Origin of the sequence: Catellatospora methionotrophica, from assembly GCF_011297335.1 — a bacterium.
In the GTDB taxonomy this organism is placed as follows: Bacteria; Actinomycetota; Actinomycetes; order Mycobacteriales; family Micromonosporaceae; genus Catellatospora; species Catellatospora methionotrophica.
Map to the genome: position 1 here is coordinate 228,221 of NZ_JAAOTJ010000006.1, position 57,671 is coordinate 285,891.

A 57,671-nucleotide genomic window follows, 5' to 3' on the forward strand; every position below is an offset into this window, starting at 1 on the left:
CGGCACCGACCTCAACGGCCTGGCCGGGGTCGAGGCACGCTACGACCAGGTGCTGCGCGGCCGCAACGGGCAGCTGCGGTACGAGACCGGCAACGGCGACCTGAACAAGCCCATCCCCGGCGGGTTCCGCCAGGAGATCAAGGCGCAGCCGGGCAGCTCGCTGATGCTGACCATCGACCGCGACGTGCAGTTCCAGGCGCAGCACATCCTGTTCGAGGGGATGAAGAAGGTCAAGGCGGTCTGGGGCGCGGCGGTGGTGCTCGACACGAGCACCGGCGAGGTCGTCGCGCAGGCCAGCTACCCGACGTTCGACGCGGCCAACCACAGCGCCGCCAAACCCGAGGAGCTGGCCGACAACGCCACCTCGGTGGTGGTCGACCCGGGTTCGGTGCACAAGGCGATCGTGCTGTCGGCGGCGCTGCAGGAGGGTGTGATCGAGCCCGACTCGACGGTGAAGATCGGCCCGTCGATCAAGAAGGGCAACCAGGTCTACTGGGACACCCACCAGTTCGCCGAGGGCACCAAGATCACGCTGCCGGGCCTGATGGCGTTCTCGTCGAACGTGGCCACCATCAAGGTCGCCGAGAAACTGGGCGCGGAGAAGCTGTACGAGTACCAGAAGCTGTTCGGGCTCGGCCAGCCCACCGGTATCGGGGTGCCCGGCGAGTCGTCGGGCCAGTTGCAGCCCCCCGAGAACTGGAGCGGCACCTCGTACGGTTCGATCCCGATCGGCCACGAGATGGCGGTGACGCCGCTGCAGATGGCGGCGGCGTACGCGGCGATCGCCAACGACGGCGTCTGGGTGCAGCCGCACCTGATCAAGAAGACCATCGCGCCCGACGGCAAGGTGACGCTGCCCGCGCCGGTCAAGTCGCACCGGGTGATCAGCGCCGAGAACGCCGCCGCGCTGCGCGAGATCATGGAGGCGGTGACCACCGTCGACCAGGCCACCGGCCGCTCGGCGGCGCTGCCCGGCTACCGCATCTCCGGCAAGACCGGCACCGGTTCGCAGGTGCTCAACGGCAAGTACGTCAAGGGCGAGGTGGGCTCGTTCATCGGCATGGCCCCGGCGGAGAACCCGCGCTACGTGGTGGCCGTGTTCGTCAAGACGCCGGGCGTCGGGGCGGGCGGCAAGGTCGCCGGGCCGGCCTTCCGCGACATCATGGCGTTCACGCTGCGGCACTTCAAGGTGCTGCCGAGCACCATCGCCTCGCCCAAGTTCGTCACGACTTACTGATTCATGTCATTAGAAGTCAGACACAGCGGGCACAGGTGTGCGGTGGGTCATGAGCCAGCGGGTAAGGTCTGACGCCGTGCCCGGGAAACTCAGCTCCACCGCCGCCCCGCTGCGGCCCGCCCGCGTGGCGCCGGTCGGCCTCGCCACGCTCGCGAGCCTGTCCGAGGCCGTCTGCGCGGCCCCGCCCGAGGCGCTGGCGGCCGAGGTCACCGGCATCACCCACGCCGGTGACCAGGTGCGGCCCGGTGACCTGTACGCGGCGCTGCCCGGCTCGCGCCGCCACGGCGCGGAGTTCATCGGCCAGGCGCTGGCCGCCGGAGCGGTCGCCGTGCTGACCGACGCCGCCGGAGCCGCCCATCCGGGGGCCGCCCCCGCGCTCGCGGCCGGGGTGCCCGTGCTCGTCGTCGCGGACGCCCGGGAGGCGCTGGGACCGGTCGCCGACGCCGTCTACGGCTCGCCCACCGCCGCGCTGACCGTCATCGGCCTGACCGGCACCGCCGGCAAGACCTCCACCGCGTACCTCGTCGAGTCCGGGCTGCGCGCCGCCGGGCACGTCACCGGCCTGATCGGCACCGTGGAGACCCGGCTCGGCGAGCTGACCGTGACCAGCGTGCGCACCACCCCCGAGGCGACCGACCTGCACGCGCTGTTCGCGCTGGCGCGGGACAACGGCGTCACCGCCGTGGTGATGGAGGTGTCCAGCCACGCGCTGAAGCTGGGCCGGGTCGGCGGGGTGCGCTTCGCCGTCGGCGGATACACCAACTTCGGCTCCGACCACTTGGACTTCCACCCCGACAGCGAGGACTACTTCCGGGCCAAGGCGCGGCTGTTCGACGGCCGCTGCCGGGTCGAGGTGCTCAACTTCGACGACCCGGCCCTGCTGCCACTGCGCCGCCCCGCCACCGTCACCTACTCGGCGCTCGGCGACCCCGCTGCCACCTGGCGCGCCGCCGACGTCGCCGAGCAGGACTTCGGCCAGCGCTTCACCGCGCTCGGCCCGTCCGGCCCGGTGCCCGCCGGAGTACGCCTGCCCGGCCTGCACAACGTCGCCAACGCGCTGCTGGCGCTGGCCTGCCTCACCGCGGTCGGGGTCGACCCGCGCACCGCCGCCGACGGCATCGCCGCCTGTCCGGGGGTGCCCGGTCGGCTGGAGCAGGTCGACGCGCCCGGCCCGGTGGTCGGCGTCGTCGACTACGCGCACAAGGTCGGCGCGATCGAGGCCGCACTGCTGGCGCTGCGCTCGCTGGCCGACGCCCGCGGCGGCCGCCTGATCTGCGTGCTCGGCGCGGGCGGCGACCGCGACACCGGCAAGCGCCCGCTGATGGGGCAGGCCGGGGCACGCGGCTCCGACCTGCTCATCGTCACCGACGACAACCCGCGCACCGAGGACCCGGCGGTGGTCCGCCGGGGCGTCCTCGCGGGCACGGCGGGGTTCGCGGCCGAGGTCGTGGAGATCGCCGGTCGCCGGGCCGCCATCGCCGAGGCCGTGGAGCGGGCCAAGGACGGCGACGTCGTCGCGCTGCTCGGCAAGGGCCACGAGACCGGCCAGGAGGTCGGCGCCGAGGTGCTGCCCTTCGACGACCGGATCGAACTGGCCGCCGCGCTGACCGCCCGCTTCGGCGCGGGCACCGGGCCGCGGGGCGCGGCCGACCAACAGCACCCGGCCGACGCGGCCGCCGAGCAGGAGGAGGGCCGATGATCCCGCTGACCCTGGCCGAGATCGCCGCCGCCGTCGACGGCACGCTGCACGGCGGCGACCCGCAGGCGCGGGTGACCGGCACCGTGGAGTTCGACTCCCGCAAACTCGCGCCCGGCGGCCTGTTCGTCGCGTTCGCGGGAGAGAAGGCCGACGGGCACGACTTCGCCCCGGCCGCCGCCACCGCCGGTGCGGCCGCGCTGCTCGGCACGCGCCCGGTCGCGGAGCTGCCGTCGATCGTGGTCGCCGACCCGCTGGCCGCGATGGCCCGGCTGGCCCGCGCCGTGCTGGACCGCCTCGACACGACGGTCGTGGCGATCACCGGCTCGTCGGGCAAGACGACCACCAAGGACCTGATCGGCGGGCTGCTGAGCGGGCTCGGCCCGACCGTGGCCCCGCCGGGCACGTTCAACAACGAGCTGGGGCTGCCGTACACGGCGCTGAAAGCCGACACGGACACCAGGTTCCTGGTGCTGGAGATGGGCGCGCGCGGCATCGGGCACATCAAGGACCTCTGCGAGATCGCCCCGCCGCACATCGGCGTGGTGGTCAACGTCGGGGTGGCGCACATCGGCGAGTTCGGCTCGGTCGAGGGCATCGCCCTGGCCAAGTCCGAGATCGTGCAGGCCCTGCCCGCAGCCGGCCTGGCCGTGCTCAACGGCGACGACCCGCGGGTGGCGGCGATGGCGGGCGTCACCGCCGCGCCGTCGGTGCTGGTGGGTCAGGCTGACAACGCGGACCTGCGGGCCGTGGACGTGGAACTGGACGGGCGCGGGCGTCCCTCGTACACCGTGGTGCGAGGAAGCGAGTCCGCGCGCGTGGAGCTGGGTCTGACCGGCGCCCACCAGGTCGGCAACACGCTGCTGGCCGCGGCGGTCGCGCTGCGCTGTGGCATGCCGTGGGCCGAACTGCCCGCGGCGCTGGCCCGGTTGCGCGCCGTGTCGACCCGAAGGATGGATGTTTTCGACCGTGCCGACGGTGTCACGGTCATCGACGACTCGTACAACGCGAATCCGGCCTCGACCGCGGCGGCGCTGCGCGCGCTGCGCACCCTCGGCGGCGCAGGTCAGGACGAACGGCGCACCGTGGCGGTGCTCGGCTACCACGCCGAGCTCGGTCCCGCGGAGCGCGACGGCCACGCGGAGGTGGGAGCGCTGGCGGCTACGCTCGGCGTCGGCCTGCTCATCGTGGTGGGCGAGTCAGCCGCGCCGATCCTCGACGGCGCGGCCTCCGTGCGGCATTGGGAAGGTGAGTCGGTGCTGGTCAGCGATCAGGCCGCGGCGATCGGCGTGCTGCGGGAGCGGCTGCGGTCCGCAGACGTCGTGCTGGTGAAGGGTTCGCGATACCGAACCTGGGATGTGGTGGACGCACTGCGCGAGACGCGCGCCCTCGCGGGCGCGAGTGACGGAGACGGCCACCGATGAGATCGATCATCGTCGCGATCCTGGTGGCGTTCGCGGTATCCCTCTTCGGCACCCCCCTAGCCATCAAAGCGTTCACCCGGCTCAAGGCCGGGCAGCCCATCCGCACGGACGGGCCGCAGTCCCACCTGTCCAAGAAGGGCACGCCCACGATGGGCGGCGTGGTGTTCATCTTCGGCACGGTCATCGCGTACGTGGTGGCCCACCTGAGCCTGACCACCCTGCCCGAGAAGCAGATCGCCCAGATCACGCCGACCATCACCGCGCTGGTACTGCTGGGCCTGTTCGTGTTCTCCGGCGCGGTCGGCTTCATCGACGACTTCCTCAAGGTGCGCCGACGTAACAGCGGCGGCCTGAACAAGCGCGGCAAGCTGCTCGGTCAGCTGCTGGTCGGCGCGGTGTTCGGCGTCATCGCGCTGAGCGACCCCGGCTCGAACACCGAGACCGTCGGCTCGACCAAGCTCTCGTTCATTCGCGACATCGACTGGCTGGACATCGGCAAGGTCGGCGCGATCATCCTGTTCGTGGCGGTGGTGCTCGGCGCCACCAACGGCGTGAACCTGACCGACGGCCTGGACGGCCTGGCCACCGGCACCTCGGTGATGGTGCTGGGGGCGTACAGCTTCATCGCGGCCTGGCAGTACCAGCACTGGTGCGCCGACACGTCCGGCTACGCGTCCAACGCGAGCAACTACTGCTACGCGGTCCGCGACCCGCTGGAGGTGGCGATGATCGCCGCCGCGGCGGCCGGGGCGCTGGTCGGCTTCCTGTGGTGGAACACCTCGCCCGCCCGCATCTTCATGGGCGACACCGGCTCGATGGCGCTCGGCGGCCTCATCGCGGGCCTGGCCATGTCGACGCGCACGCTGCTGCTGCTGCTCATCATCGGCGGCCTGTTCGTCATCATCACGATGTCGGTGGTGATCCAGGTGATCTCGTTCCGGACGACCGGAAAACGTGTCTTCCGCATGTCGCCGCTGCAACACCACTTCGAGTTGGCAGGCTGGAGCGAGGTCAACATCGTCGTCCGGTTCTGGATCGTGGGCGGCATCGGCGTGGCGATCGGCCTGGGCATCTTCTACAGCGACTTCCTGCGTGTGATGGGGTGACATCGATGTACGAGGGCCGTTCGGTGCTGGTGGCCGGGGCGCGGGTGGCCGGAGCCGCCTGCGCCACCGCCCTGGCGGGCCTCGGCGCCAAGGTGACGCTGGTCGACCGGGCCGCCTCGGCGGAGACCGAGCGGCTCGCCGAGGCCGGCTTCACCGTGGTCATCGGCGAGCCCGACCCCGGGCAGCTGCTGTCCGGGATCGACGACCTCGTCGTGTCCCCGGGATTCCCGCCGCACCACCCGCTGGCGCGGGCGGCCGCGGCCGCCGGGATCGACGTGTACAGCGAGCCGGAGCTGGCCTGGCGGCTGCGCAAGCCGGACGGGCCGCGCTGGCTGGCGGTCACCGGCACCAACGGCAAGACCACCACGGTCACCATGCTGGCCTCGATCCTCGGCGCGGCCGGGCTGCGCACCGCGGCGCTGGGCAACATCGGCGTGCCGCTGGTCGACGCCCAGGCCGGCGGCCCCGGCGGCTACGAGGTGCTGGCCGTCGAACTGTCCAGCTTCCAGCTGCACTGGTCGTCGACGCTGGCCCCGCACGGCGGCGCGCTGCTCAACCTCGCCGACGACCACCTGGACTGGCACGGCGGCTTTGACCACTACGCGGCGGCCAAGACGACCGTATGGCGCTCGGCGGCCACCGGCGGCACCGCGGTCGGCAACCTCGACGACCCGCGCGTCAGGGCGCTGCTGGAGGGCCTGCACGCGACCGGCGTGCCCGGCCGCGTCATCGGGTTCACCCTCGACGTGCCGCCGCGCGGCTGCGTGGGCGTGGTCGAGGACGTGCTCGTGGACCGCACCGGCGACGGCGACGCCCACGAGCTGGCCACCCTGGCAGACATCCGCCCGGTCGGCGCGCACAACGTGGCCAACGCCCTGGCCGCCGCCGCGCTGGCGCTGTCGGTCGGCGTCCCGCACGAGGCGATCCAGCGCGGCCTGGCCGGGTACGTGCCCGAGCCGCACCGCAACGCGAAGGTCGCGACGGTCGGCGGCGTGACCTGGGTCGACGACAGCAAGGCGACCAACCCGCACGCCGCCCAGGCGTCGCTGACGTCGTACGAGCGGATCGTGTGGGTGGCCGGGGGACAGCTCAAGGGCGTCGACATCGACGAGCTCACGGCGCGGATCGCGCCCCGGCTGGCCGGTGCGGTGCTGCTGGGCGTGGACCGGGCCGAGATCGCCGCGGCACTCGCGCGACACGCGCCGCACCTGCCCGTGGTGGACGTCGCCCGCACGGATGATGGGGCGATGGCGGAGGTCGTGCACGCGGCCGCCCGGCTGGCGCAGCCGGGCGACACGGTCCTGCTCGCGCCCGCCGCCGCCTCCCTGGACATGTACCCGAGCTACGCCCGCCGCGGCGACGCGTTCGCCGAAGCGGTCCACGCCCTACCGACCCCAGCGAGCTGACCCGTTTTGTATCGACGCTGGCCTATCACATCGAAATAAACGAGATCAAACTCGATGTGATAGGCCAGCGTCGATCCCAAGCGGGGTCGGGCGCGCCAGCCGACTCGGCCGAAGCACCCCACCGCACAACAGAACAGCACCCCGTCCGCAGCGGCCGAGATCGGAGTCCTCTCGATGACCGGTGACGCCCGTACGGCCGCCCCGCCCGAATCGGCGGGCCCGCCGGCTGCCCGCGTGCTGCGGGTGGACCTGTTCACCTGGCTGGCCGCCCTGCGCGGGCTGCTGTCGCGGCCGCTGGCCTCGTACTACCTGCTGCTGGCCAGCGCGGGCCTGCTGCTGATGATCGGCCTGGCGATGGTCTACTCGGCCACCAGCGTCGCGGCGTACAGCGCCAGCGGCAACGCGTTCGCGGTCATCGCGCAGCAGGTCATCGCCGCCGTGGTGGGCCTGGCCGCGTTCTGGGTCTGCCAGCGGCTGCCGCGGCGCACCTTCCGGGCGATGGCGCCGGTGGCGCTGACCGTGTCGATCGTGCTGCTGGTGCTGATGGACGGCATCGCGCTGCTGCACGCGTCCAAGGCGCTGCCCGAGCCGCGCATCGGTTTCATCCACTCCGAGACGCTGTGGCTCTACATCGGCCCGATCCAGTTGCAACCCTCCGAACTGGCCAAGTTCGCGCTGGTGCTGTGGGGCGCGGACGTGCTGACCCGCAAGGGCAACTCGATCGTACGGCTGAAAGAGCTCTTCACCCCGCTGTTCCCGCTGGTGGGCCTGCTGTTCGTGCTCGTCGGCTACACCGACCTGGGCACCATGCTGTGCCTGCTGATCCTGTTCATCGGCCTGCTCTGGGCGGCGGGCACGCCGATGCGCTACTTCGGCATGCTGATCGGCACCGGCCTGGCCGGCATCGCGCTGCTCATCGTCGCGCCGGGCCTGGGCGGTTACCGCTCGGACCGGTTCGGCGCGTTCTTCCAGACCGACGCCGAGATCATCACCTGTACCGCCAACGACGACACGTGCTACCAGTCCAAGCAGGGTCTGCTGGCGATCTCCGACGGCGGCTGGTTCGGGGTCGGGCTGGGCAAGTCCAGCCTGAAGTGGAACTGGCTGCCCAGCGCGCACAACGACTTCATCTTCGCGGTCATCGCCGAGGAACTGGGCGTGGTGGGCTGCATGGTGGTGCTGTCGCTGTTCGCCGTGCTGACCTTCACCGGGCTGCGCATCGCCCGCCGGGTCAACGACCCGTTCCGGCGTATGGCGGCCTGCGCGGTCACGCTGTGGCTGGTCGCGCAGGCCGTCATCAACATCGGCGGCGTGGTCAAGCTGCTGCCGATCACCGGGCTGCCGCTGCCGTTCATCTCCGACGGCGGCACGGCCCTGGTGGTGACCCTGGCGGCGGTCGGCATGCTGGCGTCGTTCGCCCGCGCGGAGCCGGATGCGGCCCGAGCCCTGCATGCCCGTCCGGCCCCGAAGTGGGCCCAGCTAGTGTGGGCCCCGTTGCCACCCCTGCCGTCCCCGGCGCGACCCGCCGACGCGGCGGCGTCGCCGACCGCGGCGACGGGGGTGGCCAAGGCGCGCGAGCCGCAGGCGAAGGAGCCGGTCTCGCGCACCGCGGGACAGTCCCCGGGGGACCGCCGTTCGGGCGGTGCGCCGGGACGGTCCGGCAAGACGAGTGGCCCGGGTGAGAGGAGACGGTGATGGTGTCAGGTGACGGCCGGTTGCGGTCGGTGGTGCTGGCCGGTGGTGGCACCGGCGGGCACATCTACCCGCTGCTGGCGTTCGCGGACTGTCTGCGCCGCCACGACCCGGACGTGCGCATCACGTGCCTGGGCACGCCGCGCGGCATGGAGACGGAGCTGATCCCGGCGGCCGGCTACGACCTGCGGCACATTCCGGCGTACCAGCTGCCCCGCTCGGTGAACATGAACCTGCTGCGCACCCCGGACCGGATGTTCCGGTCCACCAAGGCGGCGCGCGCGGTCCTGGACGAGGTCGAGGCGGACGCGGTCGTGGGCTTCGGCGGCTACGTCTCCGTCCCGGCCTACCTGGCCGCCTGGCGGCGGCACACGCCGATCGTGATCCACGAGGTGAACGTGCCCGCCGGTGTCGCGAACAAGATGGGCATGCGCTTCACCGACCACCTGGCGGTCGGCTTCCCGCACCAGCCGCGCCAGGACGAGTCGCTGCGCGGCGCGACCGTGGTCGGTGTGCCGCTGCGGCAGTCCATCACCACGCTGGACCGGGTCGCGCTGCGCGAGCGGGCCCGTGCCCACTTCGGGCTGGACCCGCACCGCCCGACGCTGTTCGTGTTCGGCGCGTCGCAGGGCGCCCGCTCGATCAACCTGGCGGTGGCCGCCTCGGCGAAGGCGCTGACCTCGGCGGGCGTGCAGGTGCTGCACGTGATCGGCGCCCGCAACGAGGACTTCGACGTGCCGAGCGACCTGGCCGCGCCGTACGTGCGGGTCAAGTTCATCAACGAGATGGAACTGGGCTACGCCGCCGCCGACCTGGCGCTGTGCCGTGGTGGCGCGATGACCTGCGCGGAGACGGCCGCGCTGGGGGTGCCCGCGATCTACGTTCCGCTGCCGTACGGCAACGGCGAGCAGCGGCGCAACGCGCTCCCGGTCGTTGAGGCTGGTGGTGGACTTATCGTCGACGACGCCGAGCTGACCCCGCAGTGGATCGAGCAGAACGTGCTGCCGCTGGTGACGGACCAGGCCAGGCTGGCCACGATGGGCTACGCGGCGGCGGCGTACGGGCGGCGGGACGGCGACGAGCAGTTGCGCTCGTTCCTGCTGAACGCGCTGGCGACGGCGAAGCGAAACTAGGGAGGCGTGCAGTGGAGACGGCGGAGATGATCCCGGCGGGTGTGCTCACCGCGGAGGACCTGGGCCGGGTGCACATGATCGGCGTCGGTGGCGTCGGCATGAGCGGACTGGCCCGGCTGCTGCTGACCCGCGGCGTGCCGGTGTCCGGTTCGGAACTGCGCGAGTGGCCCGCGCTGGCGGCGCTGCGGGCGCTGGGCGGCACGATCTACATGAGCCACGACGTGTCGAACCTGGACGGCGTGGACACGGTCATCTACTCGACCGCGATCCCGGCCGACCACGTGGAGCTGGCCGAGGCGCGCAGGCGCGGGCTGCGCGTGCTGCACCGCTCCGAGGCGCTGGCCGCCTCGATGACCGGGCGGCGCACCATCGCGGTGGCGGGCACGCACGGCAAGACCACCACCACCTCCATGATCACCCTGATCATGCAGCAGGCGGGGCTCGCCCCGTCGTTCGTGATCGGCGGGGAGATCTCCGAGGTGGGCTCGAACGCCCACCACGGCACCGGGGAGTTCTTCGTCGCCGAGGCCGACGAGAGCGACCGGTCGTTCCTGCTGTACCGGCCGCACGTGTCGATCATCACGAACGTGGAGGAGGACCACCTCAACACGTACGGCACGCTGGCCAACCTGGAGGACGCGTTCGTCGAGTTCGGCACCCTGGTCGAGCCGGACGGCTTCGTGGTCACCTGTGCCGACGACCCGGGCGCGACGAGGGTCGCCGCGCGGCTGCGCGAGCTGGGGCGCACCGTGTTCACGTACGGCGAGTCGCCCGAGGCCGACCTGCGGCTGACCGACATCACCACGACCGCCGCGGGCGTGCGCTACCTGGCCTCGCTCAACGGGCAGGCGCTGGGCGAGTTCTCGATGCCGGTGCCCGGCCGCCACCTGGGCCTCAACAGCGCCTCGGCCGTGCTGACCGCGCTCAAGCTGGGCGTGGACCCCGAGGTGATCGCGGCGGGCCTGGCCGCGCACCCCGGCGTCCGCCGCCGCTTCGAGCTCAAGGGCATCGTCAACGGCGTACGCGTCTACGACGAGTACGCCTACCACCCGACCTCGATGACCGCCGCCCTGCACACGCTGCGCGAGGTGGCCGGGGACGGCCGCCTGGTGGTGGTCTTCCAGCCGTACCGGATGTACCGCACCCGGGACCTGCAGGAGGAGATGGCCACCGCGCTCGGGCTCGCCGACGAGGCCGTGATCATGGAGGTCTTCGGCCCCGGCGAGGTGCGCGAGCCGGGCGAGGGCGGGGTGGCGCTGACCGCGGCCGTCCCGCTGCCGCCCGAGCAGAAGATCTTCGTGCCGTCCTGGGAGGACGTGCCGGGCGAGGTGGTCCACCGGGTCCGCGAGGGCGACGTCGTGGTGACCATGGGCGCGCCGCCGATCTCGCTGATGGGCGACGAGCTGATGGCGGCCCTGGCCGAGCGCGGCGACCCCATCTCCCCGAACGGGTACGTCGCCCGCCACGCCTCACCGGACGCGCGAGAGCTGGGCTGATGCCGGAGGGGTCGGACGCGGGCGACGGATCGCGGCGGCGCTGGCGGCTCGTACGGGCCGGCACCGACGCCGTTCCGCCGTGGGTTCGGCAGTTCATGCGGCGTACCCGGATCCCGCTGTCGCGGGCCGGCCGGGTGCGCCGCAACCGGCAGATCGTGGCCCGGCTCGGCCTGGCCGCCGGCGCGCTCACCGTGGTCGGCCTGCTGGGCTGGCTCGTGTTCGCCTCCCCGGTGCTCGGGGTGCGCGAGGTCTGGGTGGAGGGCGTGCTGATCCTGGAGCCCGACCAGGTGCGCGCCGCCGCCGCGGTGCCCGGCGGCACGCCGCTGGCCCGCGTGGACACCGAGGCGGTGCGCGCCCGGGTGGCCGCGCTGGCCCCGGCCCGGGAGGTCACCGTGTCCCGCAGTTGGCCGTCCACTCTGGTCATCGAGGTGGTCGAGCGGACGCCGGTCGGCGCGGTGCCGCACGGAAACAAGTATGATCTATTCGATGATCATGGTGTGATCTACCGTACGGTCTCCAGCGTCCCGTCCGGAGTCGTGCGGGTGCAGTTGGCGACGCCGGGCCCGCAGGACGTCTCGACCCGGTCCGCGCTGGAGGTGCTGCGGTCGCTGACCAAGCGGCTGCGCTCCCAACTGGTCACCCTGGTCGTCGAGGGACCGGCCCGGATCCGGCTGGAACTGTCCGGGGACAAGGTCGTGACCTGGGGCGACGCGGAGAACAGCGACTGGAAGGCGAAGGCGGCGGACTCCCTGCTGGCCAAGCCGGACAAGCGCATCGACGTCAGCGGCGCACCGGAGGTCGTGACCCTCGGCTGACCGGTTCCGCGGCGCTCGGCCGCGGTGGCGTGCGCGAGGTCTCCATAGTGGAAGGCGAGACACGCCGCAGTGGTCCTTGGATCACAGCGTGCCGACGCTTACGTTTCCGTACAAGACAATGATTGACATAACCGTAAGGCTCTAGTAGAGGTTTAGGGTTCCCACCCCGCACCGCTGCCGGAGTGGCAATGACCGGAGTTCCGCCTCCGCCATTGCGGCAAGCAAGGCCGGGTGGGGGCGCAGCCCTCGCCCTTGTGGCACCAGAGCCTCGAAGGAAGGGTCCGATGACACCTCCGCACAATTACCTCGCGGTCATCAAGGTCGTCGGCATCGGCGGCGGTGGCGTCAATGCCGTCAACCGCATGATCGAGGTCGGCCTCAAGGGCGTGGAGTTCATCGCCATCAACACCGACGCGCAGGCGCTGCTGATGAGCGACGCCGACGTCAAGCTCGACGTGGGCCGGGAACTGACCCGCGGCCTGGGCGCCGGGGCCAATCCCGACGTGGGCAAGAACGCCGCCGAGGACCACCGCGACGAGATCGAGGAGGTGCTCAAGGGCGCCGACATGGTCTTCGTCACCTGTGGCGAGGGCGGCGGCACCGGCACCGGCGGCGCGCCCGTGGTGGCCAACATCGCCCGCAAGCTGGGCGCGCTGACCATCGGCGTGGTCACCCGGCCGTTCTCCTTCGAGGGCAAGCGCCGCCAGGTCCAGGCCGAGTCCGGGATCGAGGAGCTGCGCAACCAGTGCGACACGCTCATCGTGATCCCCAACGACCGGCTGCTGGCCCTCGGCGACCGCGGCATCACCATGATGGACGCGTTCCGCCAGGCCGACCAGGTGCTGCTGTCCGGTGTCCAGGGCATCACCGACCTGATCACCACGCCGGGTCTGATCAACCTCGACTTCGCCGACGTGAAGAGCGTCATGAGCGGCGCGGGCAGCGCCCTGATGGGCATCGGCAGCGCCCGCGGCGACAACCGCGCGGTGGAGGCGGCCGAGCGCGCCATCTCCAGCCCGCTGCTGGAGCAGAGCATGGACGGCGCGCGCGGCGTGCTGCTGTCCATCGCGGGCGGCTCCGACCTCGGCCTGTTCGAGATCAACGACGCGGCGCAGCTGGTCACCGACGCGGCCCACCCGGACGCGAACATCATCTTCGGTGCGGTCATCGACGACGCGCTGGGCGACGAGGTGCGGGTCACCGTGATCGCGGCCGGTTTCGACGGCGGCTCGCCGTCCTACAAGCCGGTCGAGATCCCGCGCAAGGTCACCCCGCCGGTCGAGGCGCCGACCCTGCGCCACCCGACCCCCACCAGCACGCCCCCTGCCCAGTCCCAGCGCAAGGTCCTCTTCGACGACGTAGACGTGCCGGACTTCCTGAAGAACGGTTCGTAGTTCTTCAGGAGCAGTCGGCTCGGCCTGAAGAACGGTTCGTAGGCAGCCGGTTTCGGCCGAAGATCGCTGTTTCGGGTCAGAAGGTGCGGTCAGGCCGCAGATTTTGCCACGAAATGGCGATCTTGACGGTCGAGGGGCGGTCGTGAGCGAGGCTCCGGTCATGCGGTAAGAACAGCATGGCCGGAGCTTTCTTCGTACCTGGAGTGGATCTTGATGGACGAGCAGCGGCGCGGGCAGATCGCGGCGAACCTGGCGGCGGTACGCGAGCGCATCGCCGCCGCGGCCGCGAAGGCCGGGCGCGATCCGGCCGAGATCACTCTGGTCGCGGTCACCAAGACCTACCCCGCCGCCGACGTGCTGCACCTGGCCGCGCTCGGGGTGGCCGACGTGGGGGAGAACCGCGACCAGGAGGCCGCCCCCAAGGCAGCCGAGACGGCCGCCGCAGGGGTGGACCTGCGCTGGCACTTCATCGGGCAGCTACAGCGCAACAAGGCCCGCTCCGTGGCCTCGTACGCCGCGATGGTGCACTCGGTCGACTCGGTGCGGCTGGCGGACGCCCTGGGGGCCGCGGCGGCGCGGGCGGCGCAGGAGGGCCGGCCGGGACCGCTCGACGCGCTGGTCCAGCTCAGTGTGGACGGTGATCCGGACCGGGGCGGCGCGCTGCCCGCCGGTGACGATCCGGATCGGGCGATGCTGCGGGTGGCGCGGGCGATCGCCGGCTCGCCCGCGTTGCGGCTGCGCGGCGTGATGGCGGTGGCCCCGCTGGACTGGGCGCCCGATCGGGCCTTCGCCGAGGTGGCCCGGTGCGCCGCGCTGGTGCGGGCGGAGTTTCCTGATGCGACGGTCGTATCCGCGGGTATGAGCGACGATCTCGACGAGGCCGTGGCGTGCGGCGCGACACATGTGCGCATCGGCAGCGCATTGCTCGGAATGCGACCACCCCTGCGGTAGCCTGGCGGCTGGCACCGAAATTACACGAGTGTGGTTAACCCACGTGACTGATGATGACGTGCAGCAGGCACTGGCTTGGTGGCGGGCTTTGATAGAGAGCTGGTGTCTGCGCGAGAGCGGCACAGGCACGGGGGTTTGTGCCGCACGGCGGACGGAGGGGCGCGGCAATGGGCGCACTGCGTAAGGCGGGTGTGTGGCTCGGGCTGGTCGAGGACGATGACGAGCACGAGTACGACGAGCCTGCCTACGACAAGGGGTATTCCTCCGGTTACCGCGACCGCGGAGGTCGCCGCGGCGACCGGGCGGAGGATCGGTACTCGCGTGACGGGGGCCGGTACAACGACGACTTCGAGGACGATGACGACCTCGACGAGGCGCCGTCGGTCCCGCGTACCCGGATGGCGGCGGACCGCAGCGGTTCGGCACGCCTGGAGGCGGCGCGCGAGTCGGCGCGGGCGGAGGCCACCCGGCTGAACGTGGAGGCACGCCTGGAGGCGGCGCGGGCCGAGCGGGCCACGGTCCGCCCGATCACCCGTCCGCTGACCGCGGCGCCGTCCACGGGGTCGGCGATGAGCGGGGGCACGACGGCGACCCGGGACAACCTGGCGCTCGCGCCGCAGGCACAGCCGCAGCAGCGGGTGGCGGCCACGGCGGACGACGACCGGCGGCCGCAGATCACCACGCTGCACCCCACCACGTACAACGAGGCGCGGCAGATCGGGGAGCGGTTCCGGGACGGCACACCGGTGATCATGAACCTGACGGAGATGGACGAGGCGGACGCCAAGCGTCTGGTTGACTTCGCGGCGGGACTCGCATTCGGGTTGCGGGGTACGATCGAGCGCGTCACCAACCGGGTGTTTCTGCTCTCACCGGCCAACGTCCAGGTAACCGCCGAGGACAAGGCCAAGATCGCCGAGGGCGGGTACCTCAACCAGAGTTAGTCCTAGCGAGGGACTCCGACTGTCGTGTTTTCGCCTGTGCTGCAGGTCGCGTACCTCGCGATCTACATCTTCTACCTGGTGCTCCTGGCCAGGTTCGTGCTGGGTTACGTGCTCTCGTTCAGCCGGCGCTGGCAGCCTGTGCGGGGGTCCGCTGCCGCGCTCGAGGTCGTGTGGAGCGTCACTGATCCGCCTCTCAAAGCGTTGAGGCGTGTGATCCCACCGTTGCGCATTGGTACCGTGAGCATCGACCTGAGTTCCATCGTCCTGTTGATTATCCTTTTAGTGCTGATGAACATCGTCGAGAAACTGATCTAGGGTGACCCCCACCCGAGGATCGGGTTCTCAACGCGGCCGCGACTGACCCGAGGAGTTTCGATGCCGCTCACCCCGGCCGACGTGCACAACGTCGCCTTTAAAAAGCCTCCGATCGGCAAGCGGGGGTACGACGAGGAGGAGGTCGACGCCTTCCTCGATGAGGTCGAGCGCGAACTCGCCCGTTTGATCGAAGAGAACAGCGAACTGCGCATGCAGGTCGAGCGCGGCGGCGGTGGCCGCCAGCCGGTCGGCCCCGGCGGCCCCGACCCGCGTCTGGCGGCGGAGCTGAACGAGATGAAGGCTCAGCTCGACCGCATGCAGCGCGACAAGTCCGCGGCCGAGCAGGCTGCCCGCGCCATGCAGAACGAGCTGGAGCAGCTGCGCGGCGGCGGCATGGCGGCCGCGGCGGCGATGTCCGGCCCCGAGGGCGAGCAGCAGGCGCTGCGCGTGCTCATGATGGCCCAGCGCACCGCCGACGACCACGTGTCCGACGCGCGCCGCGAGGCCGACAAGGTGCTGTCCGAGGCCCGTTCCAAGGCCGAGGAGGTCACCCGGGACGCCCGGGCGAAGGCCGACGCGCTGGAGCGCGACGCCCGCCAGCGCCACCAGGAGGCGATCAGTGGCCTGGACGCCAAGCGCACCGCGCTGCAGCAGCACATCGACACGCTCAAGCAGTTCGAGCGGGAGTACCGTACGCGCCTGAAGGCGTACCTGGAGAGCCAGCTGCGCGACCTCGAAGGCCGCGGTCAGAGCCTGGAGGCCGAGATCGGCCGCGGCGAGGACCGGCCGGCCGGCGGTGGCCTGGCCGCCGCGGGCTCGGGTTCCGGATCCTTCAACGGTCGCTGACCGACCCCGGCCACGTCCCATGGCGGTCCGCGTCGGCGGGCCGCCGGGGACGCGCCGAGTGACGGCGGTCCGACCGCCGGAGTTTCACCCCTCACGCACAGCCAGAGTCACCGCGGCAGCCTCACCCCTCGAACGCTGCCGTTCGCACGGAGATAGAAAACGAGCCTGGGTGCCTCCGAGCCGTGAAACGGCGCGGCGCCCCGGGTTCGCCGGTGCGGGACCCTCCCGCCCCGGTAGCGATACGGCCGGTTCGTGAGCGCTTCCCCCCGGGTGTTGCCCAGGAGCGTGTCCCGGACCGGACCGAACCTGGATCTAGCCGACGCGGCGGGGGTGAGCTGTGATAGTCGCAAGTCTGCTGCTCATCCTCGTTGCCGTTGTGCTGCTCGTGCTGGGCCTCACGGACGGATCGAGCGGTCTGCTCGTCGGTTCGATCGGCACCAGCCTGCTGGCCGCGGTCGCCCTCGTGGTGGGCGCGCGCCAGGCTGCTGCCGCGCGAGCCGCGGCCGGTCTCCTCGACGAAGACGAGGACGAGCAGTTCGACGGTGACGAGGATGACGAACCGGCCGGCCGGCGTGCCGGCGGCCGGGCTGTGGTGCCGCCCCGCGTTCCCGAGCGGGACGACTGGGACGACGAGCCGGTGCGCCAGCCGGTGCTCGGCCGCACCGACACCGAACCCGTGTCCGGATACCAGCAGACCGAGGTCGTGCTGCCGGCGCAGGGTGCGGGCGGGCGGGCCGACGATTTCGACGACGAGGATCCGCCGGACGAGCCGGTGGCGCAGCGGATCTCCCCGGCGGACGCGGCGCGGATCGCGCGGATGTCGGCGGACGTGCTGGTGATCGACGGGCGGCCGCGCTACCACGTGGCCGGGTGCGTGCACCTGCTGGGACGGCCGTGCGAGCCGCTTCCGGTGTCCGAGGCCGTGGACCTCGGGTTCAGCCCCTGCGGCCTCTGCGAGCCGGACAGCGCCCTGCTGGCCGACGCCCGCCGGGTCTGACCGTCACGAAAGCCCGGCGCGCCGTCCTCACGGGTGGCGCGCCGGGGCCGTACAGCGAGGTCCGCCACGATGCCGGAAGGGGCTTCCGGCACAATGGGTCATGGCACGTGATCGGTCCCCGGCGGTGACGGAACCCGCGGTCGTCGCGGTCCGGGTCAAACCGGGCGCCGGCCGGACCCGGGTCGGCGGGGCGTATCCCGGCCCGCACGGCACCGCCCTGATCGTCGCGGTGCAGGCTCCCGCGGTCGACGGCCGGGCCACCGAAGCCGCCCGGCGCGCGCTGGCCGAGGCGCTCGCACTGCCCACCGCCACCGTGTCGCTGCGTACGGGCCTGGCCAGCCGGGACAAGCTCTTCCTGATCGAGACCCCGCCCGCCGATCTGGCGGCGCGGCTGAGCGCGCTGCACGAGGCGGGCCGGTGATCGCGCACCTCGACATGGCCCTGCTCATCGGGGCCGCTGTGCTGCTCGTCGCGGTGGCCGCCGTGCGCTGGTCGACCCGCCTGGGCGTGCCTAGTCTGCTGGTCTACCTCGCCCTGGGCGTGCTGCTGGGGTCCGTGTTCGGCCTGCGGTTCGACGACGCGGAGCTGGTCCGCCTGCTGGGCACCTGCGCCCTGGTGCTGATCATCGCCGAGGGCGGCCTCACCGCCCGCTGGACCACGCTGCGCCCGGTGCTGGCGCTGGCGTCCACCCTGGCCACGCTGGGCGTCGTGGTGAGCGTGGTGGTGGTCACCGTGGTCTGCCACTTCCTGCTGGGCTGGGACTGGCGCACCGCGGCACTGATCGGCGCGGTGCTGTCGTCGACCGACGCGGCCGCGGTCTTCTCGACCCTGCGGCGGCTGCGGCTGCGCCCCCGGCTGGTCGCCACGCTGGAGGCGGAGTCGGGCATCAACGACGCCCCGGTGGTGCTGCTGGTGATCCTGCTGTCGAGCCCGGAGGGCATCGGGCCGTGGTGGCAGGAGACCCTGCTCATCGCGTACGAGCTGGCGGCTGGTGCGGTGATCGGACTGCTGGTCGGGCTGGTGGGCCGTGAGCTGCTGCGCCGGGCCGCCCTGCCCGCCGCGGGCCTCTACCCGCTGGCCGCGGTCGGCCTGACCGTGCTGGCGTACGCGGGCGGCGCGGTGGTGCACGCCTCGGGCTTCCTGGCCGTGTACGCCGCGGGCGTGGTGCTGGGCAATTCACGCCTGCCGCACCGGCAGGCGATCCTGGGGTTCGCCGACGGCCTGGCCTGGCTGTCCCAGATCGGCCTGTTCGTCCTGCTCGGCCTGCTGGTCTCGCCGCCCGGCCTGGTGGAGATGCTGGTGCCCGCGGTGCTGGTGGGAGTGGTGCTGACCTTCCTGGCCCGGCCGATGTCGGTGCTGGTCAGCGCCACCGGGTTCGGGGTGGGGTGGCGGGAGCAGGTGTTCCTGTCCTGGGCGGGGCTGCGGGGCGCAGTGCCCATCGTGCTGGCGACGATCCCGCTCGCGCAGGGCGTGCCGGGGGCGGAGGCGCTGTTCAACATCGTGTTCGTGCTGGTGGTGGTGTTCACCATGGTGCAGGCGGGCACGCTGCCCGCGCTGGCGGTCCGGCTCGGGGTGACCGCGCCGGGGGAGGCCACCGAGCTGCGGGTGGAGACCGCCCCGCTGGACCGGATGCACGCCGAACTGCTGCAGATCGAGGTGCCGCCGTCGTCCGGCCTGGCCGGGGTGCACCTCGACGAGCTGCGGCTGCCGGTGGGGGCGTCGGTCACGCTGGTGCTGCGAGACGGTGCCGGATTCGTGCCCGATCGCGACACACGGTTGCGAACGGGTGACAGTCTGCTTATTGTCGCCACCGAGGCGGTACGCGACGACGCCGAGCGGCGGCTGCGTGCCGTGAGTCGGCGTGGCCGGTTGGCCCACTGGTTCGGAGAGGACGGCCGAGAACGCGGAGACTAGGTGATATCGTCCCTTTTGCCAAATTCATCAGAAAGGGACGGTCGGCGCGGCAATGCCCGCCACGGCCGCGATGAACCGCGCCTTTTCTGTGGATACTCCGGGTCGCTCCGGGGTACTTCCAGGAATTCGGCAGGCAGTGCGTGGCATGTTTGTGGACCGTCGATACGTTCCGTATTCTTGCCAGCCTATTGGAGTGCGCGCCGTGAGCCGCGCGCCCGTTTTGCATCTGGGGGACGCCATGGCCGAGAGGGCAGGCGGGAGTAAGACCGGAGCGGCGGCGAAGAAGGCCGTCGCGAAGACCACCGCGGCGCCCAAGCGCTCCGTGAAGACAGTGGCCGCGGGGGCGGCCACGGCTAAGGGGGAGACGGTGACGGCTACCTCAGACAGCACCACCGCCAAGCGCGCCGCCAAGACGGCCGCGCCCGTGCGGAAGGCGGCGGCCAAGCCCGCCGCGGCGGCCGCTGACGCCAAGAAGTCGGCGCGCGCCACCACCACGGCCACCCGGCGGCCCGCCGCCGGGACGGAAGAGAATCCCCCCGCCCAGGCAACGCCGAGCGCCGCCACGACCGCGGCCGAGGGAGCGACCATGGTCAAACCTGCCGAGTCCAAGACCGCCAGCCGTACGGGCGCCAAGGCGACCGCGGCGAAGAAGGGTGATCGCAGCGCCGCGGAGACCGAGAAGATCCGGGTAGCACTCACCGCGCGCCGTGACGAGCTGCAGGAGGAGTACGACCACACGCTCGTGGAGATCGCCGAACTGCAGCGCGACCGGCTCACCGACTCGGCCGGCGACGACCAGGCCGACACCGGCACCAAGACGTTCGAGCGCGAGCAGGAGATCACCCTCGCGAACAACATCCTCGAGCGGATCACCCAGGTCGAGCGCGCCCTGGAGCGCCTCGACGAGGGCAGCTACGGGTGGTGCGAGAAGTGCGGCAACCCGATCCCGGTGGAGCGGCTGGCCGCGTTCCCGTCGGCCACCCTGTGCGTGACGTGCAAGCAGCTGGAAGAGCGCCGCTGAGGGCCGGTTCCCGGCCGGGACAGCCGACCCGGCATGATCGTACGAAGGGGCGCGTCCGCGCCCGGTGACTTGGGGAGTGTGTCGGTGCAGCAGGACAACCAGCGGGAACCGGAGCACTCCCCACCTCGGATCGGGCGTGGCAAGGCCCTGACGGTCTTCGCGGGGATGGCCGTGTTCGCGCTGGCGCTGGACATCGCCACCAAGGAGTGGGCGACCAAGCTCGACCCGCAGGAGCCGATCAAGGTGCTCGGCGGGGCGGTCTACATGTCGCTGACCCGTAACAGCGGGGCGGCGTTCAGCCTGTTCGCCGACCACACCTACATCTTCCCGATCATCGCCCTGGGCGTGCTCACCTGGATCGGCTTCATGGCCCGCCACCTGCGCTCGCTGCCGTGGGCGCTCGCGCTGGGCATGGTGCTCGGCGGCGTGGTGGGCAACCTGGCCGACCGCATCTTCCGGGCCCCGGCCCCGTTCCACGGGCACGTGGTCGACTTCATCAGCGTGCTCCACCCGCACGGCCAGGCCTTCCCGATCTTCAACGTCGCGGACATGGCGCTGGTCGGCGGCGTGAGCCTGGCCATCCTGCTGGAGCTGCTGGGCCGCCAGCGCGACGGCACCCGCATCACCTCGGACAAGAAGACCGGCGACGAGCCCGCCCAGGCCGTCCCCGCCGACCGTGGCGCCCCGACGTGGTGACCGGCGAGACCCGGTCCCTGCCGGTGCCCGACGGGCTGGACGGGATGCGGCTGGACCAGGCGGTGTCCCGGCTGTTCGGGCTGTCGCGCACCGCGGCGGCCACCCTCGTCGAGGCCGGTGACGCCACCGTCGACGGCGTCGCCCGCGGCAAGTCCGACAAGGTCACCGGCGGCAGCTGGCTGGAGGTGACCCTGCCCGCCCCGCCCACGGCCCCCGTCGTGGTCGCCCAGCGGGTGGACGGCCTGCGGATCGTGCACAGCGACGACGACATCGTCGTGGTGGACAAGCCCGTCGGCGTGGCCGCCCACCCCAGCCCCGGCTGGACCGGCCCGACCGTGATCGGCGGCCTGGCCGCGATGGGACAGACCGTCGCCACCAGCGGCGCGGCCGAGCGGCAGGGTGTCGTGCACCGCCTCGACGTCGGCACCACCGGGCTCATGGTCGTCGCCAAGAGCGAGACCGCGTACAGCGCGCTCAAGTGGGCCTTCAAGCACCGGGAGGTGGAGAAGCGCTACCACGCGGTGGTGCAGGGCCACCTCGACCCGCTGCGGGGCACGGTCGACGCCCCCATCGACCGGCACCCCACGCACGACTGGAAGTTCGCGGTGATGTCCGGCGGCAAGCCCAGCATCACTCATTACGACACGCTGGAGGCCTTCCCCTCCGCCAGCCTCGTCGACGTCAGACTGGAGACCGGGCGCACCCACCAGATCCGGGTGCACTTCTCGGCTCTGCGGCACCCCTGCGTAGGCGACACCACCTACGGCGCCGACCCGACGCTCTCCGCCCGCCTCGGCCTGCACCGGCAGTGGCTGCACGCGCGGGAGCTCAGCTTCACCCACCCCGGCACCGGACTGGAGGTCCGGTTCGTCAGCGAGTACCCACCGGATCTCGCGCAGGCGCTCGCGCTGCTGCGCGAAGCCGGCTGACACGCGCTCGCGCCCCGGCGCGCGAGGCCGGATGAGAGGAACGCGGGATGCGCCCGCAAAGGTTCTTGCGCCATCTGGACCAGGTGATAGTGCCGCGGCTCGCGGGCGGCTTCGTCCGCGTCGCCCGTGGGCGACTGCGGATGCGGCTGCTGACCGCGGCCGCCCTGCTCGGGGTCACCGGAGTGCTGCTGGCGGTCGTGTGGACCGCGCACCGCGGCACCACCACCGTCCCGGAGGCCACGCTCGGCGAGACAGTACAGGTGGGCGTCGTGCAGGGGCAGTCGGTGCCGCTGTACGCCAAGCAGGCCCGCTCGGAGCTGGCTGGGCTGCTCAAGCGCCCGGCGGCCACCCCGGTGGAGACCTACGCCCTGGTCAGCCTCAAGGCGTACCTGGCGCCGGAGCGGCTCACGCCGGTGCTCGGCGGCGTCTCGGTGGTCGAGGTCTACGCCCGCGTGCCGCTGGGCAGGACGTCGACCGCCTCGGTACGCATCCCGGCGTTCAAGATCCCGGAGGACGTGGTGGCCGGTATGCGGCAGGTCGCCGCGCGCCGGGACACCGACGCGGCCGACTTCCAGGGGCTGGCCGGCAAGCTGACCACCGCCGACGCCGAGGAGCAGCGCCTGCGCGACACCTACCTGGGCGGTTCCGAGGTCGCGCGGGCCGAGGCCGAGGCCTACCGCAAGGGCTGCACCTGCGTGTACGCCGCGGTGGTGCGGGCGACCCCGGTGGCGCTGGACCAGATCGCGTCCCGCCCCGAGGTGCGCGCGGTCGACCCCGCGCCCGAGGTGCGCCGGCTGGACCGGGCGGTCTTCCTGCCCCCGCTGCCGGAGCAGGTGGGCCAGCTCGACCCGTCGGCCTCGCCCAGCGCCAGCGCCGCGGCCTCGCCGAGCGCGTCGCCCAGCGCGCAGCCGAGCCGCACGCCCAGCGCCGAGCCGAGCGATCCGGGCGGCGGGCCGAGCGATCCGGGCCCGGCGTCGCCGCCCGCGTCCCCGGTCGCCGAGACGAGCCCGTCGGACGACGGCCCGGCGTCGCCGCCCGCGTCCCCGGCACACGCGCCCTCGGCGGCGGCGTCCGAGGCGGGCGAGGCGGGCTGAGCGCGCGGGGGCGTCCCTCGCGGGTGTCCGCACCCTGCATCGAGTGGCGTCGTTGAGCAGGGGGAGACCCGGATCGCAAGACCTGTTCACCTCTTCTTCGCGGCAATCGGCCGCCAGGGTCTGGAGGTGTGGGTGCCAGAACACATAGGGTGGTCAAGCTGGTGTCGAGGTGCGTAGCCTGGCACACAATTGATCATCGATCACTCTGGCAGGGCGGGGAGGGCGCACACCGTGGAGCGCAACGGGCAGCGGGGCGACGGTCCCACGGCTTGGGGCCGACCCGGCGAGCTGACGCCCGCCGAGGCGACCTCACGCTGGCGGGTGCTGCTCGACCGAGCCCGCGCCGCGCCGCCCCGCGACCCGGCTGAGCCGCCGGCGGGACCGGCCACTGCCAGCCCGGCCGGTCCCGCGTACGGCGCGCCCGCCGGGCGGCTCGAGTGGCGTCCCGCGGCCCGCGCCGACGACGTCGACCACGCCGTGTCGTTGCTGCGCCGGGAGCTGGGCGGCCCCAAGGTGCTGGCGTTCGCCAATCCCAAGGGCGGCGTGCACAAGACCACCGCCACCGTGCTGGCCGCGGCGACCATCGGCAGCGTGCGCGGGCGCGGCGTGCTGGCCTGGGACGACAACGAGCTGCGCGGCACGCTCGGCCTGCGGGCGGGCAGCGCTCGGCACGCGCGCACCATCCGCCACCTGCTCAGCGACCTGCTGGAGATCGAGAACGCGCCGCTGCCCGAGCTGAAGGACCGGCTCGACGACTACCTGCGGCACGCCTCCGACGGGTCCTACGACGTGCTGGCCGGCGAGGAGAACCCGCGCTTCGCCCAGCGCCTGGATCAGCACACCGTGCGCCGGGTGCTGGACCTGCTGTGCCGCACCCACGACATCGTCTGCGTGGACACCGGCAACAATGTGGAGAGCGCCAACTGGCAGACGGTGATCCGCGCCGCCGACCAGCTCGTGATCACCACGGTGCCGCGCGAGGACGCCGCGTTCACCGCCGACTGGATGATCGACCTGCTGCACGAGGTCGGTCTCGGCAAGCTGGCCGAGAACGCGGTGACGCTGCTGTCGTGCGCCACCCCGGGCACCTCGCCGCTGCTGGAGGACCTGCGCAAGCACTTCGCCACGCGTACCCGCGCGGTGGTCGTGGTGCCCTTCGACCCGGCCCTGGAGACCGGCTCGTCGATCGAGTACGGCGCACTCCAGCAGACCACGAAGCGGGCCTGGTTGAACGCGGCCTCGGTGATGGTGGAGCCGTTCGCCCGGTGACCCCGGCCCGCTGCAGCGACCAAGTAGTCAAAGAATTGACCGGTCAACTCTTTGACTGTAGGGTCGGCTGGGTGGACAGGCATTCCTCCGCTGAGAGCGGCACCGCAGCTGACGTCCATGATCCCGCCGAGACCCCTCCGGCGGAGCAGATCAGGGCGGCTGTCGACCGCTGCCTCGACGCCGAGCGCGCGTTGAAAGAACTGCTGGTGTCCATCGATGGCAGCAAGGCGCTGACGCGTAACGAAGTCGCTCGGCTGTGTGAGCGGTGGCGGTCTCGTCCCACCGTGTTGAAGCTTCTTGCCGGCGGCAGCTCCTGGGAGGATGAGCAGAGTGAGTAGCAGTAGCCATGGGCAGTTCGTCCACCTGCACGTTCACACGGAGTACTCGATCCTCGACGGTGCCGCCCGCATCAAGAAGATGATGAAGACGGCCCGTGAGCTGGGTATGCCCGCGGTGGCGATCACCGACCACGGCAACCTGCACGGGCTGTACGAGTTCTTCAAAGAGGCGAAAGCCGCCGAGCTGACCCCGGTGCTGGGCATCGAGGCGTATCTCGCGCCCGGCGATCGCGGTGTCCGCAAGCCGGTGCGGTGGGGCACAGCCGCGCAGAAGGACGACGACGTCTCGGGTTCGGGTCGTTACACGCACGCCACGTTGTGGGCGTCGAACGCCGTGGGTCTGCGCAACCTGATCCGCCTGTCGTCCCGGGCGGCGCAGGAGGGCATGTACGGCAAGCCGCGGATGGACGCCGAGCTGCTCTCCGAGTACGCGACCGGCATCATGGCCACCACCGGATGCCCGTCGGGTGAGGTGCAGACGCGGCTGCGGCTCGGCCAGGTCGACGAGGCGATGGCGGCAGCCGGCCGCTACCGGGAGATCTTCGGCGCGGAGAACTACTTCCTCGAGCTGATGGACCACGGCCTCAGCATCGAGAAGCGGGTTCGGGACGGGCTGGTCGACATCGGCCGGAAGCTCGGCATCCGCCCGGTCGTGACCAACGACTCGCACTACGTCGTGGCCAGCGAGGCGACCTCGCACGACGCGCTGCTGTGCGTGCAGACCAACGCGCAGATCACCGACCAGAAGAGGTTCCGTTTCGACGGCACCGGCTACTACCTGAAGTCGGCGCAGGAGATGTACGCGATCGACTCCTCCGACGTCTGGCAGGAGGGCTGCGCCAACACGCTGCTCATCGCCGAGCGGGTCGACACCACCGACATGTTCAAGTACCACAACCTGATGCCGCGGTTCACCGTCCCGGACGGGCACACCGAGGCGAGCTACTTCGCCGAGCAGGTGTGGGAGGGCATGGCCCGCCGGTTCCCGGACGGGATCCCGCAGGCGCAGCGCGAGCAGGCCGAGTATGAGATCGGTGTCATCAACGACATGGGTTTCCCGGCGTACTTCCTGGTCGTGTCGGACATGATTCGGTGGGCCAAGAGCAACGGGTATCCGGTCGGTCCCGGTCGCGGCTCCGCGGCGGGCGCGATCGTCGCTTACGCCCTGGACATCACCGACCTCGATCCGCTGCCGCACGGTCTGATCTTCGAGCGGTTCCTCAATCCCGAGCGCGTCTCGATGCCCGATATCGACACCGACTTCGACGAAGCCGGCCGGGTCGCGGTGCTGGGATACCTGACCGAGAAGTACGGCGCGGACAAGGTCGCGCAGATCGCGACGTACGGCACGATCAAGGCCAAGGCCGCGCTCAAGGATGCGGCGCGAGTCCTCGGTCACCCGTTCAGCGTCGGTGACCGCATCACCAAGGCGATGCCGCCGGCCGTCATGGGCAAGGACATTCCGCTCTCGGGGATCTTCGACGAGAGCCACCCGCGCTACGTCGAGGCGGCCGAATTCCGGGCGCTGCACGACAGCGACCCGATCGTCCAGGAGGTCGTCGGGGTCGCGAAGGGCCTGGAAGGACTGGTCCGCAGCACCGGCGTGCACGCTGCCGGTGTGCTGCTGTCGTCCGAGCCGCTCATGGACCACATCCCCCTGATGGTCCGCGACGCCGACGGTGCGGTGATCACCCAGTGGGAGTATCCGGTCTGCGAGGCCGTCGGCGCTCTCAAGATGGACCTTCTCGGCCTGCGCAACCTGACGATCATCGACAACGCCGTCCGGCACATCGAAGCCACCACCGGCCAGCGCATCGACCTGCTGTCGCTGACGCTGGACGACCCGAAGGCCTACCAGCTGCTGGCCGCCGGTGACACCCTGGGCGTGTTCCAGCTCGACGGCGGGCCGATGCGGGCCCTGCTGCGGCTGATGCAGCCCGACAACTTCGAGGACATCTCCGCCGCGCTGGCGCTGTACCGGCCAGGGCCGATGGGTGCCAACTCGCACACGAACTACGCGCTGCGCAAGACCGGCCAGCAGGAAGTCGTGGCGATCCACCCCGAGCTCGCCGAACCCCTGAACGAGATCCTCGGGCCGACGCACGGCCTGATCGTGTACCAGGAGCAGGTGCAGCAGGCCGCGGTGAAGCTGGCCGGCTACAGCCTCGGCAAGGCCGACAACCTGCGTAAGGCCATGGGTAAGAAGGTCAAGGCCGTCCTTGACAAGGAGTTCGTGCCGTTCCGTGACGGCATGCGCGTCAACGGGTACAGCGACGAGGCGATCCAGACGCTGTGGGACATCCTCGTGCCGTTCGCGGACTACGCCTTCAACAAGGCGCACACCGCGTCGTACGGACTGGTGTCGTACTGGACCGCTTATCTCAAAGCCAACTACCCGGCCGAATACATGGCCGCGCTGCTGACCTCGGTCGGCGACGACAAAGACAAGATGGCGTCCTATCTCGGTGAATGTCGCCGGATGGCGTTGAAGGTGCTCCAGCCCGATGTCAACGAGTCGCTGCTGGAGTTCGCGCCCGTATCGGGCGACATCCGGTTCGGCCTCGGCGCCATCCAGAACATCGGCGCGAACGTCGTCAACGCGATCGTGCAGTCCCGCCGGGAGAAGGGCGCCTTCGTCTCCTTCGAGGACTTCCTGGCCAAGGTGCCACTGGCCGTCTGCAACAAGCGGGTGGTGGAATCGCTGATCAAGGCGGGGGCCTTCGACTCGCTCGGCCACACCCGCCGCGGGCTGCTGGGCGTGCACGAACAGGCCGTGGACGGCGTCACCGGCGTCAAGAAGCAGGAAGCCAACGGCCAGGACGACCTGTTCGGGCAGATGTTCGGCGCGTCCGACAGCGACCAGCCTGCCGCGATCAAAGTCGTCGGCCTCGACCTGGACAACATCGACTCCGTGGAGTGGGACCGCAAGACCCTGCTCGGCTTCGAGAGGGAGATGCTGGGGCTCTACGTCTCCAGCCATCCGCTCGCCGGCGCCGAGCGGGTCCTGCGTGCCAACAGCGAGATCAGCATCGCCGCCATCGAAGCCGACGAACTGCCCGACCGCCACCAGGTCGTCATCGCCGGCATCCTGACCTCGGTCCAGCACCGGGTCACCAAGCAGGGCAAGCCGTGGGCTTCCATGACACTGGAGGATCTCGACGGCAACGTCGAGGTGCTGTGCTTCCCCAAGGCGTACGAGGTGTTCCGCAGCCACCTGGCCACCGACGCGATCATCGCGGTCAAGGGCAACATCAACCGGCGCGACAGCGGCGCGGCCGTCTCGATGTCCGACATGAGCCTGATCTCCATCGGCGAAGACGACCTGGCCGAGAACCCGCCCGTGGTGCTGCACCTGTCCGCCGACCGGATCCTGAACGACGACGGGTTCCACGACCAGTTGTGCCAGATCACCCGCTCCTACCCGGGTAAGAGCCCGCTCTACGTGAACCTCAAGCATGAGCGCGGCGTCTCACGCTGGGATCTGTGCGTCCAGGTGGCGCCGTCGGTGCCCTTCATGAGCGACATCAAAGCCCTGGCCGGGCCGGGAGTCATCCGCTGACGGCGCTCGCGCCCGGGCCGTCCCGGCACCTGGCCGTCGCCTCGCGATGATCGCTGTTTCGGGTCAGAAGGTCAGGTCTGACCTCACCTTTTGACCCGAAACAGCGATCATGAAAGCGGGGAGTGCGGGGCCGGAAGTGGTTAGACCGGGATGTCGGGTTTGTGGTTGGCGGCCTGGGTGGTGCGTTTGGCGGCGGCGATGTCGGTGTCGGTGGTGACGGTGGCGGCCTGGGAGATGTTGCCGCCCATGGATTCCAGGGCGGTGCCCACCTGGCGCCAGAGGGCCAGAATGTTGGGCGCGATCTCGGCGTAGCCCTTGTCGAGGGCCTTGCCAACGTCGTCCATGCCCCAGGGTTTGGCCTGGCCGGCGGACTCGATGCTCGCGCCGGTGCCGTTGCGCAGGGCGGTCACGTCCTTGCCCGCCGCGGTCATCCGGCTGCCGGCGTCGCGGGCCAGGTCGAGGTCGAGGTGGGTGCCGTCGCCCGGAGGCCAGCTCATCGGGCGGATCGGGATGCCCTCGCTCATCGCGCGGCCCCCGGCTCGTCGCGCGGCTCCGGCCGGTAGTCCATGATGTCGTCGTGCCGCTTGAGCAGGTCGTTCATGTCATTGGTACGCAGGAACGTCACCGCCCCCGAGTCCTGCGGCATGACCTCGGCCATCAGCTGGGACACGCCCGCGCCCGCCGCGTCGGCCGCCCGCGCGACGGTCTTCGTGATCTCCTCGGCCAGCCCCGAGGCGCTGTACGAGCGCAGCGCGGCAGGCTCCAGTTCCAGCTTGACCAGCCGCCCCCGGGCATCGACGGCGACCTTGATCAGGCCGTCGCGCGACTTCTCGGTCGCCCGGTATGCCGCCAGCTTGGTCTGCAGGTCGCCCATCCCGTTGCGCAGCCGCGTGTACTGGTCGTGCACCTGCGCGAAACGTTCCCGCAGGGCCCAGTTGGCGTCGCGATCGGAGCGTTGTGCCACGGCGGCTCCTCCCCTGGTACAGCCGATGCCTGCCGACTGTAGCCGGGATCGGCACGGCGCGCCGCAACCGGGTTGGCGCGCTCTTGTCCGGATCGAGTAACTTACCCAGAGCGCCTGCGCGCCACCGGAAGTACCGTGCCCGGCACGGACCGGACCGCGCGGGAGAGCCGAACTCTGGGGAGGGTGCGGATGTCGTGGTTGCCGTCGCCGATACCGCATCCGCTGTCCTACTTCGACGCACCGGGGTGGATGAAGGAATGCCTCGACTGGGTCATCGGCATGGACTGGCCCGAAGGCGACGAGCAGGCCACCTGGGACCTTGCCGACGACTGGTACGCGGTCGCCGGTGACCTCGGCGACCCGCTGACCGAGTCCGAGCGGGCCGCCCTGGACGCCGTCGCCGCGTTCGGCGGGGCCGAGGGCAAGGTCGCCGCCGCGATCAAGGACGCCTGGGGGCAGATCGGCAGCGGCGACGAGAAATCCGCCCTGCAGGCCGCCGCGTACGTCGCGGGCGCGCTCGGCGAGATGCTCGAAGGCGGCGGCTGCGACATCCAGGGCGCGAAGCTCGAGTACTACATCGAGCTCGGCCTGCTGCTGATCGAGCTGATCGCGCTGGCCGTCGCCGCGTTCTTCACCTTCGGCGCGTCCACCGCCGCGGCCGGACCGGCCTGCATGGCGACCCGGTTCGCGATCAAGGAGATCCTCAAGCGGCTGCTCAGGTCCCTGATCGAGCGCGGCATCAAGCGCGCTCTCAAGGACAAGCTCAAGGACCTCGGCAAGGACTTCGGCAAGAAGCTCGGCAAGTGGGCGATCAAGGCCGGCAAAGAGGGCCTGGACGAGATGAAGGAGGAGCTGCTCACCCAGGGCGCCATCCAGACGTACCAGACCGCCACCGGCCGCCGCGACGGCCTCGACCTCGGCGACCTCGCCATGGCCGGCTGGGCGGGCTTCGCCGGTGGCGCGGCCAGCACCCTGGCCGGCGGCCACAACGGCGGCTTCGTCAGCAAGGTCTCCCACGGCGTACGCGGGGAGGTGCTCGGCGACGTCGGCGGCTCACTGGCCACGGGGCAGATGCCCGACGCCGGCAACCTGGGCATGGCGGCCACCTCGGGCGCCCGCTCCAGCGTCACCAGTCACCTGACCGGCGAGCTCAACAACATGACGAACAACATCGTCAGCAACCTCGCCGGGACAGGGTTCGACGGAGACCCCAGCACGAACATCACCACCGCCGCGGCGGCCACGGCGGCCGGAGCGGGCGGCGGCTCGGACGGCCCGCACGGCGGGAACACGGGTTCCGGCGGCGGTGGCAACGGCGGCTCGGGCGGTGGCAACGGCGGCGCCGGTGGCGGTTCGGGCAGTGGCAACGGCGGTTCCGGTGGGTCCACGGGAGGCAACGGCGGGCTCGCCGGTATCACGCCTCCCGAAACGGGACCGGCTCCGGCAGCTTCCGCCCCGGCTCCCTTCGCGAACATCCCCGCGCAGGCCAACAACACCGTGATCGCACCGGCCGTGGCCGCAGCGCCGCAGAGCATGGCCGCTCCCGCCGCCGCTCCCGCCGCGACGGCCCCCGCATCCGGCCTGGCCGGGACGTCGGCCGCCCCGTCGGCTCCGTCCGTCGCCACCTCGGCCTCGGCTTCGGTGTCGTCCGGCTCCGGCGGCCTGTCCGGCACGGCCTCCGGTAGCGCCACCACGACGGCAGGCGGCGGCTCGACCAGCACGGCCTCCGGCGGTACCGGCTCCAGCGGTCCGTCCACGTCCACCTCCGCGTCGAGTAGCACCACGGGTTCTGGCAGCACCTCCGCGTCGAGCAGCACCACCGGTTCGAGTACGACCACCGGTGCGAACTCGACCAGCGGCAATCCGGCCACCGGCGCGCGGCCGACCGGCGGCATCGCGACCGGCCCGTCGACGCAGGCGAGCCTGGCCGCGCAGACCGGCACACCCGCCCAGGCCGGGCCCTCTGCCCAGAGCAGTACCTTGACGACAACGCCGTCCGTGCAGACCAATGCCTCCGCGACCACCCCGTCGGCCCAGACGAACGCCTCCGTGACGGCACCGTCCACACAGACGAATCCCGCCACGACGGCACCGTCCGCGCAGGCGAACACCAACGCGCAGACGCCGTCCCCGCAGACCGGGCCCACGGTCCAGGCGAGCACCAGCGCGCAGACCGGCTCGACGAACCAGGCGAACACCTCTACCACCGCCACCGGCCCGCAGGGCACGACGTCTACCGGCACGCAGAGCCCCACGACGCAGAGCCCCACGACGGCCCAGAGCCCGACGACCAATCAAAACCCGGCCGCCACCTCGCAGAACCCGGCCGCGCAGCAGGTCCAGGCCACCTCGCCGCAGGGTCCGTCGACCCATCAGCAGGCCAATCCGGCCCAGCAGACGCCGGGCGAGCAGGCCCGCCCGCAGCCGGCCCCGGCCCAGCAGACCGACGCGGTGACGCCCGCGGTCGCCGTCGTGCCCGGCGCGGACCCGCGTGGCCCCGGCCCGGGTGCCGACAGCAGGCCACCGGCCGCCGACGGGCGGCGGGACGGCGAGCGCAGCCGGGCCGAGGCGCGTCGCTGGAGCGACGCGTACCACGGCGGGCTGCGCGCGCAGCGGCGCGAGATCCTGGCCTCGATGGGCCGCCCCGGCGCGCTGGCCGCGGCCGCCTGGGACGCGCTGAACCGCCACGACGGCGCGGACTTCACCCGAGGCGGCGTCACCACCGACGACACGTCGGCGCTGACCGGCACCGACTCCCCGCCGTCGGTCGACGCGACGCGCCGCTACGACCAGCGCGGCGGCTACCGGCCGGTGCTCACCCAGCACCAGCTCGACCTGGAGAACGCCGTCCCGCGCGACGAGAACGGCCGACCGGTGCAGTTCCCGCCGCTGCGCTCGGGCTGGCTGCGCTTCGCCAACGACGGCGGGCCGCAGGCCGACCCGACCCGTGCGGTGAACTGCGTCGACGTGCTGCTCTCGGTAGCCGACACGTGGCTGCACGGGCGTCCGCGCTGCGCCGCCGCGCGTACCCTCGACGGGTTTGCCAGCGGAAACCCGGACCAACCGGCCGGGCCGGAACCGCGCGGGCCGCACCGTATCGAGGACTTCTTCGGCGGGCGGCTGCAGCAGCTGTGCCCGGACACCCGTGGCCTGGACTCCCAGGCGGCCCGCCAGACCGTGGACGCGTCCTACGCCCGCCTGGCCGACCAGCTGCGCCAGGCCGGTCCGGGTGCGATGGCGGTGGTCATCCACCACTCGACCGACGGCACCGCGCACACCTGGCCGGTCTTCAACGACGGCGGCGTCATCATGTACGCCGACCCGCAGCAGCCGCCCGGCACACCGACCACCAACCCGCCCTACACCAGCGGCATCATCCAGATGGACGCCATGGTCATCGGACCGGACGGCGAGCAGTCCGTGATGGACGGCGCACCCACCGGAGCCTGGTCGCAGTACCAGGGCCAGCCCGATCCGGCGGCCGCACCGGCCGGGGTCCACGCGACACAGCTCGACGCGGACATGCAGCGCCCACTCACCGACCAGGAGCTCGAAGACCTCGGTGTCGGCGAGGCCACGATGGCCGACCTGGGCTACCCGGACCCGTCGGTGCTCAGCGACGCCGAGCGGGCACGGCTGGTGGCCCTACTGCCGCAGACAGCGGTGGTGCCAACGCAGGATGTCCGATTCACGCAACGCTCGGTCAGCCCGACCAGCGGCGACCTGACCATGGACCAGTTCGCCGCGCTGATGGCGGAGACCGGGTGGCAGGGTGGCCCGGCGCACGTCATCGCCTGGGGCGACGGATCACTGGACAGCATGGACAACCGCCGGATGCGGGCAGCGCGACTGGCCGGGCTCGACACCGTCCCGGTGTGCGTGCACCGCCCAGACGAGCCGCTGAGCAGCCTGCCCGAGAGCGAGGATCCAGAGCGGGTCAAGTACCGCCGTGCGCTCACGGTCGAGATCCGCATGGTGGATGGCCGACTGGTGGTCGGCGGTGACCGGGGAGAAGTGGTTCATCCGAGGGGCACGGTGCCGACGACCTTCGGCGAGGCCGCTCTATTCCGCGCCGCTGAGCAACGCAGTCTGCTGCCTGGACGTCTGTACGGCGCTGACACAGTCCCCGTGACCATCGGCAAGCCGCCGGGGCCCGATGAGGTGGTCGACGATCTCAATCCGGCGGAGCGCAAGGTTCTCACCGACCTTCACGCCGCTGCGGAGGCGACTGCTGACGGCATTCTCGCGGACATCGAGGGCATCGTCGATGGGTTCAACGCGGACGCCGACCTCTCCCGTGACGGGACGCTGCAGATCGAAGGGGCCGACGCACGGGTCAAGAAGCTAGAGTCACTGATCCGCAAGTATCTCGTCGAAGGTGACGAGATCGGTGCCGTGAGATTCGCTGAAGACGTCAACGACGTTGTGCGCTTCATGGTGCGGCTGCCGGACGGCGCGGGTTACCGCGCAGGGTTCGACGCGATCAGGGAAGGCCTGGAGCAGCGTGGTTACCAGCTGACCGACATCAAGAACTTCTTCCGCCCGGGTAACCGCTTCCTCGGGCTGAACGTGACCTTCCGCAGTGCGGACGGGCAACTGTTCGAGGTGCAGTTCCCCACCGAGGCGTCCCAGCGTGCGTGGGGACTGACCCACGATGCGTATGAGGTGCTGAGACGCGCCGGTCACGTGGACGAGAACGGCGAACTCCAGGACGCCGAACTACCCGCGCGACGAGTGCATGCCCTGCTGTCGATGCTGGGTGTGAACGAGGAACTAGGCCTCGGCGAGGTGCCGCCGGGCATCGACGAGATCGCCGCGCCCCCACGCGGGGAGCCTGTCGGCTCCAAAGACACCGGCCTCGCCGCCTGGATCACCAAGAACGCCGACATATGGGCGCAGTACCGCGAGTGGTTGGATGATCAGCAGACGTCCTTCGGCGGATTCGGCGACATTCTCGCGGAGTTCGGCATTGACCCTGCCGACGTGCCCATCACGCCGGAAATCGCGGAGAAACTGGAGCAGATCGATGGTGAGGTACTACGCCTTCTACTCGGCGAACACGTCGAAACCTCCGCCGGGGATCTTCGTGACCCACGGGGGAGTGGACGCGATGCTGTGGAGCCACCGGCAGCAGGCCTGGGTGTACGACCCGGGGAAGGTGGCCTACCTGATGGATCACCACGAGTACGTGGACCGGTCGGTGGAGATCACGAGGGAGCAGGCCGAGGAGCTGACCCTGCGGATAACGGAGGGGAAAGAGGCGCTTCCCGACGAGGAGACGATTCTCTGGATCTTCCAGTGGAAGGGCGCTCCGCCGCAGGACGAGGACTGACGGACTCAGCATCGTCCGAGGCTCCGTCGAATCTTGCTGGTCCGAGCGATGCGTCTGGAACTTCTGAAGGCGCGGAGAGGTCGGAACGGGCGGATGGTGAAGTACTACGCGTTCTACGCGGTGGACAAGTCGAGACCTCCGGCGAGGGGGATCATCGTGACTCACGGCGGGGTGGACGCGATGCTGTGGGACCACCGGCAGAAGGCGTGGGTGTACGACCCGACGACGGTGGCATACGTGATGGATCACCACGAGTACGTGGACCGCACGGAGGAAATCCCGAGGGAGCAGGCCGAGGAGCTGACCCTGCGGATCACGAAGGGGATGGAGGCGCTTCCCGACGAGGAGACGATTCTCTGGATCTTCCAGTGGAAGGGCGCCCCGCCCCAGGACGAGGACTGACGGATCCGGCCGATCCCGACTCCCCGGCCGATCCCGATTCCCCGGCCGGACCGGGGCAGCCGCCGTCGCCGCCGGAGCCCGGTGGGCGATTCTTCGAGCCCCGCCCCGACGCCGAGCTGTCGGCGTACGAGACCGCGATGCTCGACGACGTCCACGAGCGGGCGCTCGCCGCCTCCGAGACCGCGCTGACCGACCTGCGCCGGGTGACCGCGTCGGTCGAGCGGGCGCTCGGGCTGCCCGAGGGCTCCCTGCCGCTGCGCGACCCCGAGCACCGCGCCAAGAGCCGCGCGTCGCTGGAGCGCAAGTATCTGGCCGAGGGCCGGATCGGTGGACCGGAGCAGTTCGCTGCGACGGTGAACGACTCGGTGCGCTTCTCGGTGCAGCTGCCCGACGGTGCGGCGTACCGGCCCGCGCTGGACGCGGTGATCGCGCAGCTGGAGGCGGCGGGTTACGAGCTGGAGGGCACGCCGAAGAACTTCTGGCGGGCGGGCAACCGGTTCTACGGCACCAACACGACGTTCCGCGCGCCCGACGGCACCCTGGTCGAGGTGCAGTTCCCGACGCAGCTGTCGTACGAGCTGTGGCACGCGACGCACGTCGAGTACGAGGTGATGCGTGACGTCGACGCGGAGCCCGAGCAGCGTATCCGGGCCCTGCTGCGCATGCTGGAGGTCAATCGCGCGGCCGGGATGCTGGATGCGATCCCGCCGGGCATGGTCGGCGACGACGCCAAGGACGCGAGCCTCGCGAAATGGATCAGCGACAACCCGGAGGTCTGGGCCGCATTCACTCAACAGCTGGAGGCGCAGGGCCTGACGCCCGGCGACGTGATCGCCGAATACGATCTGACGCCTGACGACTTCCCGGTCACCCCGAAGGTCGCCGCCCGCCTGGAGGAGCTCGATGTTGTACTACAAGGCCATCTACCGCAAGGACATCGAGGACTTCCCGGACCAGGAGCCGACGGGCCTGATCATCTCCGGGCCGGGTCACCGGGAGCACATGATCTGGGACCATCGGGCCCAGAGCTGGCGGTACGACCCGCAGACGGCGGGGTACATCCTGAGCCGGGAGGACTACGACTTCCGACGCAGGCCGGTGACCCGAGCGGAAGCCGAGCGGATCGCGACGCAGATCACGAAGGGGATCGACCCGCTCCCGAGCGAGGAGGAGATCCTCGAGGCGTTCCGGGAGTCGCACCGTCGCCGCGCAGCGGGGACGCTGGACTAGACACCACGGGTCCGGCCGAGCCGGCCTCCGGGGTGGACCCTGACCTGGAAGCCGAGGATGCTGCGCTACTTCGCCCTCTATCTGAGGGATCTCGAGTTCCACCCGCAGCAGGAACCGACGGGTCTGATCGTCAAGGGCCCGGGGACCCGGGAGGCGCTGATGTACGACCACCGAGCGGGGGGCTGGCGGTATCGCCCGGACGCGGTCTCGGAGATCATGAACAGTCTGAGCTGGGACGACCGGCGTCGACCGGTGGACCGGAGCTCGGCGGAGCGGATCGCGCTGGCGATCTCGCGGGGGACCGGCCCGCTGCCGAGCGAGCCGCAGATCGAGGAGATCTTCGCGGAGTCGCACCGTCGCCGCGCCCAGGAGACGCAGCCCTAACCGGGGACGCGGCCCTGGCCGCCGACCCGGCGACCGCTGCGGACCCGCAGTCCCCGCCGGTGCCGGGCAGCACGCCGCCAGGCCCGGTCGGCATGGACCCGTCGGACCCGAACCACCCGCAGTGGCCCTACCGGGCGGGCCTGCAGACCCGGCGCATGTCGCTGGAGCTGCAGCGGCGTCAGCGGGAGGCGGACGCGCTGGCGGCCGAGGCGGCCAAGCACCTCGCCGAGATGCACAAGTACCGGTCGTGGGCGCAGTTCTACGCCGAGCAGCAGCCCGACGCCGAGCAGGCGAAGCTGTGCCAGGAGTGGGCGGACAAGCACCAGCAGTGGGCCGGTGAGTGGGGTGCGCTGTCCAAGGCCGCGTACAACGGGACGTACACGGCTAACCCGGCGACGACGGTGGACGACGACACGGCGTGGGTCGCGGTCAACACCGACGACGGCGCGCTCCAGGTCGACGTGCCCGCTGCCGACGGGCGGCCCTACCTGTACCGGGGCGGTCTGCGCCCGCCGTTGCAGCAGCACCAGGACGACCTGGCGGCGGCGATGCCGCGTACGCCCGACGGTCAGTTGCAGATGAACCCGGACCCGCGGGTCGGCACCTGGTTCGGGCTGGCCAACGACGGCGGGCCGGAGCTGGACCCGAGCCGCGGCGTCAACTGCGTCGACTGCATGATCTCCGCGTGGCGCACCTGGCGGGGCCGCCCGCAGGTGTCCGCGCCGAGAACCTTCGACGAGTATGCGGGAACCGACGTCAACGCGGTCACCGGCGGTGAGGCCGGCGGCATGGGCCGGGTCGCCGCAGCGGTCGGCGGGACCTGGCAGACGGTGTTCCCGAACATGTCGCAGAGTCCGGCCACGCAGGCCCAGCAGTGGTCCGACTGGGGTTTCGCGTCGATCACGCACGAGCTGACCGAGGCCGGTCACGGCGCGGCGATGTTCATCGTGACCGAGTGGCAGGCGGGCACGTCGCACGCCTGGCTGGCGGTCAACCAGAACGGCACCATCCTGTTCCTGGACCCGCAGACGCGCCAGGTCGCCGAGAACGTGTCGATGTACGGCCACACCGGCGACCCGTCGAACAACGGCAACGTCGTCGGCATGTACGCGATGATGCTCGACCCGGACGGCGATCCGCAGCCGATGAGCTCCCTCGCGCAGACCACCTGGGGCGCGGCGGAACTGGCCCAGCAGCAGCAACAGCAGCAGCCGTCCCCGGCTCCCGACCCGGAGCCGGAGCCTGCGCCGCAACCGGCCCCCGAGCCCGGCCCGGTGGCCGACAGCGGGCCTTCGGCGCTGCCCGACCCCGGCGGGCGGCCGACCCTGCCGAACCCGCCGCCGGGTGCCGAGGGCCACCACATCGGCGGCGAGCAGAACGAGGGCGAAGCGGTCGCGCTGTACGCCGACATCCGGGCCATGACCGACGACGTGCAGCGCATCGCGGCCAACCAGGGCATCCCGGAGGACGTCGTCGCCCGTGCCCGGCGCAACCTGTTCCTGCAGGTGCACGCGGACGTGGCGACCGGCACCGACCAGCTGGAGACGGGCCTGTTCACGGCGATCCTGAACATCGGGATGGACTGGCAGGCCGCGTACGACGGCCCGCTGGAGGGCGCCGACCTGGAGCGTTTCCGGCGCACGCTGGCGCACGAGTACGTCGAGTCGGTGCTGATGGAGCGGCATGGCATGGCCTACCGGCCGTCGGACTTCGACTACTGGGAGAACAACGAGTGGGAGTACCCGACCGCGACGCCGGAGCACTTCGCGGCGCATGACGTGGCTCCCTCGCAGGGGCGGCGCTGGCCGTTCGGTCACTACCATGACATGGGGCTGGAGGAGCCGGACGTCGAGATCGCGCCGGATCTGAGCAACCTGGAACACGTCGTCGACGAGATCATGCGGAGGTTGAGGCACGAATGAGTGCGGACGAACGGACACGCGCGCTCGCGGACCGCCTCGCCCGGGTCGAGTGGCTCGACGACGACGAGCGCGCGCCCTCGCGGGCGAGGCTGATGTCGGAGTACCTGCGCCGGGCGGCGCTGTGGGCGCAGCGGCTGGACGCCGCGAGGTCCTGGCCGTTCTTCGACGTCGCGCAGCTGGCCGCACCGGGCACGCGGGCCGATCCCGAGCTGGTGCGGGAGGTGTACGCGCAGGTCGCCGCGCGGGGCGCGAACCACCTGGACCGGCGGCTGTGCGAGTACGCGCTGCACTTCGCGGCGGCGCAGCCGGGGTCCGAGCTGCCGGACCCGTTCGCGCCGCTGGTCGAGCTGTTCGAGCGCGGCGGGCAGTTCCAGCAGGAGGCGGGGCTGATCTATTTCGGCCCGATGGGCGTGAAGCTCGGCTCGTTCGCCGACCACCTGAACGCGGAGCCGTTCGACACCGCACCGGCGGCGCTCGATGCCCTGGACGCGGCGTGGCAGGCCCGGCGCGAGGAGATGCGGCGGCGGGTGCGCGCGGGCCGTCCGCAGCAGGGCGGCTGACGGGCCGGACCGGGCGAAGTCATAGGATCATCGGTCTACATTGGACACGTTTTCCGGGACCGCCCCTGGCCGTGGCAGGGTGATACCCGGTCCGCGCCCAGCGCGGGCCGGATCATGCAGGGAGGGACTCCGATGACCGTCACCGTTCAGGACGCGCAGCGGGTAGCCGAGCAGCTGGCCCGGGGGGCGGGCGGCTCGCACCGGCCGTACGTGGCCGAGTTCCCTGAGTGCTTCATCGTGTGGACGCTGCCCGAGGGTGACGGGCCGCCGGAGCCGGGCGCGGGCGCGCGGCTGGTCATCGACCGGCAGGACGCGCGGGTGAGCACGTACCCGTCGGTGCCGCTGGAGCAGGTGCGGCGGCTGCACCTGCAGCACCGGGCGGAGCGGGCGCCCGCGGCCCCGGTCACCGCGGATCCGGCGGCGGCGCTGCGGCGGCTCGGCGGCGGCTTCGCGCCCGGCGTGACGGTGCGCATGGTGCCCGGCGACGGGCTGCCGCGCGAGGCCACCGGGGCCAAGGGCGACCAGGAACTCAACCACCACCCGCTGGTGGTCAAGTGGCTGGCGGTGCAGTCCCCGGGGTCGCTGGTGCGCGGCACCCGGCGGCACGCGGAGCTGGTCGTGCTGTCGGACTGGCTGCACGAGCTGGAGCACGCGGCCGCCTCGCGCGGCGAGCCGGGCCTGACCATCGGGCAGGTGCGCAGCGCCGCCCAGCAGGTGCAGGAGCTGCGGCTCACCCTGATCCGCGACCCGGGCGACCCGCTGGCGGGCACCCCGGCCGGGCCGTGTGACACCTGCCTGGCCGCGTGGATCCACTTCGGGCTCGCGCCCGCCTCCGCCGCGGTCGGGCCGGTCGAGCCGGTCGCGCCGCCGACGGGCATCCCGGGCCCGCTGGCCGGGCTGGCCCCGGACGTCGCGGCGACGCTGGCCGCGGGCGGCTGGGACGTGCCGCTGAAACTCGACGGGCGCATCGTGTCGGCGACCGAGTGGGCCGAGCTGTCCGTACGGGCGCTGGGGGAGTACGGCCACCCGCCGCTGGAGCCGCTGCGGGCCGCGATCGAGAAGTTCCCGTACCTGGTGTCGGTGCGCCGCGGGCCGGGCGTGGCGCACTGGGTGCGGCCGTTCGAGCTGGGCGGCGACCTGGTCGGCGCGACGGCGGCCTCGCTGGCCGACTTCGGCGCGGTGATCGGCACCGAGCTGGCCCCGATCGGGGCGGAGCAGGCCGGTGACGCGATCATCGCGGTGGACGCGAACGGCCAGGTGTGGGTCCTCGACCAGGCCGGGGAGTGGTACGCCGGGCCGGATCTGGACACCGCCTTCGTCGTCCTGCTCCAGGGCCACCCGATGCCGCGTGTGCGCGACGACGGCACCCTGGAGCCCCCTGCCTGATCACCAGGTGCCGGTGGCCCGCACCCGTGGTGTGGAACGGCCGATGAGCAGGGTCTGCACGGCGTCGTCGAGGGTGGGGCCGAGATACCAGGCTCCGGCGTGGTCGACGGCGAACACGCGGTGGCGCTCGTCGACGGCGATGATCGAGTGCAGGCCGCCGGCCTCGCCGCCGATCGGGAACAGCGGTGCGCCGAGGCGTTCGGCGAGATCGCCGAGGGTGTCGGCGGTCTGCTCGCGGGTCCACTCGTCGAGGGTGAACGACTCCACCCGCTGCGCCGCGCCGGGCTGGCTCTGCAGCACCGGGTGGAACGGCGCGTACGGCTCCAGCAGGTCGATCAGGAACGGCAGCGCGGGCAGGCGGTGGCGTACGCCGGGCACGGCGATCGTGGCGGCCACCGCCTCGGCGGTGATCGAGCGCAGCGCCGCCCGGCCGACCGCGTTCCGCTGCGGCGGCTCCGGGCGGACCAGGTCCCGGGGCAGCTCACCGGGCAGGCCCAGGGACACCAGCACGGTGCCGCAGGTGTGGCAGGCGGCGGCGGGCGCGGGGTTGTCCGAGGCGGTGCCCTCGCGCAGCAGGTGCAGCCGCAGGGTGGCCCCGGCGAGCTGGCGCGCGGCCCAGGCGGTGTCGGTGTGCTCCGCGCCGCCGAGCTCGAACAGGGCCTTGGACACGACGATCAGGTCGGGGTGGCGGTGCGCGCCGCGGGTGCGCCCGGCGGGCGGGATCGCGGCCAGCGCCCGCATGACGGCCGGGTGGTGCACCGGCTCGGTGTCGGCGGTGTGCCCGAGCGCCTGGAACGTCCGCCCGACCACCTCCAGGGTGGCCACCACCTGCGGGAGCGCGGGCGTGGCGGGGCCGCCGAGGCGGGCGAGCTGCGCCGCGAGGGCGTTCGCGCGCCGGGCCTGCTCGTCGGCGGGCAGCCGGGGCGGCCCGAACGGCGACGACGTCACCACGGCGTTCGGCGGGGGCGGGCCGGGGGTCAGCGAGAGCGGGTCGGCCACCGACGTCGTGGGCGGCAGCGGGGGCATCGGCGGGGGCATCGTGCCGACCGCGCCGGGCGGCGGGGTGGGCAGGGGCATCGCCGGGTACGCGGCCTGGGCGGCCGGCCCGGGGCCGGTGTACCGGCTCATGGCGACCTGGGGCGGCAGGCCGGGCACGACGGTGAGCGCGCCGGTGTCGCGGTCGATGATCACGGTCTCGCCGCTGCCGGGCTCGGGGACCGGGCCGCCCGCCTGGCGCGGGGACCAGACGACCCAGCCGCCGGGGAACGCGGTGAGCCGCGGCTCGCACGCGTAGCCGCGGCGCAGGGTCTCGGTGACGGCCCAGTGCCGCGCGATCTCCTTCAGCCGTTCCTGTGAAATCATTGCGGCTCCCGCGTTCGGCGATCGGTCTGGACAACTTATCGCAGCAGGGCACGAAGGGATGTATCCCGCCCATCGGTGCCCGGGGCGCGGACCCGGCCACGCTGAGGGGACTACGGTTCGAACATGCTTTCCGACGACACACACCCGTACCAGGGACCCATCGAGCCGGTGCGGCCCGCGACGGGCGGCCGCGGTGCGGACGTGCTCTGGGCGCTGGTCCTGGCGGCCGTGATCGGGGTGCTCGGGCTCGGGCTGGGGCTGCTGTGGCACGCGGTCGCGCCGACGCTGCCGCTGCGCATCGTCGAGGGTGGCGCGGCCTACACCTCGCCCGAGCCGGAGCAGCTGGCCGCCGCCGAGGGCTGGTTCGTGCTGCTCGGCCTGGGGTTCGGGCTGCTGTGCGCGATCGGCGCCTGGGTGCTGCTGCCCGCCCGCCGGGGGCCGATCCAGCTCGCCGGGCTGCTGGTGGGCACCCTGATCGCGGGCTGGGCGGCGTGGTGGCTGGGCCACGACATCGGGCTGGCCGCCTACCAGGACAAGCTGGCCAACGCGCCGGTGGACACGCTGATCCAGAAGCCGGTGGACCTGCGCGCGGTGAAGAAGCTGACCTTCTTCCCGTACGCGATAGGGGGTGTCCTGCTCATCCCTGCCCTCGGCGCGGTGGTCACCTACGCGCTGGCCGCGGCCTGGTCGCGGTGGCCCTCGCTGCGCCGTCACGAGGACGAGCAGGAGTGGGCCCGCTACGACGACGATCAGTTCATCGCGGGCGCGGGTCCGAGCTGAGACAGCTGCGCCGGCACGGCCCGGACCTCGCGCAGCAGCGCGGTCTCGCGGGCCAGCATGGTCAGCTCGTGGCGCAGGCGGGTCGCCGGGTCAGGCGCGGACAGCAGCTGCTGGCGGTCGCCGACGGTCAGTGACGCGCTGGCCGCGACCAGGTTCGACAGCACCGTCGGGTCGTCGGGCAGCTGGTCGTCCGGCCCGCCGCGCAGCACCCCCAGGTATTCGCGGAACGCAGCCAGCACCCGGGGCGCGAGCTGGTCGGCCAGCGCGTCCGGGGCCGGATCGGGCAGCCACTCCACCCCGACCACCGGGTACGGGTGCGGGCTGGGCACGAACCCGGTGATCCGGAACCGGCGCGCGCCGACGGTGACGATGTCGAACTTGCCGTCGGGCAGTTCGGTGATCTGCCGCAGCTGCGCCACGCAGCCGACCTCGTGCACCACCACCTCGGACGTGGCGACGCCGTCGTTGGGCGGGGGCATCACCTCCAGGCCGCGTTCGATGGCGACCACGCCGAACTCGCGCGGCGTGCCGTCGGGCAGCTCCATCAGATTGCGCATCAGCGTGCGCCAGCGCTCCTCGAAGATGTGCAGCGGCAGCACCAGGCCGGGGAACAGCACCGTGCCCAGCGGGAACAGCGGCAGCGTCCCGGTCATGGGCAGAGCCTAGCGCCGCAGGGCGTCAACGGGGGTAGCCCGGCCCCCGCGACGTAGTGGGCGGGGTCACTTTCCCAGTGCCTGGGCGCGCGCGCCGGCGCGCGCGGGTGCGCCAGTAGACTTTGGGAGGTGTTGACCCGTATCGACCTGCGTGGACGTGACATCGATCCGCGTAACCTGCTGCCCCGTGCCCAGATCGACGTCAGCCAGGCGGTGGAGCAGATCCGCCCGCTGGTCGACGGGGTGCGCGAGCATGGCGTCGAGGCGGTCAAGGAAGCGACGCATCGGCTCGACGGGGTGGACCTGGCCGCGTTGCGGGTGCCCGCGGAAGCGATCAAGGAAGCCGAGCAGGCCCTCGAACCGGAGGTGCGCGCCGCGCTGCTGGAAGTGATCGCGCGTACCCGCAAGGTGCACGCCGACCAGCGCCGCGCCGACCACACCACCCAGGTCGTGCCCGGCGGCACGGTCACCGAGCGCTGGCTGCCCGTCTCCCGGGTCGGCCTCTACGTGCCCGGCGGCCTGGCCGTCTACCCGTCGACCGTGGTCATGAACGTGGTCCCCGCGCAGGCAGCGGGCGTGCCGAGCCTGGTCGTCACCAGCCCGCCGCAGAAGGCTACCGGGCTGCCCGACGCGCGGGTGCTGGCCGCCTGCGCGCTGCTGGGCGTCGACGAGGTGTACGCCGTCGGTGGCGCGCAGGCCGTGGCGATGCTCGCCTACGGCACCCGTGGCACCGCCGACCCGGAGCGCGAACTGCCCGCGCACGACGACTGCGCGCCCGTCGACCTGATCACCGGCCCCGGCAACCTGTGGGTGACCGCCGCCAAGCGCCTGGTGCGCGGCGTGGTCGGCATCGACGCCGAGGCGGGCCCGACCGAGATCGCGATCCTCGCCGACGACACCGCCGACCCGGCGCACGTCGCGGCCGACCTGATCAGCCAGGCCGAGCACGACCCGATGGCGGCCAGCGTGCTGGTCACCGACTCGCCCGCACTCGCCGACGCGGTCGACGCGGAGCTGGCCGTGCGGGTGGCCCGCACCAGGCACAGCGAGCGGGTGACGACGGCGCTGAGCGGTCGCCAGTCGGCCACGGTGCTGGTCGGCGACCTGGCGCAGGGGCTGCGGGTGGTGGACGCGTACGCCGCCGAGCACCTGGAGATCCAGACCCGCGACGCGCGGGACTGGGCGATGCGGGTGCGCAACGCCGGGGCGATCTTCGTGGGGGCGTACGCGCCGGTGTCGCTCGGCGACTACTGCGCCGGTTCCAACCACGTGCTGCCGACGGCGGGCTGCGCCCGGCACAGCTCGGGGCTGTCCGTGCAGTCGTTCCTGCGCGGCATCCACGTCGTGGAGTACACGGCCGACGCGCTGCGCGACGTCGCGCACCACGTGGTGGCGCTGGCCGACGCCGAGGACCTGCCCGCGCACGGCGAGGCCGTGACCGCGCGATTCGAGAGTGGTGCGGCATGAGCGAGTGGGTGCAGGAATTGCTGCGTGAAGACCTGCGCGGCAGACACGCGTACGGCGCGCCGCAGCTGGACGTGCCGGTGCGGCTGAACACCAACGAGAACTCGTACGCGCTGCCCGACGAGGTCGTGCGGGCCGTCAGCCGGGCGATCACCGGGGAGATCGCGGACCTGAACCGCTACCCCGACCGCGACGCCGTGAAGCTGCGCGCCGACCTGGCCGCCTACTGCGGGCACGGGCTGACCGCCGAGCAGCTGTGGGCCGCCAACGGCTCCAACGAGGTGCAGCAGCAGCTGTTCCAGGCGTACGCCGGGCCGGGCCGCACGGTGCTGGGCTTCGGACCGGCGTACTCGATGCACCCGCTGCTGGCCGTCGGCACCGCCACCACCTGGGTCGACGGCCGTCGCGACGGCGACTTCGGGCTGACCGCCGAGCACGCGGTCGCGCAGGTCCGGGCACACCGGCCCGCGCTGACGCTGCTGTGCTCGCCGAACAACCCGACCGGCACCGCGCTCGACTTCGCCGTGATCGAGGCGGTGCTCGCCGAGTCGACCGGCCTGGTCGTCGTCGACGAGGCGTACGCCGAGTTCCGCCGCCCCGGCACGCCCAGCGCGCTGGAGCTGCTCGACCGGCACCCGCGCCTGGTGGTCAGCCGCACCATGAGCAAGGCGTTCGCCTTCGCGGGCGCGCGCGTCGGCTACCTCGCCGCGCACCCGGCCGTGATCGAGGGAGTGCAGCTGGTACGCCTGCCGTACCACCTGTCCTCGCTCACCCAGGCCGCCGCCCGCGCCGCGCTCGCGCACGCGGACGTGCTGCTGGGCACCGTCGAGGCGATCAAGACGCAGCGCGACCGGATCGTGGCGGAGCTGCGTACGGACGGCTGGACCGTGGCCGACTCGGACGCGAACTTCGTCCTGTTCGGACGGTTCGACGACCAGAAGAGCGCCTGGCAGACCCTGCTCGACCAGGGCGTCCTGGTCCGGGACGTGGGCCTGCCGGGCTGGTTGCGGGTCACCGCGGGCACCGAGGACGAGACCTCCGCCTTCCTGGCGGCTATGAAGGAGCTGAGGGCATGAGGACCGGACGCGTGGAGCGGGTCACCAAGGAGACAAAGGTCCTCGTCGAGATCGACCTCGACGGCACGGGCCGGGCCGAGATCTCCACCGGCGTCGGCTTCTTCGACCACATGCTGAACCAGATCGCCCGGCACGGCGGCTTCGACCTGACCGTGCGCACCGAGGGCGACCTCGAGATCGACGCGCACCACACCATGGAGGACACCGCGCTCGCGCTCGGCGAGGCGTTCGCGCAGGCCCTGGGCGACAAGGCGGGCATCCGGCGGTACGGCGACGCGGTCGTGCCGATGGACGAGGTGCTGGTGCAGGCCGCGGTCGACCTGTCGGGGCGGCCGTACGTCGTCCACGACGAGCCGGAGAACATCGCCGACTACATCAACCCGGGCAGCGGGCCCGTCTACCCGACGTCGATGACACGGCACATCTTCGAGTCGTTCGGGCAGACCGCCCGGATCACGCTGCACGTGTCGGTGCTGCGGGCCTCGCGCCCCGGGCAGAAGCCCGACGCGCACCACGTCATCGAGGGCCAGTTCAAGGCGCTGGCCCGCGCGCTGCGTACCGCCGTGGAGATCGACCCGCGCAGCGCGGGCGCGGTCCCGAGCACGAAGGGTGTGCTGTGAGCGAGCGCGGCGGGGTGAAGGCATGAGCCCGCAGGTGACGGTGCTCGACTACGGGTCGGGCAACCTGCGCTCGGCGCAGCGGGCGCTGGAGGCGGCGGGCGCGGACGTGGTCGTGACCGACGACCTGGCCGCCGCCGCACGAGCCGACGGGCTCGTCGTGCCGGGCGTGGGCGCGTTCGCCGCGTGCATGGCGGGCATCGAGGCCGCGCAGGCCGGGCCGGTGATCGCCGACCGGGTCATGGCGGGCCGGCCGGTGCTCGGCATCTGCGTCGGCGCGCAGATCATGTTCGACTCCGGCGACGAGCACGGCGTGGTCACCAAGGGCCTGGGCCTGCTGCCCGGCGCGGTGACCCGGCTGGCCGCGCGCCGGGTGCCGCACATGGGCTGGAACCTGCTCGACGCGCCCGCCGACTCGGCGCTGTTCACCGGCGTCGAGGCGGACGCGCGGTGCTACTTCGTGCACTCGTACGCCGCACCGCCCAACGCCGAGCTCGACGCGGTCGCGCTGGTCACCACGTCGACCCACGAGCAGGCGACGTTCGTCGCCGCCGCGGAGCGGGGGCCGCTGGCGGTCGCCCAGTTCCACCCGGAGAAGTCCGGGGCGGTCGGGGCACGGGTGCTGCGGAACTGGATCGCCACACTGTGAGTCCGCTCGTTACGCTCGCCCCGACGTCGAGGGCGATGGAGTGGGTATGGGTGAGCAGATCCTCCGGTGCGGGGCAGCTTTCGTACGGGCCGGACGTGGCGCGGTGAACGCGTGAGCAAGGAACGCAAACTGCGCCGGGAGGCGCGGGAGGAGGCGGCCCGCCGGGCCGTCGCGGCCGAGGAGCGCCGTGCGGCCCGCCGCCTGGCGCGTCGCGCCGCCTGGCGCCGGCTCAGCCTGTATGAACTGCGCAAGCGCAGTGCCGGCCGGTTGGCGTCGCGGCGCACCGCGGCCGAGCGGGCCGGGGTCGCCATCGTGGTGACGCTGGCGCTGTTCGTGATCTGGACGCTGGTGCCGTCGACGGCGCTGGCGGTGGCGCTGACACTGCTGCTGGCGCTGACCCTGCCCGTGTTCGTGATCGTCGCGTTCGACCGAAGGAGCTCCTGATGGCCCTGGATCTGCTGCCCGCCGTCGATGTCGTCAACGGCCAGGCGGTGCGCCTGGAACAGGGCGCCGCGGGCAGCGAGACGTCATACGGCGCGCCGCTGGCCGCCGCGCTGGACTTCCAGGCGGCCGGGGCGCAGTGGATCCACGTCGTCGACCTCGACGCCGCCTTCGGCCGGGGCTCCAACGCGGCGCTGCTGTCCGAGCTGGTCGGCCGGGTCGACGTGAAGGTCGAGCTGTCCGGGGGCATCCGCGACGACGCGTCGCTGACCGCGGCCCTGGCCACGGGTGCGGCACGGGTCAACATCGGCACGGCGGCGCTGGAGGACCCGGCGTGGTGCGACCGGGTCGTGGGGGAGTACGGCGACCGGATCGCGGTCGGGCTCGACGTACGCGGCAGGGTGCTGTCCTCGCGGGGCTGGACCCAGGACGGCGGCGACCTGTTCGACGTGCTGGAGCGGCTCGACAAGGCCGGCTGCGCCCGGTATGTGGTGACCGACATCCTCAAGGACGGCATGCTGCAGGGGCCGAACCTGCAGCTGTACCGCGACATCTGCGCCGCGACGTCGGCTCCCGTGATCGCGTCCGGTGGCGTGTCCACGCTCGACGACCTGCGCGCCCTGGCCACCCTGGAGCCGCTCGGCGTCGAGGGCGTGATCACCGGCAAGGCCGTGTACTCGGGGGCGTTCACGATTCCGGAGGCGCTGGCGGCGCTGGCTTCCTGAGCGGGCTCGGCCGGGTGGAGCACGCCGTTTTCCCATAGACGCTGGCCTATTACATCGAGTTTGATCATCAAATATTCGATGTAATAGGCCAGCGTCTATCGATGAGGGCCGGTCGTCGGCGTGGCGCGGGTGGGCGTGTCGTGGGGCGGTGTGGTGGGGAGCCGCCACGCCGTGTCTCATGGGGCGGACCGGTGGCTCGGCGAGGGGGCTGCGGCAGGTAGCGTCGGGCGCATGAGTGTCGCGGTGCGGGTCATTCCCTGTCTGGACGTGGACGCCGGGCGGGTGGTGAAGGGGGTCAACTTCGTCGACATGCGCGATGCCGGGGATCCGGTGGAGCTGGCGGCGGCGTACGACGCGGCGGGGGCCGACGAGATCACCTTCCTGGACGTGTCCGCCTCCGTCGAAGGGCGCGGCACCATGCTGGAAGTGGTCCGGCGTACCGCGGAGACGGTGTTCATCCCACTGACCGTGGGCGGCGGGGTGCGCTCGGTCGACGATGTGGACGTGCTGCTGCGCGCGGGTGCGGACAAGGTCGGCGTCAACACCGCGGCCATCCACCGGCCCGAGCTGATCACCGAGATCGCGCGGCGTTTCGGCAACCAGGTGCTGGTGCTGTCGCTGGACGTACGGCGGCTCAAGGACGGCAGCGGGTTCGAGGTGACCACGCACGGCGGGCGCAAGTCGGCCGGGCTGGAGGCGATCGCGTGGGCGCGCCGCGTCGCCGACCTGGGCGCGGGCGAGATCCTGCTGAACTCCATGGACGCCGACGGCACCAAGGAGGGCTTCGACCTCGAACTGATCAAGGAGGTCCGGGCCGTGGTCGACATCCCGGTGATCGCCTCCGGCGGCGCGGGCAAGGCCGCCGACTTCCCGCCCGCCATCGACGCCGGAGCCGACGCCGTGCTCGCGGCCAGCGTCTTCCACTTCGGCGAGGTCACCATCGCCGAGGTCAAATCCGCCCTCCGCGCCACCGGCCACCCCGTCCGCTGACCCGCTCCTGCTCCGCCTACCCGCCGCCCCGCTGCGGGTGGCTCCGGAGGCGGTGCCGCTGGAGATCGCTGTTTCGGGTCAGAAAGTGCGGTCAGACCACAGGTTTTGCCCACAAACGGCGATCTTGCGCCGCACCCGCCGCACCCGCCGCCGCGCCGCGCCCGCCGCGCCCGCCGCGCCCAGCCGTCGCGGCGCGCCCGGCTCAGCGGCGGACGTAGCTGAGCAGGCGGAGGATCTGCCAGTAGAGGAAGATCAGGCCGACGAGCATGCCGAAGGCCAGGTACCAGCCGTAGCGGGGTGGCAGGCCGGCGGCGACGGCGCGTTCGACTTGGTCGAAATCGATGACGAAGGTCAGCGCGCCGACGACGATGCAGAGGACCGCGAACAGCACGCCGAGCGTGCCTGCCTGGTAGATCGGCAGGCTGTGGCCGAAGAAGCGCAGCGCCAGGTCGACCAGGCTCAGCAGCACGATGCCGACCAGCGCGCCGGTGACGACCTGGGTGAAGCGTTTGGTGGCGCGCAGGATGCGGGCCCGGTAGAGCGCGGCCATGGCGAGGAAGACGCCGAACGTGCCGATGACGGCCTGCACGACGATGCCGGGAAACTGCTGCTCCAGTTCGCGGCTGACCACACCCAGGAACACGCCCTGCAGTACGGCGTACCCGCTGATCACCAGCGGGTTGGTGATCTGTTTGAAGGTGATCACCAGCGCCAGCACGAGCCCGGCCAGGGTCGAGCCGATTACCGCGATCCCGGTCCAGGCCGGGGCCTGCAGCAGGTTCCAGGCCGCGGCGGCGGCGACCACGGTCACGGCGATCAGCGCCAGGGTGCGCCCGCACACGCCGTCCAGGGTCAGGCTCTGTCGCCGGTCGACCACGACCGGAGCCTCGATCGGACGGGTGAGCACGGGATTGGAGCTCTGCATCACCACGGACGTCCTCCGCTGACGAGGTGAACGGCACTATCAACCGGACGTTAGCCTTCCCGGCCCGCCGAGACGGTCGTTTCACTGGAATGGCTCCGAAAAACGGATGAGCACCCCAAAGCGGTCGGCTGCTGAATACGGTCGAGTCGTGCGCATCGCGTGAACAACGCGGATGCGCCTTTCGCCGGTCGCGGGAAGGGAAGTCCACGGCCATGATCCGCTGGATGGTGAGTTCGGGCTGCCAGCGATCCGGGCGAGGCCAGGTGTCGCCTGATCGCGCGCTGCGGGCCTGGCTGGCCTTCGGCGCGGCGGCGACGCTGGTCGGGCTGTGGGTGCTCGCGGGCATCACCGACGACGTCGTCGCCCAGGAGGAGCTGAGCAGCAGTGATCCGACGGTGGCGAGCTGGCTGGCGGATCACCGTACCCACTGGCTGACCCGGTCCATGCAGGCCGTGACCTGGCTGGGCAGCGGCTGGGTCACGGTGCCGGTGCTGGTGCTGGCGGCGTTGCTGCTGCCGGTATGGCGGGACCGGCGGCGCACCCTGGCGCTCGTGCTGACCGTGTCGATGGGCAGCGCGGTGCTGGTCACCATCGGCAAGCTGCTGACGGTGCGGCCCCGGCCCGTCGTCGGCGAGGTGCTGACCACCGCGACGGGGTACGCGTTCCCGTCCGGCCACAGCGCGCAGGCCGCCGCCGCGTACGGCGTGCTGGCACTGCTGATCAGTCTGCGCGTGCCCCGCGCGGCGAAGCCCCTGGTCTGGCTCGCCGCCACGGCTCTGGTACTGCTGATCGGCTTCTCCCGGCTGTACCTCGGCGTGCACTGGCTCACCGACGTGCTCGCCGGGTACGCCCTGGGCGCGTGCTGGCTGGCCGTCGTCGTGGCGGCAGCCGTGGTGCACGACCGGCTGCGTCCCGATTCCCGTCCTCGGGTGAACGTCTGACCTGGACTGATTCGGTCTCGCGGAGCTTCGCGGTGTGCCAGGGTGCTTTACGGGGACGGTGCCGCGCGGCTTCGCGCCGGAGCCGTTCGAGGCAGCCCACGGTGCCGCTGTGCGCCCTCGGGACCCAGTGCCGTCGCGGCGTACCGCCGCGGTGTGACGGCGTCGCGCGACGAAGGAGATCGACATGGACCAGGTCACGTCCCGTATGGACACCCGGATGTCGGCTACCGCGCCGCCGGGAGCCGAGCGTCCCGTGCGCAGCACCCGGCGCTGGGTCGCCGAGCGCGACCGGCTGGAGGCGGCCATCGCCGAGACGGGCGTCGACTTCGACCAGCCCCGCTCGATCTACTGGAACGCCGCCTGCGGCGTGGAGGCCGGGGCGGACTTCGCCACCGTGCGGGCCCGGGTGCGCCGCTACGCCGACTTCGCGCCGACCTTCGAGGCGGTCGCCCGCCGCCGCGAGGCGCGCGCCGAGGCGGCCGCCGCGGACGGGCACCAGGTCACGGCGCGGGACAACTACTTCATGGCGGCGGTGCACTGGGGCGCGGCGCAGTGGCCGCTGCACAGCGACGACGAGATCAACCGGTTCTACCACCGGCGCAAGCGGGCGTGCTTCGCGCACTACACGGAGCTGGCCGACCACCGGATCGAGGCGGTGACCATCCCGTTCGCGGGCGGGGCGCTGCCCGCCTGGTTCCACCTGCCGCCCGGCTACCACGGCGGGCGGGTGCCGGTGGTGATCGCGGTGCCCGGCATGGACAGTTTCAAGGAGGCGACCGTAGCGCTGCACGGCGACCGCTTCCTGACCCGCGGGTTCGCGGTGCTGGCGATCGAGGGGCCGGGACAGTACGAGGCCGCGATGATGGGCATCCACACCACCGTGCCCGCCTGGGCGCGTACCGGCACCGCGTGCGTGGACTGGCTGGTCAAGCGCGAGGAGGTCGACGCGTCGCGGATCGTGCTCAGCGGCATCAGCTTCGGCTCGTTCGCCGGGACCATCGCCGCCGCGCACGAGCCCCGGATCAAGGCCTGCGCGGTGATGAACACCTGCCACCAGCCGGGCTGGTCGGCGGCGTTCGAGCAGGCGTGGCCGACCTACAAGATGCGCTTCATGTACATGTCGGGGCACACCGACGAGGACGCGTTCGACGCGTACGCCCAGACGCTGACCTGGCAGGGCCACGCCGAGCAGCTGTCCATGCCGTACCTGGTGCTGGCCGGGGACCGCGACGAGCTGAGCCCGCTGGAGTGCACCGAGCAGCTGCTGGCCAGCGTCGCCGGGCCGAAGCAGCTGGTGGTGTACCAGGACTCCCGGCACTCGATCGGCGGCGTGCCCGCCGCGAACCTGGGCCCGTTCGCGCCGACGCTGGCCGCGGACTGGCTCGCCGACCGGCTGCGCGGCGTGCCGATGGCCAGCGAGCGCTGGTACGTCGACCACGCCGGCAAGGTCACGAAGACACCACTCTGAGCGCCTGTCAGGCGTTAGGAAGGGCACCTTCCACCTCGCGGAGCGATGTGAAGGTGCCCTTCCTTTCCGCTACGCCACGAGGATGGGGCGCATCATCTCGTTGTCCTCGTGTTCGAGCATGTGGCAGTGCCAGACGTAGCGGCCGGGGCGGTCGAAGACGGCCTTGACGCGGGTCACCTCGCCGGAGTGGGCGAGCACGGTGTCCTTGCGGCCGGACTCCCAGGCCTCGGCGGGGCGGGGCTTGGGCGGGATGCCGAACGGCTGGCGGCTGACCACCTCGAACTGCACCTGGTGCAGGTGCACGGTGTGCGAGTGGTCGGTGAAGTTGAGGATCTCCCAGGTCTCGCTGCGGCCCAGCACCGGCTTCTCGGTCGGCGCGTCATGCCAGCGCAGCGGGGTCTGGGTGCGGTCCGGGGCGACCGTGCCGAGCGTGGCGACCCGGTGGTTGACGTTGGTCAGCGACGCCGAGGGCAGCTCGTCGAGCAGGACCCGCCAGCTCGCCGCCGACTCCGGCAGGGGCGGTGCGGCGGGCAGGGTCAGGTGCTCGGGCGGCACGCTGGTGTCCTTACCCCGCAGCGGGATGACCAGCAGCTTCATCACCTGGCCGGTGGTCGCGACGTTCGCCGCCTGGTAGTCCGTGCCGAGCACCCCGGCGGCGTACGGCACGTCCGGGGCCTCGTTGATGACGAACAGCTCGGTGCCCTCGGCCAGCCCGGTCAGGTCGACGATCACGTCGGCCCGCTCGCCCGGGCCGAGCAGCAACTGCTCCAGCTTCACCGGCTCGCGCAGCCAGCCGCCGTCGGAGCCGATCTGCCAGAACGGGACCACCGCGCTAGCCGGACGCGGCGCGGTCGCGCTGGACGCGATCTTCAGGATCAGCGAGCGGGAGTTGCTGCCGTTGAGCAGCCGCAGCCGGTAGCGGCGGGGCTCGACGGTCAGCTGCGGCCAGGTGCGGCCGTTGACCACGATCGTGTCGGCGAGGTACGCCGGGTTCCAGATCGGGGCGATGTCGCTGGCGGGCACGTACGGGCCCGCGAACGCGTCGTGGAACTGGCTGCGGCTGTCCGGGTAGTACAGCGAACCGTCGGTGTTGAACGAGCGGTCCTGGATGCAGATGGGGATCTCGTAGTGGCGGGTGCCGGCCGGGTCGTCGGGGCCGGGCGCGGGGCCGGGCAGCGTGCCCTCGGGCAGGTCCTGCTCGCCGCCGCGGATCAGGTAGAAGCCGACCGGGCCCGCGTACACGTTGAGCCGGGTGATGCCGAGCGCGTGGTCGTGATACCACAGGGTGCCTGGTGCCTGGTCGTTGTCGTAGCGGAACACGGCCTGGCCGGGCTTCCAGCGCGGGCCGTGCTCCTGCGCCTTGTCGCGCATCGCGGCGAAGTCCGAGCCGTGGGCGGCGAAGCCGCGCGGCAGCTTGGCGTCGGGCAGGTACCAGGCCGTCGGGTAGCCGTCGGCCTCCTCGGCCGCGTGCGCGCCGTGCACGTGCGTCACGATCGGCACTGGGCCGGTGTAGCGCGGCGGGGTGGCGGTGAAGTGGGCGGGCATGTCCTGGTGACCCGCGCCGCCGGCCGGATTGGCCCAGTGCAGGGTCGGGTCCACCGGCAGCAGGTGCGGCCGGGCCCGGCCCTTGGCGTCGATGAGCCCGTTGATCCAGGTCACCTCGACCGGGCGGTCGGCCCTGGCCTCGATGGTGCGGGCCGGGTAGCCGAACGTGTTCGCGTGCGACGCGGAGCCGTAGCCCCAGACCGTGGTCTGCGGCATGCCCGGCGGCAGGATCTGCTGGCGGAACTGGCGCACCGCGATGGCGTACCGGTCACCCTTGCCGTCGGCGGAGACCGTGGGCATGGCGGCCGGGATCGGCAGCCGCACCTTGTACTTGTGGATTCTGGAGCCGTCGAGCCTGCCTGCGGCCAGCGCGGCGGCCGCGGCGCGCGCTGCGCTCGCCGGGGCCGGGATCAGCATGGCCGCGCCGGACAGCACGCCGGTGGAGAGTAGTTGTCGTCGGGAAGGCATCGGTCGCCCTTCGGTCGCGATGTCGGAAGACCTGACGACCGGCGCAGGACCAATGAGACCAATTTGTCCGATTCGCCAGGAACTCCGCCACCCTAACCACCGACGCCCACCAGCCCAAACAGGCGCACCGCACACCGGTCCCCGAATACCGCCGCCCGCTCAACGAGGAAGATCGCCGTTTGCGGTCGAAACTCGGGGCTGAACCCGAGGTTTCGACCGCAGACGACGATCTTCGTCCGGCCGCAGCCGCAGCCGCAGCCGCAGCCGCAGCCGCAGCCGCAGCGGCTGCGGCGGTCCGGCTACGGGGCCGTGACGACCACGGCGGCGTTGAAGCCGCCGATGCCACGGGCCAGGACCAGCGCGCGGCGCAGCGGGGCGGGGCGGGCGGCGTCGAGGACCAGGTCGAGGTCGCGGCAGCCGTCGGCGAGCGTGCCGACGTTGACGGTCGGTGGGATGACCTGGTCGCGCAGGGACAGCAGGGCGGTGGCGACGTCGAGCCCACCGGCCCCGGCGGCCAGCCGCCCGGTCATCGTCTTCGGCGCGGTCACCGGCACCCGGCCCGCCCCGAACACCCCGTTGAGCGCCTTCGCCTCGGCGAGGTCCAGCTCAGGCACCCCGGCCGCGTCGGCGAACACCACGTCGATGTCGGACGCGGGGCAGTGCGCGTCGGCCAGGGCCAGTTCGATCGCGCGGCGCAGGCCCGGCGGGCGGTTGCGGTCCGGGGCCGGGTCGAACGTGGCGGCGTAGCCGCTGATCTCGCCGTACACCTGCGGCGCGGCCCGGCGCCGGGCGGCCTCGCGCTGCTCGACGACGAGGATCGCGCCGCCCTCGCCCGGCACGAAGCCGTTCGCGTCCCGGTCGAAGGGCAGGTATGCCCGCGCCGGATCGTCGGACGCGCTGATCTGGCCGGTGGCGAGCTGCCCGATCCAGCCCCACGGGCACAGCGAGCCGTCGACGCCGCCGGTGACCGCGAGCGCGGTGCCCGCCCGCAGGTGGCGGCGCGCCTGCCCGATCGCGTCGAGCCCGCCCGCCTGGTCGGTGACCAGCACGCCGCTCGGCCCGCGCATGCCGTGCCGGATCGAGATCTGCCCGGTGTTGACCGCGTAGAACCAGGCGAACGACTGGTACGCGCTGACGTGGTCGCCGCCCTTGGACCAGAGCTTCTCCAGCTCCTTCTGCCCGAACTCGAACCCCCCGGCGGAGCTGGCGGTGACCACGCCCACGTCGTAGTCGCCCAGTGCCGCCGGGTCGACGGCCGCGTCGGCCAGGGCCTGCGCGGCGGCGGTCAGCGAGAACCGGGTCACGTGGTCGGTCTGCGCCAGCAGCCGGTCGGGCAGGTGGGCGGCCGGGTCGAAGTCGCGGATCTCCCCGGCCAGCCGGGACGGGTACTGCGCCGGGTCGAAGCGGGCGATGCGGCCGATGCCACCGCGTCCGTCCAGGACGTTCTTCCAGTACGTCTCGGCGTCCAGGCCGGTCGCGGCGACCACGCCGAGACCGGTGACGACGGGGGCGTCCGTGCTCATCGGGCGTCTCCTTCCGGGCGGGCCAGCAGCATCGCGCTCTGGAAGCCGCCGAAGCCGCTGCCGACCGACAGCACCGCGTCCAGCCGCCGGTCACGCGCCTCCAGCGGCACGTAGTCGAGGTCGCACTCGGGGTCGGGCTCGTGCAGGTTGGCGGTGGGCGGCACGACGCCGTTGGTGATGGCCAGCGCGCAGGCGGCGACCTCGATCGCGCCGATCGCGCCGAGCGAATGCCCGACCATCGACTTGATCGAGCTCATCGGGGTGGCGTACGCGTGCTCGCGCAGGGCCAGCTTCACCGCGGCCGTCTCGTGCCGGTCGTTCTGCTTGGTGCCCGAGCCGTGCGCGTTGACGTAGCCGATCGCGGTCGGGTCCATCCGGGCCGTGTCCAGGGCGCTGCGGATCGCCTCGGCCATCTCGCGGCCGTCGGGGCGCAGCCCGGTCATGTGGAACGCGTTGCAGCGCGAGGCGAACCCGACGATCTCGGCGTACACCGGTGCGCCGCGGCGGCGGGCCCGTTCCAGGTCCTCCAGCACGAACATGGCCGAGCCCTCGCCGAGCACGAAACCGTTGCGGCTGTTGTCGAACGGCCGGGACGCGTGCGCCGGGTCGTCGTTGCGCGGCGTGGTCGCCTTGATGGCGTCGAAGCAGGCCACCGTGATCGGCGAGATCGGGGCGTCGCTGGCCCCGCCCACCACCACGTCGGCGCTGCCCTCGCGGATCAGTTCGGCCGCGTACGCCACGGCGTCCAGTCCGGACGTGCAACCCGTGGAGACGACGGCCGCCGGGCCCTCCGCGCCGATCGACCAGGCGACCTCGGCCGCGAACGAGCCGGGCACGTAGTAGTCGTACAGGTGGGGCGAGGTGCGGGCGTTGTCGACCAGCCAGCGCTGCCCCTTCTCGGAGGCGATGACGTACTCGCGCTCCAGGCTCATCGTCGCCCCGACGGCGCTGCCGACCACCGTGCCCATCCGGTACGGATCCAGTTCGGCGAGTTCGAGGCCGGCGTCGGCGACGGCCTCGGCGGCGGCCACCACGGCGAACTGCGCCGCGCGGTCCATCCGCAGCGTCTGGGCCGGGGTGAGCCCGTACGCGGCCGGGTCGAAGTCGCACTCGGCGGCGACCTGGGACCGGAACGGCGAAGGGTCGAAGAAGCTGATGGTGCGGGTCGCGGTGCGTCCTGAGGTCAGCAGCTCCCAGAACGCCTTGGCGCCGATGCCGCCCGGCGCCACCACGCCCAATCCGGTGATCACGACACGTCGATGCATGGACGCCTCCTGCGGGGTCGGTGGACCTGCCGTCGAGCGTCCCCCGCGCCGACTTGAGCCCTGCTTGAGAAACTCCCGGCCGACTGGCCGGGTCAGGCCGGGCCGCGCCCGACGGTGACCAGCTCCGAGCTGGTGCGGACCGCGGTGGAGGCGACGGGCTCCCAGGTCCAGGCGGTGTCGAGGGCGGACGCGGTGTCCAGCACCGGGTCGCCGGTGAGGATGGCGTGCTGCACCCGCCGGATGCGCCGGGAGGGTTCCAGGCCGAGTTCGTCGACGAGCACCTCGCGCAGGCGGCGGAAGGCGTCCAGGGCGTCGGTGCGCCGGCCC

44 protein-coding genes and 2 pseudogenes (2 of these 46 running past the window's edge) are annotated in these 57,671 nt (G+C 72.0%); 37 read left to right on the forward strand and 9 right to left on the reverse strand.

Features of this window, described 5'->3' with window-relative positions; genetic code table 11:
• The 24 genes and pseudogenes from HAV40_RS17285 to dnaE form a co-directional block, all read left to right on the forward strand.
• A protein-coding gene (locus tag HAV40_RS17285) for a peptidoglycan D,D-transpeptidase FtsI family protein (protein ID WP_239085812.1) crosses the window boundary here: on the forward strand, window positions 1-1,237 show its 3' portion. The gene continues 1,001 nt to the left of window position 1, outside the view; the window shows 1,237 of its 2,238 coding nt (coding positions 1,002-2,238); the start codon falls outside the window, past its left edge; its stop codon occupies window positions 1,235-1,237.
• Between the two features lie 37 nt (window positions 1,238-1,274).
• Window positions 1,275-2,876 (forward strand): annotated as a pseudogene (locus HAV40_RS17290) (UDP-N-acetylmuramoyl-L-alanyl-D-glutamate--2,6-diaminopimelate ligase); the annotation flags it as partial.
• A gap of 56 nt (window positions 2,877-2,932) precedes the next feature.
• Window positions 2,933-4,357 (forward strand): UDP-N-acetylmuramoyl-tripeptide--D-alanyl-D-alanine ligase, encoded by a 1,425-nt coding sequence (locus HAV40_RS17295; protein WP_166382427.1) that lies wholly within the window; start codon window positions 2,933-2,935, stop codon window positions 4,355-4,357.
• The gene (mraY, locus tag HAV40_RS17300) at window positions 4,354-5,463 is read left to right on the forward strand and encodes a phospho-N-acetylmuramoyl-pentapeptide-transferase (protein WP_166382429.1); all 1,110 of its coding nucleotides are present in this window, start codon (window positions 4,354-4,356) and stop codon (window positions 5,461-5,463) included. The genes HAV40_RS17295 and mraY overlap by 4 nt, the downstream gene beginning before the upstream one ends.
• A 5-nt stretch (window positions 5,464-5,468) precedes the next feature.
• Window positions 5,469-6,869 (forward strand): UDP-N-acetylmuramoyl-L-alanine--D-glutamate ligase, encoded by a 1,401-nt coding sequence (gene murD, locus HAV40_RS17305; RefSeq protein ID WP_166382431.1) that lies wholly within the window; start codon window positions 5,469-5,471, stop codon window positions 6,867-6,869.
• A gap of 174 nt (window positions 6,870-7,043) precedes the next feature.
• Complete coding sequence (locus HAV40_RS17310; protein ID WP_166382433.1) at window positions 7,044-8,564, forward strand: FtsW/RodA/SpoVE family cell cycle protein; 1,521 nt, start codon at window positions 7,044-7,046, stop codon at window positions 8,562-8,564.
• Entirely contained in the window at window positions 8,564-9,694 is a 1,131-nt protein-coding gene (murG, locus tag HAV40_RS17315; RefSeq protein ID WP_166382435.1) for an undecaprenyldiphospho-muramoylpentapeptide beta-N-acetylglucosaminyltransferase, read from the forward strand. Before HAV40_RS17310 ends, murG begins: the two co-directional genes overlap by 1 nt.
• Before the next feature lie 26 nt (window positions 9,695-9,720).
• On the forward strand, window positions 9,721-11,190 hold the full coding sequence (gene murC / locus HAV40_RS17320; protein ID WP_166382663.1) for a UDP-N-acetylmuramate--L-alanine ligase: 1,470 nt from the start codon (window positions 9,721-9,723) through the stop codon (window positions 11,188-11,190).
• Complete coding sequence (locus tag HAV40_RS17325) at window positions 11,190-12,005, forward strand: cell division protein FtsQ/DivIB (protein WP_166382437.1); 816 nt, start codon at window positions 11,190-11,192, stop codon at window positions 12,003-12,005. Before murC ends, HAV40_RS17325 begins: the two co-directional genes overlap by 1 nt.
• 284 nt (window positions 12,006-12,289) lie before the next feature.
• Window positions 12,290-13,399: a cell division protein FtsZ gene (gene ftsZ / locus HAV40_RS17330; RefSeq protein ID WP_144121468.1), complete on the forward strand. Its 1,110-nt coding sequence runs from the start codon at window positions 12,290-12,292 to the stop codon at window positions 13,397-13,399.
• 213 nt (window positions 13,400-13,612) lie between these two features.
• On the forward strand, window positions 13,613-14,350 hold the full coding sequence (locus HAV40_RS17335) for a YggS family pyridoxal phosphate-dependent enzyme (protein WP_166382439.1): 738 nt from the start codon (window positions 13,613-13,615) through the stop codon (window positions 14,348-14,350).
• Window positions 14,351-14,517: 167 nt separating this feature from the next.
• Window positions 14,518-15,294: a cell division protein SepF gene (locus tag HAV40_RS17340; RefSeq protein WP_166382441.1), complete on the forward strand. Its 777-nt coding sequence runs from the start codon at window positions 14,518-14,520 to the stop codon at window positions 15,292-15,294.
• A 24-nt stretch (window positions 15,295-15,318) separates the two neighbouring features.
• Entirely contained in the window at window positions 15,319-15,609 is a 291-nt protein-coding gene (locus tag HAV40_RS17345; protein ID WP_166382443.1) for a YggT family protein, read from the forward strand.
• 60 nt (window positions 15,610-15,669) lie between these two features.
• Window positions 15,670-16,455 carry a DivIVA domain-containing protein gene (locus HAV40_RS17350; RefSeq protein ID WP_166382445.1) on the forward strand — a complete coding sequence of 262 codons (786 nt, stop codon included), beginning with the start codon at window positions 15,670-15,672 and terminating at the stop codon, window positions 16,453-16,455.
• A 337-nt stretch (window positions 16,456-16,792) separates the two neighbouring features.
• Window positions 16,793-17,452, forward strand: coding sequence for a hypothetical protein (locus HAV40_RS17355; RefSeq protein ID WP_166382447.1), 660 nt, complete (start codon window positions 16,793-16,795; stop codon window positions 17,450-17,452).
• 100 nt (window positions 17,453-17,552) lie between these two features.
• Window positions 17,553-17,873 (forward strand): DUF167 domain-containing protein, encoded by a 321-nt coding sequence (locus HAV40_RS17360; RefSeq protein ID WP_166382449.1) that lies wholly within the window; start codon window positions 17,553-17,555, stop codon window positions 17,871-17,873.
• Between the two features lie 14 nt (window positions 17,874-17,887).
• Window positions 17,888-19,366, forward strand: a complete 1,479-nt coding sequence (locus HAV40_RS17365; protein ID WP_409364930.1) for a potassium/proton antiporter — start codon at window positions 17,888-17,890, stop codon at window positions 19,364-19,366.
• A 586-nt stretch (window positions 19,367-19,952) separates the two neighbouring features.
• The gene (locus tag HAV40_RS17370; protein ID WP_166382665.1) at window positions 19,953-20,387 is read left to right on the forward strand and encodes a TraR/DksA family transcriptional regulator; all 435 of its coding nucleotides are present in this window, start codon (window positions 19,953-19,955) and stop codon (window positions 20,385-20,387) included.
• 33 nt (window positions 20,388-20,420) lie between these two features.
• A complete protein-coding gene (gene lspA, locus HAV40_RS17375) occupies window positions 20,421-21,083 on the forward strand; it encodes a signal peptidase II (RefSeq protein ID WP_166382453.1) in 663 nt (220 codons plus the stop codon).
• A 44-nt stretch (window positions 21,084-21,127) separates the two neighbouring features.
• Window positions 21,128-22,012, forward strand: coding sequence for an RluA family pseudouridine synthase (locus HAV40_RS17380; protein ID WP_166382667.1), 885 nt, complete (start codon window positions 21,128-21,130; stop codon window positions 22,010-22,012).
• Between the two features lie 89 nt (window positions 22,013-22,101).
• The gene (locus HAV40_RS17385) at window positions 22,102-23,106 is read left to right on the forward strand and encodes a hypothetical protein (protein WP_166382455.1); all 1,005 of its coding nucleotides are present in this window, start codon (window positions 22,102-22,104) and stop codon (window positions 23,104-23,106) included.
• Between the two features lie 429 nt (window positions 23,107-23,535).
• A pseudogene (locus HAV40_RS17390) lies at window positions 23,536-24,375 on the forward strand (MinD/ParA family ATP-binding protein); the annotation flags it as partial.
• Window positions 24,376-24,446: 71 nt separating this feature from the next.
• Window positions 24,447-24,713, forward strand: a complete 267-nt coding sequence (locus HAV40_RS17395) for a hypothetical protein (RefSeq protein WP_166382457.1) — start codon at window positions 24,447-24,449, stop codon at window positions 24,711-24,713.
• Entirely contained in the window at window positions 24,706-28,272 is a 3,567-nt protein-coding gene (gene dnaE / locus HAV40_RS17400) for a DNA polymerase III subunit alpha (RefSeq protein WP_239085810.1), read from the forward strand. The genes HAV40_RS17395 and dnaE overlap by 8 nt, the downstream gene beginning before the upstream one ends.
• Window positions 28,273-28,412: 140 nt before the next feature.
• Here dnaE and HAV40_RS17405 read toward each other — a convergent pair whose 3' ends face one another.
• Both HAV40_RS17405 and HAV40_RS17410 read right to left on the reverse strand, forming a co-directional pair.
• Window positions 28,413-28,796 (reverse strand): hypothetical protein, encoded by a 384-nt coding sequence (locus tag HAV40_RS17405; protein ID WP_166382461.1) that lies wholly within the window; start codon window positions 28,794-28,796, stop codon window positions 28,413-28,415.
• A complete protein-coding gene (locus tag HAV40_RS17410; RefSeq protein ID WP_166382463.1) occupies window positions 28,793-29,236 on the reverse strand; it encodes a YbaB/EbfC family nucleoid-associated protein in 444 nt (147 codons plus the stop codon). Before HAV40_RS17410 ends, HAV40_RS17405 begins: the two co-directional genes overlap by 4 nt.
• Window positions 29,237-29,425: 189 nt before the next feature.
• On the opposite strand from HAV40_RS17410, the gene HAV40_RS17415 reads away from it, so the two are divergent.
• The 3 genes from HAV40_RS17415 to HAV40_RS17425 all read left to right on the forward strand — a co-directional run bounded on the left by HAV40_RS17415 (window position 29,426) and on the right by HAV40_RS17425 (window position 40,452).
• Complete coding sequence (locus tag HAV40_RS17415; RefSeq protein WP_166382465.1) at window positions 29,426-38,506, forward strand: toxin glutamine deamidase domain-containing protein; 9,081 nt, start codon at window positions 29,426-29,428, stop codon at window positions 38,504-38,506.
• Window positions 38,503-39,066, forward strand: a complete 564-nt coding sequence (locus HAV40_RS17420) for a hypothetical protein (protein WP_166382467.1) — start codon at window positions 38,503-38,505, stop codon at window positions 39,064-39,066. The genes HAV40_RS17415 and HAV40_RS17420 overlap by 4 nt, the downstream gene beginning before the upstream one ends.
• A gap of 132 nt (window positions 39,067-39,198) precedes the next feature.
• A complete protein-coding gene (locus tag HAV40_RS17425) occupies window positions 39,199-40,452 on the forward strand; it encodes an SUKH-3 domain-containing protein (RefSeq protein WP_166382469.1) in 1,254 nt (417 codons plus the stop codon).
• Here the strand turns inward: HAV40_RS17425 and HAV40_RS17430 are convergent, their stop codons facing one another.
• Complete coding sequence (locus tag HAV40_RS17430; RefSeq protein WP_166382471.1) at window positions 40,453-41,814, reverse strand: SUKH-3 domain-containing protein; 1,362 nt, start codon at window positions 41,812-41,814, stop codon at window positions 40,453-40,455.
• A gap of 123 nt (window positions 41,815-41,937) precedes the next feature.
• On the opposite strand from HAV40_RS17430, the gene HAV40_RS17435 reads away from it, so the two are divergent.
• On the forward strand, window positions 41,938-42,594 hold the full coding sequence (locus tag HAV40_RS17435) for a DUF2567 domain-containing protein (RefSeq protein WP_166382473.1): 657 nt from the start codon (window positions 41,938-41,940) through the stop codon (window positions 42,592-42,594).
• Here the strand turns inward: HAV40_RS17435 and HAV40_RS17440 are convergent.
• Window positions 42,564-43,247 carry an LON peptidase substrate-binding domain-containing protein gene (locus HAV40_RS17440; protein ID WP_166382475.1) on the reverse strand — a complete coding sequence of 228 codons (684 nt, stop codon included), beginning with the start codon at window positions 43,245-43,247 and terminating at the stop codon, window positions 42,564-42,566. The two genes, HAV40_RS17435 and HAV40_RS17440, sit on opposite strands and share 31 nt — an antisense overlap.
• A 129-nt stretch (window positions 43,248-43,376) precedes the next feature.
• Between HAV40_RS17440 and hisD the strand changes: the two genes are divergently transcribed.
• The 7 genes from hisD (at window position 43,377) to hisF (ending at window position 49,209) form a co-directional block, all read left to right on the forward strand.
• Window positions 43,377-44,714, forward strand: a complete 1,338-nt coding sequence (hisD, locus tag HAV40_RS17445; protein WP_166382477.1) for a histidinol dehydrogenase — start codon at window positions 43,377-43,379, stop codon at window positions 44,712-44,714.
• The gene (locus HAV40_RS17450; RefSeq protein ID WP_166382479.1) at window positions 44,711-45,787 is read left to right on the forward strand and encodes a histidinol-phosphate transaminase; all 1,077 of its coding nucleotides are present in this window, start codon (window positions 44,711-44,713) and stop codon (window positions 45,785-45,787) included. Before hisD ends, HAV40_RS17450 begins: the two co-directional genes overlap by 4 nt.
• Window positions 45,784-46,407: an imidazoleglycerol-phosphate dehydratase HisB gene (gene hisB / locus HAV40_RS17455; protein ID WP_166382481.1), complete on the forward strand. Its 624-nt coding sequence runs from the start codon at window positions 45,784-45,786 to the stop codon at window positions 46,405-46,407. The genes HAV40_RS17450 and hisB overlap by 4 nt, the downstream gene beginning before the upstream one ends.
• Window positions 46,408-46,429: 22 nt before the next feature.
• Complete coding sequence (gene hisH, locus HAV40_RS17460; RefSeq protein WP_166382483.1) at window positions 46,430-47,053, forward strand: imidazole glycerol phosphate synthase subunit HisH; 624 nt, start codon at window positions 46,430-46,432, stop codon at window positions 47,051-47,053.
• A 111-nt stretch (window positions 47,054-47,164) separates the two neighbouring features.
• On the forward strand, window positions 47,165-47,497 hold the full coding sequence (locus HAV40_RS17465; RefSeq protein ID WP_166382485.1) for a hypothetical protein: 333 nt from the start codon (window positions 47,165-47,167) through the stop codon (window positions 47,495-47,497).
• Window positions 47,497-48,219, forward strand: a complete 723-nt coding sequence (priA, locus tag HAV40_RS17470; protein ID WP_166382487.1) for a bifunctional 1-(5-phosphoribosyl)-5-((5-phosphoribosylamino)methylideneamino)imidazole-4-carboxamide isomerase/phosphoribosylanthranilate isomerase PriA — start codon at window positions 47,497-47,499, stop codon at window positions 48,217-48,219. Before HAV40_RS17465 ends, priA begins: the two co-directional genes overlap by 1 nt.
• A gap of 231 nt (window positions 48,220-48,450) precedes the next feature.
• Window positions 48,451-49,209: an imidazole glycerol phosphate synthase subunit HisF gene (hisF, locus tag HAV40_RS17475; protein WP_166382489.1), complete on the forward strand. Its 759-nt coding sequence runs from the start codon at window positions 48,451-48,453 to the stop codon at window positions 49,207-49,209.
• A 202-nt stretch (window positions 49,210-49,411) separates the two neighbouring features.
• On the opposite strand, the gene HAV40_RS17480 is transcribed toward hisF, so the two are convergent.
• A complete protein-coding gene (locus HAV40_RS17480; protein ID WP_166382671.1) occupies window positions 49,412-50,134 on the reverse strand; it encodes a Bax inhibitor-1/YccA family protein in 723 nt (240 codons plus the stop codon).
• A gap of 263 nt (window positions 50,135-50,397) precedes the next feature.
• Here HAV40_RS17480 and HAV40_RS17485 point away from each other — a divergent pair, with 263 nt between their 5' ends.
• On the forward strand, window positions 50,398-51,075 hold the full coding sequence (locus HAV40_RS17485) for a phosphatase PAP2 family protein (protein WP_166382491.1): 678 nt from the start codon (window positions 50,398-50,400) through the stop codon (window positions 51,073-51,075).
• A gap of 184 nt (window positions 51,076-51,259) precedes the next feature.
• Window positions 51,260-52,543, forward strand: a complete 1,284-nt coding sequence (locus HAV40_RS17490) for an alpha/beta hydrolase family protein (protein ID WP_166382493.1) — start codon at window positions 51,260-51,262, stop codon at window positions 52,541-52,543.
• 69 nt (window positions 52,544-52,612) lie between these two features.
• Here the strand turns inward: HAV40_RS17490 and HAV40_RS17495 are convergent, their stop codons facing one another.
• The 4 genes from HAV40_RS17495 to HAV40_RS17510 all read right to left on the reverse strand — a co-directional run.
• A complete protein-coding gene (locus HAV40_RS17495; protein ID WP_203671054.1) occupies window positions 52,613-54,556 on the reverse strand; it encodes a multicopper oxidase family protein in 1,944 nt (647 codons plus the stop codon).
• 299 nt (window positions 54,557-54,855) lie between these two features.
• Window positions 54,856-56,079: a ketosynthase chain-length factor gene (locus tag HAV40_RS17500; protein ID WP_166382495.1), complete on the reverse strand. Its 1,224-nt coding sequence runs from the start codon at window positions 56,077-56,079 to the stop codon at window positions 54,856-54,858.
• Window positions 56,076-57,344 (reverse strand): beta-ketoacyl-[acyl-carrier-protein] synthase family protein, encoded by a 1,269-nt coding sequence (locus HAV40_RS17505; protein ID WP_166382497.1) that lies wholly within the window; start codon window positions 57,342-57,344, stop codon window positions 56,076-56,078. The genes HAV40_RS17500 and HAV40_RS17505 overlap by 4 nt, the downstream gene beginning before the upstream one ends.
• Window positions 57,345-57,436: 92 nt before the next feature.
• Window positions 57,437-57,671, reverse strand: partial view of an AfsR/SARP family transcriptional regulator gene (locus HAV40_RS17510; RefSeq protein WP_166382499.1) — the end only. The gene runs 638 nt beyond the window's last position; only the last 235 of its 873 coding nucleotides appear in the window; the start codon falls outside the window, past its right edge — the gene reads right to left on this strand; its stop codon occupies window positions 57,437-57,439.

Coding starts and splice junctions, on each gene's coding strand:
- HAV40_RS17365 (WP_409364930.1), top strand. CDS start 17,888: ATGGCCCTGCTCATCGGGGCCGCTGTGCTGCTCGTCGCGGTGGCCGCC.
- ftsZ (WP_144121468.1), top strand. CDS start 12,290: ATGACACCTCCGCACAATTACCTCGCGGTCATCAAGGTCGTCGGCATC.
- lspA (WP_166382453.1), top strand. CDS start 20,421: ATGATCGTACGAAGGGGCGCGTCCGCGCCCGGTGACTTGGGGAGTGTG.
- HAV40_RS17480 (WP_166382671.1), bottom strand. CDS start 50,134: ATGCAGAGCTCCAATCCCGTGCTCACCCGTCCGATCGAGGCTCCGGTC.
- HAV40_RS17335 (WP_166382439.1), top strand. CDS start 13,613: ATGGACGAGCAGCGGCGCGGGCAGATCGCGGCGAACCTGGCGGCGGTA.
- HAV40_RS17420 (WP_166382467.1), top strand. CDS start 38,503: ATGAGTGCGGACGAACGGACACGCGCGCTCGCGGACCGCCTCGCCCGG.
- HAV40_RS17435 (WP_166382473.1), top strand. CDS start 41,938: ATGCTTTCCGACGACACACACCCGTACCAGGGACCCATCGAGCCGGTG.
- murC (WP_166382663.1), top strand. CDS start 9,721: ATGATCCCGGCGGGTGTGCTCACCGCGGAGGACCTGGGCCGGGTGCAC.
- HAV40_RS17450 (WP_166382479.1), top strand. CDS start 44,711: ATGAGCGAGTGGGTGCAGGAATTGCTGCGTGAAGACCTGCGCGGCAGA.
- HAV40_RS17325 (WP_166382437.1), top strand. CDS start 11,190: ATGCCGGAGGGGTCGGACGCGGGCGACGGATCGCGGCGGCGCTGGCGG.
- murD (WP_166382431.1), top strand. CDS start 5,469: ATGTACGAGGGCCGTTCGGTGCTGGTGGCCGGGGCGCGGGTGGCCGGA.
- HAV40_RS17310 (WP_166382433.1), top strand. CDS start 7,044: ATGACCGGTGACGCCCGTACGGCCGCCCCGCCCGAATCGGCGGGCCCG.
- HAV40_RS17350 (WP_166382445.1), top strand. CDS start 15,670: ATGCCGCTCACCCCGGCCGACGTGCACAACGTCGCCTTTAAAAAGCCT.
- HAV40_RS17340 (WP_166382441.1), top strand. CDS start 14,518: ATGGGCGCACTGCGTAAGGCGGGTGTGTGGCTCGGGCTGGTCGAGGAC.
- HAV40_RS17500 (WP_166382495.1), bottom strand. CDS start 56,079: ATGAGCACGGACGCCCCCGTCGTCACCGGTCTCGGCGTGGTCGCCGCG.
- mraY (WP_166382429.1), top strand. CDS start 4,354: ATGAGATCGATCATCGTCGCGATCCTGGTGGCGTTCGCGGTATCCCTC.
- HAV40_RS17425 (WP_166382469.1), top strand. CDS start 39,199: ATGACCGTCACCGTTCAGGACGCGCAGCGGGTAGCCGAGCAGCTGGCC.
- HAV40_RS17430 (WP_166382471.1), bottom strand. CDS start 41,814: ATGATTTCACAGGAACGGCTGAAGGAGATCGCGCGGCACTGGGCCGTC.
- hisH (WP_166382483.1), top strand. CDS start 46,430: ATGAGCCCGCAGGTGACGGTGCTCGACTACGGGTCGGGCAACCTGCGC.
- HAV40_RS17380 (WP_166382667.1), top strand. CDS start 21,128: ATGCGGCTGGACCAGGCGGTGTCCCGGCTGTTCGGGCTGTCGCGCACC.
- hisB (WP_166382481.1), top strand. CDS start 45,784: ATGAGGACCGGACGCGTGGAGCGGGTCACCAAGGAGACAAAGGTCCTC.
- HAV40_RS17505 (WP_166382497.1), bottom strand. CDS start 57,344: ATGCATCGACGTGTCGTGATCACCGGATTGGGCGTGGTGGCGCCGGGC.
- HAV40_RS17490 (WP_166382493.1), top strand. CDS start 51,260: ATGGACCAGGTCACGTCCCGTATGGACACCCGGATGTCGGCTACCGCG.
- HAV40_RS17495 (WP_203671054.1), bottom strand. CDS start 54,556: ATGCCTTCCCGACGACAACTACTCTCCACCGGCGTGCTGTCCGGCGCG.
- HAV40_RS17360 (WP_166382449.1), top strand. CDS start 17,553: ATGGCACGTGATCGGTCCCCGGCGGTGACGGAACCCGCGGTCGTCGCG.
- murG (WP_166382435.1), top strand. CDS start 8,564: ATGGTGTCAGGTGACGGCCGGTTGCGGTCGGTGGTGCTGGCCGGTGGT.
- hisF (WP_166382489.1), top strand. CDS start 48,451: ATGAGTGTCGCGGTGCGGGTCATTCCCTGTCTGGACGTGGACGCCGGG.
- HAV40_RS17405 (WP_166382461.1), bottom strand. CDS start 28,796: ATGAGCGAGGGCATCCCGATCCGCCCGATGAGCTGGCCTCCGGGCGAC.
- priA (WP_166382487.1), top strand. CDS start 47,497: ATGGCCCTGGATCTGCTGCCCGCCGTCGATGTCGTCAACGGCCAGGCG.
- HAV40_RS17440 (WP_166382475.1), bottom strand. CDS start 43,247: ATGACCGGGACGCTGCCGCTGTTCCCGCTGGGCACGGTGCTGTTCCCC.
- HAV40_RS17370 (WP_166382665.1), top strand. CDS start 19,953: ATGGTCAAACCTGCCGAGTCCAAGACCGCCAGCCGTACGGGCGCCAAG.
- HAV40_RS17295 (WP_166382427.1), top strand. CDS start 2,933: ATGATCCCGCTGACCCTGGCCGAGATCGCCGCCGCCGTCGACGGCACG.
- HAV40_RS17415 (WP_166382465.1), top strand. CDS start 29,426: ATGTCGTGGTTGCCGTCGCCGATACCGCATCCGCTGTCCTACTTCGAC.